The following is a 57,671-nucleotide window of genomic DNA, read 5'->3' on the forward strand; positions in this document are numbered from 1 at the left end:
AATCACGTATGAACCATCTTTCGCAAGATCCGGGGAGCTGACAACCACGGTTTGATAATCTTTTGCTGGTGCAAACGTCAGAATGTTGTTGCCTTCGCTATCTTGTACATGTACAAGTGTTCCAGCTTTTTGCGTTGCAGGGAATGTCATCACAATGGTATTTTGCGTAGACGCATCGGATGTTCCTTGTGCCATACCCGAGCTGCCAGCAGCTACCAAGTATCCACCACTGATTTCAAATGTGCCGTCATAATCCAATGCTCCGTTGCCGCTATTCGTCGGTCCGTTCACAATAACCGTTCCGCCAGTCATGTTAATGGAACCATTGGAATCCAGTCCGTCACCACCTGCGTTCACCGTGAGTGTACCGCCGTTAATGTGGAACTCGTTATTGCTTGCTGCTGCACCACCCATACCGCCCGGTCCACGCCCTTGCTGATTAACAGCTGTACCTTGGGATGCCTGATCGGTAGTTGATGTTGTACCTGTCGTTTCGGTTACAGAGATGTTGGATGTTGTGGCTGCATCGGTTGCTGTAGTCGCGCTATCTGTACTTGCCGCTGTATTCGCAGCTGTTTCCGTCTCGCCACCTGCAGCGTTTACGCCATCATCGGATGCCGTTACATCTACATCCCCATCGTTCAGGGTGATCATTGCACCTTCAAGTCCTTCATAGCTCTTCGCAATCGTGATGGTTCCGCCGTTAATCGTCAGGGCCTGATCGGCATGGATGCCGTCATCACCGGATTCAATGCTGAATGTTCCATCGTTGACTGTCACGTTATTGTTGCTGTGCAGGGAATCATCCATGGAATCAATGGTATACGTACCGCCATTAACCGTAAGATCTGTACCTGCTTTGAGCGCTTTGGCACTTGTGGACTCCGTTGCTGTTGTAGCTGTGTCAGCATCGGCATTGTTATCCGTTGTTGTTGTTGTTGTTGTGTTGGCAGAGTTGGATGCTGCTGCGCCGTTCGTATTAGCACCTGCATTCGTACCGCTGTTATTAGGCATCTCTGGCATATCTGCAGGAGGTTCGCCATCCGGTGGTGTGCCCATATCCGTTGGAGGTGTGCCGCCACCCCATCCACCGCCGCCGCCAAATGGACCTTCTTCTACTTTGGCTGGTGCATTGGTGCTACCGCCGCCCGTTACAATGTTGTATGTGCCGCCATCCGCCACGAGTGCGGTTTCGGCTTGAATACCGTCGTTACCACTTTGGATATCGAAGGTACCTCCTGCGATAGCAACGTAACCTTTGGTGGTATCTGTGTCATTGGTTGATTTAATGCCGTCGCCTTCGGCTTCAATGGTAATCGTACCCGCTTGGACGGCGACCATATCCTTACCTTTGATGCCGTCATCGGCTGCTTTGACGCTGATGCTACCACTAATGATTTTCAGATCATCCTTGCTCGTAATACCTTCATTATAGTTACCTGTGACGGTCAATTGACCTGCACCGTTGAATGTAAGATCCGCTTTGCTGAAGATTGCAGCATCAGGCTCATCTTTCGTAGCGTCGGCGTAAACATACGTTTTACCATCCGATACGGTGTTTTTGGTTCCTTTTTCGAGCGTAATTACCGCTTTACCAGCCTTCTGAATGTAGATTGCGGCACTGTCGTTATCATGAATGGTTGCTCCGTTTAATACGAGATGCACAGTACCCTTATCGGCAACGTTAACCACGATCTGGCCATCCGTTAGCTCACCGCTAAGTACATAAGTGCCTGCTTCCGAGATGGTTACCGAACCATTCGCGGCTTTAGCACCCGAACCGGTCACCGTTGCAGTTGTTCCGTTCAGCTTAATCGCTGTGGAATCCGCCTCACTCCAGCTAATGTTGGTATCGTCAGCATCCAGAGAGACCAGATCTGCATATTTTACTGAAGTTTGCTCGCTGACGGATACCGTTTTGGTTGTTCCTGTCGTTGACGTTGCGGCATTGGCGGTTGTGCTTGTCGTTGCTGGTGAACTGCATGCGGCGAGTAGGCTGGTAATCATGGCGATGGACCAAAGTTTGCTGCCTGTTATCATGTTTTTCTTCATATTAGATCGTTCCCTTCGAATTATAAATTAATATTCCGTTGTTGGACTCATGGTTAATGAGATATCCAGGTTGCCGTTCCGTGTGCGGATCGCATCGAGGAATTCCTTTTGGCTAACACTTTCGTGAATGGTTACACTGTAGACCAGCTCATACAGACTGCCGAGTTCGGTCGTTCTGATTTTTTTCAGATCAAAAGGTACGTTGAATGTATGGAACACTTCATTAAGAGCTTCTTCATAACTCAAGTTTTCGGGAATGGTGACTTTCAGCGTTTTCAGCTGACTTTTCTTGCCACCAAAGTTGAAGCGACTCAGAACAAACATGAGTACACACAGGATAATGGTGAATAGCACCGCGTATCCAAAAGCGCCTACACCGCAGGCAAGACCGGAAGCCATCGTGAACAATACGTAAGCAATGTCCTTTGGATCACCAGGGGCACTTCGGAATCGGATGATCGAGAAGGCACCTGCCAAGCTGAAAGCTCGTGCGATGTTGCTGCCGATGAGCAGGATGATAATGGCGACAATGACGGGCAGGACAACCATCGTTAAGGTGAAGCTCTGGGAGTATGTGCTTTGGTTAGTCTTCATGTAGGTAAGGCTGATGACCAATCCCAGAATGATGGCAAGACCAATGGTAATGACTGCGTTGTTAAACGTCAGGTTGGTATCGGTTAGGGCTGAACTGAATAGTGAATCAAGCATATAGGACACGCTCTCTTTCTATAATCGTTTTATCTTGTTCTATGGATGGGTTGAAATCGGTACCTGGTACAAGAATGCGCTCTGTCTGGTAATTCAGGTTGGTTGTTCTCGCGAGATGTCTGAACTCGTTGCCGTATTTGGAGAATCCGGTACGATACAGCCCATGTTCAGATAGCAGTTGCGACAGCCACATCGGAACGGTTTTCTCGGCCTTCACTTCCATCAGCCATCGACCGTCCTTCACCAGCGGTTCACCGTAATCTCCCTGTTCGAGCTTCAGATCATATCTGCGGCTACGAATGTTGGTGTCAAAGGTAATGCGAAGATCGCGGCTGTTCTTGTCGAAGAGTGCTTTGCGTTCATATGCCAGATACACTTTCGGTTCCAGATCGTATACCCGAAGGAAATATTTGATCTCTTCGACAACTTGTTTGTTCATGTAATCCGCGAGCTCTGGCGCCTGTCCCGAACGGACGAATTCATATGCTTCATCCAGCTTCAAAGCTGTTCTGCGCTTGTTCACCAGGCCAAATACTTTCTTTTTGATCTCCAGATACACTCTGGCATTCTCTTCAGGGATTCCATAAGCTCGCAGTCTCAGCTTCTCCTTGTATTTTGGTTTGGAGAGACTGGCGCGGATCAGTGAATCCTGCGGAGTGTCGAAGTACAGGTTGCTGATGGAGTAGTACTCATGTTTCTTGTTGTAGGCATCCAGCTCCATGTATTTCAGCAGGTCATTGTAGAAATGCGCGTACTGCTCATCCGTCAGAAGGTACTTGCTCTCATATCGGTTAAATACTTCAATAGCCATGTGGGACTCATTCCTTTCGTTGGTAGGTTGTATGTTTTGTTGCATCGTGTATTGCTTCCATGTCTGTATCTTAGAGCCCCAACCTTGAATGAATCTTAAATGGTTTTACATTGCGTTAACATTTTTTTACCTTCCTATAATAGTGCGCATACACAAAATGAATTAAGATTGATTCAAGGTTTCATTGATAGAATAAGAACATATAAAACAAGTCCATTGAGAGAAATAATTCAAGCAGAGGAATGAATAGATGATGAGAATATTAATTGCGGAAGATGAGGTTCATTTGGCAGAGGCTGTATCGCAGATTTTGAAAAAAAACAACTACTCCGTGGACATGGTCCACGACGGCAGATCAGGACTCGATTATGCGCAGAGCGGCATCTACGACCTGTTACTGCTCGACATCATGATGCCAGAGATGGACGGGATCACCGTCCTGAAGAAACTTCGCAGTGAAGGCAATCATACGCCTGTCATTCTGCTTACTGCCAAGGGTGAACTATCGGACAAAGTCACAGGCCTCGATTATGGTGCCGATGATTATATCGCCAAGCCTTTTGCCACAGAAGAATTGCTGGCCCGGATTCGAGCAGCCTTGAGGCGGAAGGGCGAAGTGGTTCCCGAGGATGGGCTGAAGTTTGGCGATATTGAGCTGAATACAACCCAGTTGAAGCTGAGCGTACAGGGTAAGGAGATCAAGCTGAATCTGAAGGAGAATGAACTGCTGGAGCTGTTGATTGCTCGCAAACAGGCGATTACCTCCAAAGAGCAGATTATTGAGAAGTTATGGGGATTTGATTCGGAAGTGGAGTATAACAATGTGGAAGTATATATCTCTTTTTTACGCAAAAAATTAACCTTCCTGAACTCTGCCGTCCGCATTAACACGATTCGGGGTGTGGGGTATGTACTTGAGGTGACGTCCTGATGTTCAAGAAACTTCGAAATCGATTCTTGATCGTGAATCTGGTGTCCATCTCCATTATGATGCTGGTGGCATTTGCGACGATCTATACGATTACTTATCAGAATGTGCAACGTGAGACCAATATGGAGTTGTACAAGGTGTCTGATTTCTATCACAGTCCTTATAATTCATCCAAGATGCCGCGCGGGGAAGGGCAGGGTTCCGGTACAGGGGGTAGTACAGGCTCTGGTTCAAGTTCTGGTTCAGATTCGTTTCCTTCCGATACCATGGGTGGTGATAATGGAGGACCGGGAGGTGATCCCAACTCACCTCCGGCACGTTCCGTTTCGTTCATGATTAAGACGGATGATCAGTGGAAGATTACGGATACACATTCCCGATTTGATATGGAAGATACGTTCTACACCGAGGCGTTACAAAAGGTTGACCAGAATAAAGTTGGTGATTCGGAACGGCAGACGGGGCAATTTGCGCTGGATGGAACGGACTGGGCCTATGTGGTTGATCCGAGCGGTGCCGGGCACATGATCGTATTCATTGATGTGACGGCGCAACAAGGTATTCTTACGAATTTGATTTATACCTTTGCTGTTGTCGGACTGGTGATGTTGATTGTGATCTACTTCCTGAGCCGTTATTTTGCGAATCGCTCCATTGCACCAGTCAGAGAAGCGTTTGAGAAGCAAAAACAATTCATCGGTGATGCTTCACATGAGTTGAAGACACCTCTGGCGATCATCAATACCAATGCCGACGTACTGCTTGCCAATCAGGAGGATACTATAGCAAACCAAGCGAAGTGGCTGCACTATATCAAGTCGGAAACCGAGCGCATGACGGGACTTACGAATGATCTGCTCTATCTGACACAGATGGATGACTCACGCTCCACGATGATTCATGCGAAGTTTAATATGAGCGATGCGGTGGAGAGTATTATTTTGCCGATGGAGGCCGTTATCTTTGAGAAAAACATCTCCCTCGATTACAACATTGAGCCGAATCTTACGGTGCATGGGAACAGTGAGCAGATCAAACAGGTCATTCTGATCCTGCTCGATAATGCTGTGAAGTATTCCGGTCCAAAAGGCGCCGTAAACGTCACCCTCCAGAAACAGAATAATGATGTCATGCTGGCCGTGTCCAATACAGGTGAAGGCATTGCACCCGAACATCTGGATCGGATCTTCGATCGATTCTATCGTACGGATTCTTCAAGAGCCCGCAAGCATGGTGGGCATGGTCTGGGTCTGGCGATTGCTCGTTCCATTGTGGATCAGCACAAAGGAGAGGTGTATGCTCGAAGTGTAGTTGGAGAGGGTGCTACATTTTACGTGCGGTTGTCGTAAGGGCGGAGTGATGAGCGAGCTCCACACTAATCCTTCGCTCCCGCTCTATAATTGTTCTTCAGGCATAAGTTCTGCCTGTAATGGGTTAACCTATGCTACAATGGCAACAGTATGTATGAATCAAGGAGATGACTGAACGTGGCAGAAACAAATGCAATCAATGAACAAGAAATGATGCAATATATTGCGGGTAAAACGAAGGCAAGCCAGGAGAATATCGCCCTTGTGTTGAAGCATGAGCAAGCGTACATCAACAAGGCGCACGAAAATTCCAAAGGTAACGATGTGGATATTGACGGAGATGATCTGGCTGACTACATCCTTAGTCGTAAAGATGTGAAGCTGGATGAGTTGACCGTGGAAAGCATCCTGGATGCTGAGATGGACTACTTGATGGACAAGGGTCACGCAGGATACGTCGATTAAGTTAAGTGTAGGCAAAATCTAACGAATCTCACACGCGCTATTCGGGTATTTCTCGCTCGATTGGGAATGTAACGAATCTCAGACACGTTATTCTATGGATTTTAGGACTTTCCCATGCAGTTAAAGCATTTCCGCGGAATTAGCGTGTCTGAGATTCGTTAGTTCGGGAAATAAGCGCTTTTTGCCGAAATAAGGTGCCCTAGGTTCGTTAGAGTAACTTAGAGTGATCACATGGTGCAACGAGGCGTTAAATGGCTGTTTCAAAAGTGAAATCTCACAGATGCAGCCTAATGCATGGCAAGTGTTGAACTGTCAAAAAGACCTCAACTCCACAATACTGTGGTGTTGAGGCCTTTTTTAGATTGTAGTGACCAGGCATTCCTTCGGGAATACCTGTCGGTATAACTTTTTTAAGGATGGACTTGAAGTTCTATCGGACCTGACCACTATATGGGATCATTTGTCGAGTCTCGCTATGAGTACAGTTCGATGAGTGTTGACCTATCGGACAACCTCACCGCATCACTCATCTGTTTGCCCTACAGTCGTCCCTATTGGACATCGCTGTGAGGTGAGATTTTTAGGAAATCAATCCCACCGTTTATAGCTTCTTATTGACCCACCATACCGCCATCTACGGTGTAAAGGGAAGCTGTTACATAAGATGCTTCTTCGGACAACAGGAAGTTCATTACCGCAGCGACTTCTTCCGGTTCACCGTAACGGCCCATTGGAATGCTGGACACGGTTGCTGATTGATAATCTTCCACGTTACCGGAATTAGCTTCGATCTGACGCATCATGCGTGTATTGATTGTACCGGGCAATACAGCGTTAACCCGGATATTATAAGGTGCCAATTCATTTGCAGCGGTACGCGTGAGACCAACTACGGCATGTTTGGACATAATATATGGAGATACAGCAGGTGCACCCATCAGACCCGCGAGGGAAGAGGTATTAAGAATCGCACCGGATTTTTGTTTTTTCATCACTGGAATGACATTTTGCAGACCCAGGAATACTCCACGAATGTTGACGTTATATACGGTGTCGAGTGCTTCAACACTCAGGTCTTCGATCAGCCCTGTTGGACCTTCAATTCCGGCATTGTTGGCAAAATAATCGATTCGGCCAAAAGCATCCAATGCTTTTTGCACATAGTTTTTCACGTCTGCTTCTTGGGATACGTTCGCTTTTACGGCGATGACGTGCTCTTTGTCGAGGTTCAGATCAGTAATTGTCTGCTGGATGGCTTCTTCATTCAGGTCCACCAGAACCAAATTGATTTTGCGCTCAGCAAGGCGGCGTGCCAATTCTTTACCAATGCCCCCGGCTGCTCCTGTAATTACGGCTGTATGTGTATAAGATGTACTCATGAACTATCCGCTCCTTATTCATTATTGGCAGGTATTTCTCAAAAAAAGTTTCAACCTGTCGTCTATCTTTCCTGTCTCAATGTTAAGATATACATAGCAATGTGACAATAATCATTGACATCGCATATGTCAGCTATCGGACAGAGGTGTAAGCGGTGTTCATTTATATTACAATAATGAACAAAGGAGGCGAAAATGTTGATCATTGAACATCCTCAGGACCGGAGAGCACGAAGAACGCAGGATGCGATCATCGCTGCGGCGGTTTCTTTGATATTAGAAAAGGGAGCGGATGCCCTCACAATCCGGGATATTACGGAACGGGCGGATTACAACCGGGGAACCTTCTATTTACATTTTCCCGGCAAACCGGAGTTGTTGCAGTTCATTCTGGATGATTTCATGCAGGGAGTAGGCCGAGCTTATGCAGAACCATACGCACAGCTTACAGAAGTGGACATGACTGCATTGCTACCATCCACGATGCCTGTATTCGAATATATTGAAGCCCATCAGGATATCTTTCGTGCATTAATAACGATGCATTCAGATATGAGCTCTCGGCTATGCAATATGTTTAGAACGTATCTAACCGAAGATTTTGTATTGGTGACCGAGGATAGTGAGTGGACGATTAATTACGACATCATGTTAAGTTATCTGGTATCTGCAACAGTAGGGGTAATCATGCATTGGGCGGAGATTGGATTCAAGTATTCTGCGCATTATATGGGAGAGCAGCTTACGGCGCTGATTAACATCAAACCGACCCGTCTGCTGATTGAACCAGGGCAGAAGGGTCGGACTATTCACGAGCGTATGCTGTTGGATTAAAGGTCGAATGAGAGTTTTGTTCTATATCAATTGAACTAAAGAATATTTACACTGCACACTCCGATGACAGAACAACCTTCCGATCGCTGTTATCCCCAGATTTTTTTGATTCCTTTTATAAAGGGTAAATCCGGGGATAAAGGCGAACGCTCCGCTTCTTCAGGTCGTTTCTGTCCTCTCCGTTTTGTGTAAATGTTTAGTTCAATTGATATAGATGAAGAAATCCAATTCGATTATCCTGTCATGGAGGCATTAGCGGCCTGTTGCATCTGAAGCAGTTGTTCGCGGATCAGGACCGACTCTCCGATCATGATTAATGCGGGATTATTCACTTTATGCGACTTGGCGAGGGAATGGAGTTCGGCAAGTGTGCCGGTAATAATCCGTTCCTCCGAAGTGGTTCCTCGCTCGATTAGAGCAGCGGGGGTGGTTCCACTTTTGCCATGGTGAAGCAATTCATGTTGAATCTGGGGCAGTTGGCTAATGCCCATGTAGATGACCAGTGTATCCACACTATGGGCGAGCAGATCCCAGCGAACCGAAGATACACTTCCATCACTGCCGGTTCCCGTGACACATGCGAAGGATGAAGCAACCCCGCGATGGGTTAACGGAATAAGGGATGAAGCGGATGTACCTACAGCTGAAGTGATGCCAGGAATGATCTCAAATGCAATCCCTGCTTCCGCCAGCACAAGCGCTTCTTCACCACCACGGCCAAAGATGAACGGATCGCCACCTTTGAGTCTTACGACTTGTTTGCCTTCCGCCGCATGTGCAGCAAGCATCCGTCCAATCATCTCCTGACTCATGGAATGAAGGCCTGGAGCCTTGCCGCAGTAGATGCGGAGTGCTCCTTCGCGAGCCTCAGCGAGCAATTGATCATTCACAAGCCGATCATACATAATGACATCTGCGGACTGAATACGTTTCAGGGCTTTTACCGTAATCAGATCCGGATCTCCAGGACCAGCGCCAACAATACTAACCAGGCCCCGACTCATGATCGTGTCCCCAATTTCGGTGCAGCATCAGAACTTGCCAATCCTGAACGACCACCCTGAATGGATGCCAGTTTGGACGAGAGCTTTACTGGATTTCCCCAGTGGTGGGCGGCATATAGACCGAGGCCTGTAAATACAGCTCCGCCAATGAGATTGCCCAGCAATACCGGAATCTGATTCCACAGCCACCAGTCAGCCATACTGACCTGTGCACCGAGCATCATGCCTGCCGGGATGACAAACATATTTACCACAGCATGCTCAAATCCCTGAGCGAAAAATATGGTAATGGGCAGCCACATCGCTACGATTTTGCCCAGTGTAGAAGTGGACGTCATTGCCATCACTGCCCCGAGTGTGACCATCCAGTTACATAGAATGGCTTTGATGGTGACCAGTACAATGCCAGCCCCACCCAAGTGCTGATACCCCAATGTTTTGGTTTCACTGTTCTGGATCAGCGTTTGAATTAGAGGGTTGCTCATATCCGTACCCATCTTGGTAATGGTCAGTCCGTATAAGAGAGCATAGAATGCACATCCGAGCAGATGTCCTGTGATCACCCAGAAATAATTTCGGAGCATATCCATCCATGTAATTCTGCGTTTCAACACTGCGAGTGGAAGCATCGCAAAGTTTCCTGTCACCAATTCGAGACCCAGCAGAATAATGATGACAAATCCCGCCGGGAATATCAGTGCACCTGCCAAACCAACGGAAGTTTGAGATACAGCGGTATATGCCAGTGTGGTTGCAAAGGCAAGGATAGCCCCTGCCAGAAAACCGCGGAGCAGCATCTGTACCCGATTCATTCTGGCTTTGCTCTCACCAGCTTCGATCATCGATTGCAGCACTTCTGCAGGTTTAACAAAATCCATAGCGCACGCCTCCTTGATGTCAGGGTATCTCTAGCCTTTAACCCGCAATTGTGATGAAGATTTCTCCGCTGTTGCCGTCCACTTCTGTTTTGTAGGTATTCAAGCAGCCTTCATCAGGCTCGTGTACCTTACCATTACGCAGATCAATCTTCCAATCATGCAAAGGACAATGAACTGCTGTCCCGCACACCATGCCTTCCGACAGCTTGCCGCCCTTGTGAGGGCAGCGATTCTCGACGGCGTGCAGACTTCCGTCGCTCAGTTTGAAGACTGCAATTTCGGTATCCTGTATCAGGAAGGTCCGTGCTCCCTTTTCATCAATATCTGCAAGGTGTCCAATCCGGAATTTGTTCATCGCTGTTCCTCCTCTTCTAGTGGGTTACCGGCTCGGCACCGGACAGTGGGGTGAAGTTTTTACGCAATTTCTCGTCTTGTATGATTTCTTTCCAAGGATCAACGGTGTGACCCAGTGTAACTTCCAGACGTTCAACCAGAGCGAGACGTACATCCCGATCCGCCAATGCTTCCTTCACATGATCCAGACCAACCCGTTCAATCCAAGCCGCTGTTCTCTCATTCCATTTTGCGTTCTCTCTATAATATTGCAGGTAAGAGTAAGTCCACTCTTCCACTTCCGCATCGGTCTTCACCGTACACAGCAACTCGGCTGCACGAACCTTGACTCCCGCGTTACCGCCAACATGAATCTCCCAAGCGCCATCAATGGCGACAACACCCAGATCCTTGATGGTCGCTTCAGCACAGTTCCGCGGACATCCGGAGACAGCGAGTTTCACTTTGGCCGGAGCCACCATCTTGTCGAGTTTTTTCTCCAGACGAATACCCATCTCAATGGAATCCTGTGTGCCGAATCGGCAGAACGTATTACCTACACAAGTCTTCACCGTACGAAGCGCCTTGCCATAACCAAAACCGGAAGGCATATCGAGTTCCTCCCAGATCTTCGGCAGGTTCTCTTTCTGTACACCGAGCAGATCGAGTCGTTGCCCACCCGTGAATTTCACCAACGGCACATCGTATTTCTCTGCGACAGTTGCAATCTTGATCAATTCCGCCGGGGAAGTGACACCACCATAGATCCGTGGAATAACGGAGTAGGTACCGTCTTTCTGGATATTGGCGTGATAACGTTCATTGGTGAATTTGGATACACGCTCATCTGTGTATTCAGCCGGCCAGATCATCCCGAGATAATAGTTGAGGGAAGGGCGGCACTTGGAGCAACCGTCCGGTTCATTCCAACCGAGAACATTCATGACTTCCTTGACGCTTTTGAGTCCCATCTCCTTGATCTGTGCAACAATCTCATCCCGATCATAGGATGTACAGCTACAGATGCCTTCTTTAGCCTGTTCACCTACATTATCACCGGCATAATATGTGAGCAGGTTTTCGATAATAGGTTTGCACCCACCGCAAGAAGCGGAAGCTTTGGTACAGGATTTGATTGCACCGAGTGTATTACAGCCTTTATTCAGAACGGCGTCTCCAATGGAAGCTTTGGTCACACCGTTACAACCACAGACGATCTCGTCATCCGGCATACTCGCCATTCGTTCTGTGACAGATGGACCCGAGCCTGAACCACCGGAAGGTACACCGAGCAAAATTTCTTTCTCCCGACCACTGATGTTCTCACCACTCTTAATGAGGGAAAACAGCGATGCGCCATCCGTGGTATCCCCGAACAATACAGCTCCGATCAGCTGTCCGTCTTTGATCACCATCTTTTTGTACACACCATCAACGTCATCCTGAATACGAATGCTGCGAGTGTCCGCAGCGTCTTTGAATTGTCCGGCAGAGAATACGTCCACACCGGATACTTTCAGTTTGGTAGAAGTGACTGAACCTTCGTATCCTTCGGTTGCCGCGCCAGCCAGGCGTTTTGCGAGCACCATACCTTGTTCATATAATGGAGCAACCAGTCCGTAGGCAATACCGCGGTGTTCTGCACATTCGCCGACGGCAGATATAGTAGGGATGCTGGTATGCATATAATCATCTACAATGACTCCACGATTCACATCGAGGCCGGTATTGCGAGCCAGTTCAATCTGAGGGCGAATCCCGACAGCCATGACAACCAGATCCGCTTCAAGCACCGTTTGATCAGTAAAACGAATGGCTTTTACTCGTTGTTTGCCTGTGATTTCTTCGGTATGTTTGTTCAAAAGGAACTTCATGCCCTGTTCTTCAAGCTCACGCTGGAGCATCAGACCTGCCGGCAAATCCAGGTTCCGGTCCATCAGATGACCGTTAATATGGATGACTGTGACGTCCATGCCCAGATTGAGCAGCCCCCGCGCTGCTTCCAGTCCTAGCAATCCACCTCCAATGACGGCAGCTTTGCGATACTTTTGTGATGCTGCCATCATGGTCTCGCAGTCTTTAATATCGCGGAAACCGATCACGCCTTCCTTGTTAGCTCCGGGAAGAGGGAGGATGAACGCTTGTGAACCGGTTGCCATAATCAGCTCATCATAGGCTGCGCGTACACCATTTTGAGATACAACTTCCTTGTGTTTGGTATCGATCTGAACGACCGGGTCACCCGGGTACACCCGAATGCCGTTATCTTCGTACCAGCTCCACTCATTGATTACGATATCTTCGATGGATGTTCCGCCAGCCAGTACAGAAGATAACATGATCCGGTTGTAGTTGGGATGCGGCTCTGCGCCGAAGACTGTAATTTCATAAGCGTTTGGAGCAAGCTTAAGGATATGTTCGATTGTGCGGATTCCCGCCATGCCATTGCCGACCAGCACCAGTTTTTTCGTTGTACTCATTATGATTAGCCCCCTTAGGTCCATTCTGCAAACTGCCTCAAAACCTTGTCTCTAAAATCGAAAAAGCCTGTTATGCCTCGGAGGACTGCGCATATACATACGCATCCCTTGCTCCGAGATTGCAAAACAGGCTTCATTGCCGTTTCAACCAGCTACGCCGTTGTAACTGTGATCGATTCAAATATGGAGTTGTTATGGCTTAACTATAAAAGATCGATCTACTCATGTCAATATAGTTAACATAAAAAAGTATTTGAAATTTAAAGTTAATTATGTTTACATGAGTTTATTGGAATATCGAATGGACGACGAAGTTTTACGAGTATATCTTCTTAGTTTGAAGGATTTAGATAAAGTTAGCACGCTGGATACGATAAATATTGTAGAAAAGGTGCCATGTATAGTGTTTCACCCTTTTTTATTGCAACATGATGAGGCATGAAAAGATCATTCTAATGTTAAAAATAAGACGCATAATCGTCACTACTTAATTTCTGTTAGGTAATGTAACATGTTTATTGCTTTCATGTATTAACGTCTTAAATGATGTGGACTCTGATTATAGCAATAGGGGAGGGATTGATCCATCATGCGATCTTTATTGGTCATCCGTGTTCAACCAACGATAGCTGCCTCATCCGATGCAATCCCTCTGACACCGGAGAGGCTGCTGGGAGCAAACGGGTACCATGTACAGGTGGCGGGCAGTGAAGCGGAAGCGGTGAAGCTAGCTCGTGCGGCCGAAGCGTCCATTTTGCATCTGTCGCTGGCTGATGTGGAGTACTGGGTGAACTGCCTGGGAAAGGGGAAGTCGGATTCACCGCTGCTTTGGTGGTGCGCGCCAGATACAGCCTCTTCCTCCGCAGAATCCTGCGAGGTCGAAACATCATTTGATGGAATACTTACACCATCCATGACTGGGCCCGAGATTCACTGGACTCTTCACTTTGCAGCCCGGCGCTACATGGAACGCAAACAGTGGGAGCAGGAACGGAAGCAGCTGCAATCCAGGCTGGAGGATCGGAAGTGGATTGATATGGCGAAGGCTATCCTTAGTGATCTGAAGCAGATCTCGGAGGCCGAAGCCTATGACCTGTTACGCAAGAAAGCGATGGATGAACGCAAACGGATGGTCGATGTAGCCACAGCGATTGTGAAGGCCCATCAACTGCTCCAGTCTTAATTGGAAGGAGGATTCTCCATGGATATGTCTCAGATACTCCGAGAGGTCGGACGTGGGAAAAGAGGCTCGCGTGATCTGAATTATACAGAGGCACTGACTGTTGCAGAGAAGATCTTGAAACAGGAGGTTTCCCCTGCCCAGACGGCTGCGTTCCTAATGGCTGAACGTATGAAAATGGAAAACGTCGAGGAACTGGAAGCTTTTGTTCATGCTTGTCGTAACAGTGCGGAACGTTTCTCCATATTTCAGGATGGATTGGACTGTGCGGGTCCCTATGATGGACGAACAAAGTCGTTCATGGCCACGTTTCCGGTTGCGTTTGTACTCGCGGCGGCCGGGTTGCCGGTGACTTTGCATGGGAGTGACCCTTTACCACCCAAATGGGGAGTTACGCTGTCGGTTCTGTTAAAGGAGGCAGGAATTGATACACGTAAAATGGATCGGGAAGATGCACGGAGCGCTGCATTGCGTTCGGGTGTCATGTACGTATCCTCCGAGGATTGGTGCGAACCTCTTCGTAAGCTTCGTCCGTTACGGGAAGAGTTGGGTTTTCGAACGGTGTTTAACACAGCGGAGAAACTGATTGATTATAACCATTCACCGTATTTGGTGTTTGGTGTGTTTCATAATACCTTTCTGGATCGGATTGCGAAGTTGCTCACCCGGTTTAACTATCGGCGTGCTTATGTTGTACAGGGGATGGAAGGTTCTGAGGATCTGTATATTGATCGGCCAACCCGCGTATACGCCGTGGAAGACGGTGATATGAAGCTGGAACTGGTTGATCCTGCAGCCTATGAACTGGATATGCCCGTGCCGGAGCTGGTCTGGACGGCTGCGAAGCAGCTTGAAGTGGCGGAAAGCGTGTTAAGCGGTGAGGGTCATATTGCTTTTGTGAATCAGGTCTTGTTAAATGGAGGTTTCCGCTTGTATGCGGCGGGGCGTGTCAATTCCATCGAAGAGGGAATATACACGTGTCAGGGATTACTGGAGAGTGGTGCAGCGTATCGCATCTATCAGCAGTGGTGTGTCTCCATGGGTGGTGAACTGCCGGATAGCAGAGCGGTGTCCATCTATCCGGCATCGACCAGATAATGTAATGCTGGTGTTCAATCTTGTTATTGTTTAGCGTGTTTTTATTCCCAAGGATAAGTAACGGTCAGGAAGTCAGCGAATTTCTTGCTCTCTTCCCGCCGTTGTTTCCGCATGGCCGCTCGATCCGGAGCGGTCTCGTATAGTTTCTTCTCTTCTTCCGTCTCCGGGATAATGCGGGGTACGATCAGTTTGCGATTATTTTCGTCCAAGGCCACAAAGGTCAGAAATGCAGTCGCCGCAATTTTCTTCTCTCCGGTCTTCAGATCCTCTCGAATCACTTTCACAAAAATCTCCATGGAACTTCGTCCTGTCCAGGACGCGAACGATTCAAGTGTAACCGAATCCGTTGGATTAATCGGGTACAGGAAATCGACAGAGTCGGTTGAAGCCGTTACAGTATTGACCCGGCATAGCTTGGAAGCGGCAATGGATGCAATATCATCGATGTAGGACATCAGCTTGCCACCGAACAGTGTATTATGATTGTTGACATCGGTTGGGAACACCCGTGCCGTCTTGAAACAACGTGTTTCGCGTACATATTTTTTCTCCACCTGATCCATCTCCGTTGGTTTCGGTATCTCTCTCATGCTTTTTCCTCCTGACAGTATGGTTACTGTGACATTTCAATTCAGGTGTTGAAGGGTCTACTTCTGATCTATTATCCCTAGTATAGGTGTCGGTCAGATACATATTCAAATGAAGTTGGACTGCAAAAAAACCGCCAGGCGCGGACCGGCGCGCTGGCGGTTTACTGCTGTATATTAAGCCTTAGGTTTGAAAATGCCGGACGGTTTGCCGATCGGCAAGAACGCATAACCGAAGTGAGCGTTCAGTACCGAAGCACCTGTACCATACAGGGACACAATTCCGATCGCCAGTTCAGCGTATGCTGCAATGGTGTGGAAAATGTGAGGAGCTACGCCGAAAGCGTCAAAGGTCAAGCCGAGGAACAGGAAGTCAATCAGAATGAAGATGATAAGCAATACTTTATTCGCTTCAATAGCACCAATCGTCATGAACAGGGTGAATACGAGGTATCCGGCAAAAGCAAATCCGAGTTGCTTGCCATCGGCCTGTTCAGCGAGAGTGGAGCCAAATACGCCCATTTTGATCATCCAGTTGGCAGCCATGGCAAACCAGAAGAATGCGTACGCGCCAAAAGCTGTTGTGCCAAAGGTATTGTTGCGTTTGGAATCTTGAATACATGCGAATAGCTGGGCAAAAGCACCCAGGAAGATCGCCCAAGGAATAGCGTAGCTAAGTCCTTCTGTAATGCCAAGCTTTTGGGAAGAAGCGACCAGGGTTACGATAGCCAACCCAAATAATCCCATTGCGCTGGGATCGGCGTTAACAATTTTGACTTTAGTCTGTGAATCGGTCTGCATGGTGATGGTAAGCCTCCAATAATATCAAATCAGGATCAATGGCCGTCGTTGGCCGTCCTCTACATTACATCATTTGTATCCGCCGGGTCCGGACACACACATCGCCCTATTGTACCTGAATGACCCCATTATGGAAAGGGATTTTATTACCTTTTGAACCAATAGACTTTTTGTTTTTTCAATATACACATTTACGACACAATCCGTTCTGGCCGTGAATGATGAGGCCAGACGTTAGAATCCAACCCTCGGTGTTACCACTAAAATTGCGTCATATCAGCCATTTTCGGATAAGCTCTAGTGTGATAAAATAATCTTTATCAAAATTTGGAGAAGAATACAAAACATCCTTGTCTCCTATGCCATATGTTAATCCAACTATAGATTGACAGGAAAAACTAAAATGGTTCACAGAATAAGGAGGTATCAGGGGTCATGGTTATGAGTTTGGATTTGAAAAATAAAATAGAGAAGGCCAGACATAACCTTCATATGCTGGTAGAGCATAACAAGGGTGGTCTTGGGCATCCCGATGTGATTCGGCAGTCTATGGCATTGGACGAATTGATTAATGAGTATAACCGAATTAGCCGAAACCATTCACGGGCCTAAACCCAAAGCGATTTTAATTTTATACACGGAACAAATCACATAGATTGTAACGCTTGATCGTACAGACGGGCATGAATATAGCCGGTATGGACAGCCTCAGTTGAAGAGGCGGTATCCTACCGGTGTAATATTCATGCCCGTTTGTTTTTGCATCTTATCCATCATGCATCTGTTTAATGCAGCAATCGTTTGGCTTCCAAATAAAGGACCTGTACGAATTTTTTCGTATTAATGCGTGTCTGGGACAAGGAAGGCTCCACGTTGTTTTGCAACTCCAGCATTTTCTTGCGAATTTCGGTAAAATCGAAAAATTTGGATGCATAGTTCTCGAACTTGGGATGTGTATAATCTGTTAATCCCAGAGAAACCACATGGCTCAGAGTCTGGAAGATGGCCCTGCGAACACGTTGTTCTGATGCCTTGATCTCCTTGTTCACCTCTGCGAGAGAGGCGTCTTCTCCCAGTTTACGTATCGCTACATTCTGGAAGATGTCTTTGAGGGATGGGAACGTATAGGGGGACAGCTTATGTTCATCTGTCTCTACCTGTTCCAGATATTCCAGCATGTCTAGCAGATCCCTGCTGCCCGCTTCGCCGATCATGCCCATCTCGGACAGCAGGAAATGTCCTGCAGTCGTGATTGTTTTGTCCGGAACCGGAGCCCCAGCACGTTCGGTAGAATTCAAACCGGACAATCCCTGCAATGTCCGTTGGATATCTGCGATGGATTGTTGCATCCGAAGCCTTTCGCTCACCAGCCGCAGAACAGATAGAATCTCCAACCGGTTAATCGGCTTCGTAATATAATATTCAATGCCTAGTGAATAGGCTTCTCCGATCATATTTTTCGACTCGATCTGAGAGATCATGACGATCTTGCCCTCGAACCTTCCTTCAAGCGCTCGCACAGTCTGAATCCCGTCTCGTTGGGGCATCAGCAGATCAATCAGCAGTACATCCACCTTATGCAGTTCCAATAGTTCCGCGTGAATATGTGCTCCGTCCTCAGCTTCCCCGGCAATATCGCCCAGGCCTTCATCCTCAATAATATCCATCAACATGGAACGAACGCCAGGATCATCATCCACGATAAAATAACGCATGTCAGTCATTCCCTTTCTCTGCGAATGGTGTGATTGATAAATCTATGGTAAAGGCGGTTAACGCCGCGATGAACTCTCGTTCCAGTGTAATCGTTCCTTTCCTTCTTGCATAGAACCTGACATGTCAGGTTAAATGACAATGATTGGGCGATCAAAGCCCGTTTTTAAAATAAATGTAGGAATTGCATGTAGGTATTTGTCGATTTCCGTAGATGCCCTTGTAGTATAAGTAACATCCCGAAGTCTGGGGCTAGTGTTGTGCAGAATGGTACAAACTTTTCGCGTAACCATCTCTGTGCTTGAAATACACCATAAAAAGGGGCATACCGATGGAGCAAACAATACAAGATATTGTCGTCATTTTCAATGATTTTCTATGGTCCAAAGTGTTAATTATATTATTGGTAGTATGTGGTATATACTTCACCACCAAGACCCGATTCATGCAATTCCGTATGATTGGAGATATGGTAAAGGTGCTTCGAGAGCCAAAAAGCAAGGAACCAGGCAAAATTTCACCTTTTCAGGCGTTCTGTATTAGTATGGCGGCCCGTGTAGGTACAGGGAATATTACCGGTATTGCACTGGCGATCGCACTGGGGGGACCTGGGGCTATATTCTGGATGTGGATCATTGCAATTATCGGATCAGCCTCCAGTTTTGTGGAGAGTACGCTGGCTCAGATCTATAAAGTGAAGGATAAGGGCGGATTCCGCGGCGGTCCTGCATATTATATGGAACGTGGGTTGGGCAAACGCTGGATGGGGATTTTATTTGCCATTCTCATTACGCTTTCATTTGGTTTGGTCTTTAATGCCGTGCAGTCTAACACGATTACTGTTGCATTTGAGAACTCATTTGGCACGGATCGGTTAACGGTGGGTATCATTATGGCTGTGATATTTGCAGGAATTATCATGGGCGGTGTCAAACGGATTGCAAAAGCATCGGAATACATCGTTGTTGTACTGGCCGTATTGTACATTGGGGTAGCGGCTTTTGTAGTGCTGGCGAATATTACCCAGCTTCCGGCCATGATTGCGTTGATCGTCAAAAATGCCTTCGGCATCGAACAGGTGGCCGGCGGAACGTTGGGCGCTGCACTGATGAACGGTGTGAAACGCGGATTGTTCTCCAATGAGGCGGGCATGGGTAGCGCCCCGAATGCTGCTGCAACGGCGGATACAACACATCCGGTGAAACAGGGACTTATTCAGGCGTTTGGCGTGCTGACAGATACGTTAGTGATATGTACAAGCACAGCCATGATTATTTTGCTATCCGGGGTATACAAAGGTTCCAATCTGGGAGGCATTGAATTAACTCAGGCTGCATTAAGTGTACATATTGGTTCATGGGCATCGGGATTCCTGGCGGTTATGGTGTTCCTGTTTGCCTTCAGTACGCTAATCGGAAATTATTACTATGGAGAAACTAACATTGAGTTTATCAAATCCAACAAAGTTTGGCTGTGGGTATACCGCATTTGCGTTATCGCGATGGTGGTGTTTGGAGCGGTAGCCAAAGTACAGCTGGTATGGGATTTGGCTGACCTGTTCATGGGGCTCATGGTGGTGGTGAACCTGATTGCAATTCTGATGCTTTCCAAGGTGACTTTCGAAGCGTTGAAGGACTACAAGAAACAGAAGGCTGAAGGCCGTGATCCCGTCTTTACCCGGGACCGGATTCATATTCCGGGTGAAGTGGAATGCTGGGAGTCGGAAGAAGAAGTTATTGGAGATAAATCAATACATGTAACCAATTAAGGTTTTATCTGAACGTAGTTGGTTATATAAAATGGGCACAACAAAAAACAGGACTTGGATTATCCATCATGGGCAACCCGAGTCCTGTTTGTTGCATATAAAATGTATCTTTGCACTAGCCAAAGTTCATCAAAGATATATTTGATTAATTTTTAACGGAATAGCTGATCAGTTGCTCGGACAGAGCTTTCATTCGTTCGCCTGTTTCATTAAGCTGCTCAATTACATCCGTAAAGGAGGATACAAGCGTTGCTTGTTCCTGTGAAGAGGCTGCAATCTGGGAGACTTCAACTTCCATCTGTTTGATGACCTGTTGTACATCTCTCAGACTGGTATCAATGTCACTTGTAGCTTGTTTGGCATCCACAGAGAGTTTGCGTACTTCGGAAGCAACCACACCGAAGCCGGCACCAGCTTCACCAACACGAGCGGCTTCAATAGCGGCATTCAGGCCAAGCAAGTTGGTTTGCTCAGAGATTTCACGAATGAACCCGGCTACTTTGTTGATTTGGGAAGAGTTCTGAACAGCAAGTCTGGTGTTCTGCAAGATCTGCTCACTGGTAGCTTGCAATTCTTCGGCATGAGCGGCGACATGTTGCACCATATCAACGAGGTTACCATTGATGGTTTGATTTTCTTGTATAATGTCTTCAAGTTGGTTCTGGTTAGATTGGTCGTAAGATACACAGAAAACAGCAACAACTTTCTGGTGATCATCAAAGATCGGAATGTTCAGAATATCCAGTTCGATACCATAAACTTCCTTGGAGAGAGTAGCAAGGGTCGCTTCTCTTCCATTTTTTAAGATGGCAAAGTTTTGATACGATTCCAAGAGTGACATTCCTTTTTCAAAACCAAGATCAAATTTATCTGTCATAATGACATCTAATACTTTTTCGTGATCGTAAAGAGTTAAACTAGCTGGTTCTCTGAGGATCAGGCTGATATAAGGCATTACTTTAAGTAGGGCATCTACAACGTTCATGGAAGAGGACCATCCTTTCAATATTTGAATGTATTATTTTTAACGATCTATGGAATGCTCTATCTTTCATCGGACGGAAATGACTTTTCGTGAACGGCATTTTGCATGAAAGAATGAACATTTTATGATTAAATTTTAAAATATTTCCCATCTAAAATGATTTATTGGATATAAGTGTTAGTTGTAACTATTTTTATATCAAGATATTTGTACGAATGTATATTAAATATGGGACATGTGTCCTTTTACATACGTTATATACGACAACGGAGGGGAAGTCGGAATGAAAGAAATTATGGACTTTGGACTTGTGCGGCAACTCGCCCGTGAGAATGGGTTGGATCAGGTGCTGGACGAGCCTGCGCTCGCTGAGTTGCGACTACTTGAGGCTGCAAAGGGCGAGATGATATGTGCCAAAGGTGAACGACCCGAGCGGTTGTATTTTCTAGTGCAGGGCAAGCTCAAGATCTATACCACCCTGCCTAACGGCAAGTCTCTGTTACTTCGTTTCAGTACACCACTTGCGCTTGTGGGAGATTTGGAACTGGTAAATGGCAAGGAGGCTATGAATACGGTAGAGTCGGTGAGCAAAAGCTTGCTACTGGGTATCAGCTATCGCGCTCTCCAGAATACCTATGCAGAGAACCCTAAGTTTCTCCACTTTATGCTGAGTCAAGTTACGCACAAATTGTATACCTTTTCCAACCTGTCGAGTCTGAATATGTTATATCCGGTCGAGAGCCGATTTGCCAGCTATCTGTTGTCCACAATGGGCCAGGACGAGTCTTCTTCGGAAGAGATCCAGACCTCCAAGCTCACCGAACTGGCCGATATGCTGGGCACCAGCTATAGACATCTTAATAGAGTTGTTCAAGATCTGTGTAATCGAGATATTATTCGCAAAGTGCAGCGGAAGCTAGTGATCTGTGATCTGGAACAGTTGCGTGTCATCGCAGGAGGCAATATATATGAGTGATGGGATTATTAAATAAAGACCAAGCCTGCATATCTATGCGACATGACGCGGCACAATAAAATACAATACGGCACAACAAAGAGCACCCTCCCGAATATACCAAGGGGTGCTCTTTTTGCTCTGCACTTCAAGTGGATTAGATATCTCCGTGTTGCTCAAACAATTGAGCGATCTCTACAATAACACGGGTGGCCTTCACCATATTGTCTACCGATACATATTCGAATTTGCCGTGGTAGTTCTCACCACCAGTGAAGATATTTGGTGTTGGCATGCCCATATAGGATAGCTGGGAACCATCTGTTCCTCCCCGAATGGGGCGAATAACAGGTTCGATGTCCAGTCGGGTCATGGCTTCATGAGCAATGTCGACGATCTGGCGTACGGGTTCAATTTTCTCACGCATGTTATAGTACTGGTCATTCAATTCAACCGTGATGCTTTTCTCTCCATACTTGGTCTTCAGTTCGTTTGCGATATTCAATAGATTTGTTTTGCGCTCTTCAAACTTCGCCCGGTCGAAATCACGGATGATGTAACTCATCTTTGTCAGCTCAACGTCACCCTCCAGAGACAATAGATGGTAGAAGCCATCATAACCGTCCGTGAATTCAGGAGCTTCCTCCACAGGCAGGCGTCGATTCAATTCCATCGCAATTTTCAGGGAGTTGACCATCTTATCCTTCGCTGTTCCGGGATGCACATTGGTGCCTCGTACGGTAATTTTGGCGGCAGCTGCGTTAAAGCTCTCGTATTCCAGCTCGCCAAGTGGTCCGCCATCAACTGTGTAAGCATATTTGGCTCCAAAAGCAGCTACGTCAAACTTGTGTGGTCCACGGCCAATCTCTTCATCCGGGGTAAAAGCAACCCGAATCTTACCGTGTTTCACTTCCGGGTGCTCAATCAGATAGGCCATCGCCGTCATGATCTCAGCAATGCCTGCCTTATTATCTGCACCAAGCAACGTTGTACCATCGGTTGTGATCAGGGTGTGGCCTTTATACTCGTGCAGTTCCGGGAAATCCTTGTTGGACAGTACGACATCCAGTTCCGAGTTCAGCACAATATCAGCACCGTCATAGTTATCGATAACCTGCGGTTTAACATCTTTACCTGTAAAGTCGGTCGCTGTATCGAGGTGGGCCAGGAAACCAATCACGGGAACATCCTTGTCGGTATTGGATGGCAGTGTAGCCATGACATAACCGTTCTCATCCATCGTCACATCTTGTAGACCAATGGAGGTACATTCTTCAACGAGCAGTTTGCCCAAGGCCAGTTGGCCGGGTGTGGAAGGGCATGTCTCGCTATTTTCATCGGATTGAGTATCCATCTGAACATAAGTACTCAGTCTTTGAATTAAAATATCTTTCATCTATTATCGCTCCCTAGCTTGAGTAGTATATAAGTTGAACTACTTGTTTTACACTGATCCACTACGAGGCCAGAATAACCTTCTGATCGCTGTTATCCCCAGATTTTTTTGATCCACTTTTACAAAGGTGAAAATCTGAGGATAGCGTATGCTTTCGAAGTAGCTTTCTTGGAGAAAGCTTTTAGCTTCGCTTCTACAGGTTATTTCTGCCCTCTCCGTTATCGTGTAACCGTTAGTCACAACTTATGTAAATTGGGTATAGTAATTATTGTGGTTCTCTACGGTTATCATATCATGTTTTGCAGTCATTTCCAGAATGGGGTAAAACCGAAATAGGAGGATGATTAGGTATCAAAAAGGGTACTAGGTCACAAAAATGTACGTACTTGTATTTCTATAACTGAGGTTCATAATAAATGATGAAGAAAGGGTGTGTTCAAGACATGCCATTTATCACGGTTAAGGTACTGGAAGGCAAGTCGGTCGAGCAGAAACGTCAGTTGATTGAACGTATGACTCAGGTGGCTTGTGAGACACTGGATGTTGATCCGAGCAAAGTCTTTATCTTCATTGAGGATTTGGAGAAGGACAATTACGGCAAGAACGGAAAACTGTTTTCGGACTTAGACAAATAAGTAAGGGTTCATATATATCATGATCATGGAACAGGAGATGTAACATTAATGACTGAACAATTATTTTCGCCCTATCAATTCAAGAGCCTGCAATTAAATAACCGTATCGTCATGGCACCCATGTGCCAATATTCTGTCACTGCGAAGGATGGCATTCCGAACGATTGGCATCAGGTTCACTATGTGAGCCGTGCGGTTGGAGGAACAGGACTGATTGTAATCGAGATGACCGATGTAGATCCGGATGGACGTATTACCGATAATGACTTGGGGATATGGTCAGATGAGCATGTGCCTGCCTTCACCAAACTTGTAGATGGAATTCATGCCTACGGCTCCAAAGTAGCTATTCAGATCGCACATGCGGGACGAAAAGCAGAGGATGCACCGCAGCCGGTTGCCCCATCGGTAGTTACATTCCCGGGAGAAAAGTACAAGGAACCACGCGCGTTAAGTACGGAAGAAGTAGAAGCTATGGTGCAAAAGTTCGCAGACGGTGTTCGCCGCGCAGTACAGGCTGGAGTGGATACCATTGAGCTGCATGGCGCACATGGATACCTGATCCACCAGTTCCATTCTCCGCTGATGAACCATCGTGAGGATGTATATGGGCAGGATCTGTCCCGTTTTGGCGTAGAAGTCATTCGTGCAGTGAAAAAAGAAATGCCTGCAGATATGCCGCTGATTTTGCGGATTTCGGCTGTAGAATACGCGGATGGTGGATACGATATCGACCACACCATCAATATCGCTCGTGCCTACCAAGATGCAGGCGTGGACATGTTCCATATCAGTTCAGGTGGCGAAGGTCCTTCCGGACAGCGGAAACCGGGGAACTATCCGGGGTATCAGGTACCGTTTGCCCGTCGTTTCCGTGAAGAACTGAACGTTCCTGTAATCGCAGTGGGTATGCTGGAGGATGCAGCGTTGGCTCAGGCGGTTATTGGCAACGGCGATGCGGATCTGGTCGCGGTTGGTAGAGGCATGTTGCGTGATCCGTACTGGGCGAACCATGCGGCTCTGGAACTGGGTGTCAGCAAGGATCAAGCTGCCATTGCAGAGCAATATTCTCGTGGATACTAATCTGCTCCAAATTATACTTACACTTGCCACTCCGATGACAGAATAACCTTCCGATCGCTGTTATCCTCAGATTTTTTGATTCACTTTTTCAAAGGTGAAAATCTGAGGATAGCGTAAGCTTCCGATGTAGCTTTCTTTCAGAAAGCTTTTAGGCGAACGCTCCGCTTCTTCAGGCTATTTCTGCCCTCTGCGTTCTCATGTAAATGTTATTGCAAATTTTATATAGTAAAATAGGCCACAGCAGGGGATAACCTTTGCTGTGGCCTAATTTTTTTATAGTGAGAAGCATCAGCATATCCATCCAATTACGGATGGCTACACTCTTCGAGTCGCTTCATAGACGAATTTTTGATTGGACTGCGTGGGTGGTTGATCCGGGTTAAAGTCGGCGTACACTTTAATGTCAGAGAAACCAATGTGTTCGAGAATTAGGCGTAACTCTTCTATGCCGTACCAACGTAGAGTGAGTTGTTGCAGCTCCGTAGCAACAAGAGCACCCTGATGCCATTGTTCGTAGCGAATCAGACTTACTTTATATTGGTGTAGAAGGTTCACTTCAATGGTTTTCACTTCTACCGTGATCGTATCACCATCGGGTAATGAAACGGTTGATGTTTCCACAGAAGAGGATTGTGTCACATCGGGCAGAAACAGATCAAACACGAGCCTGCCGCCGGGTTCTAAATGCTGAAATAGATTACGTAATGCGTTAATCGACGCCTGTCTGTCTTGGATGAGGAGCAGAGAACCTCCGGGAATGATAATTGCCTCGTATCGATATGGAAGGTCAAGCTTCTCCAGATCGGCAACGAATAGCTCAGGCATGGGTAATGCCCGCTCCATACAACGAGAACGGCAAGAGTCAATCATATCCATTGAATAATCAATTCCATCCACCTTCAAGCCTGCTTCAAGCAATGGAATGAGCACTCGGCCTGATCCTGACATGGCTTCAAGGATACGTCCATTGCAGCGCTGAAGATAATGGCGATAGAATTCAATGTCTCCTCCCAAGGAGTGCCCCACAGGTTTCGTGAGATCATAAACGGCGGTGCATAATGGACCGTAATAACTGAATGACATAGTATAGGTGTCCCCCACATGTAAATGTATTAAAATGAAAACGTGGAAGGGGAATGAGCAGGATTATCCCTTCCGGCAACGGTTGGAATTGGATTTTTCAGAGCAGACTATCATAGGAATCACGCACCTTTTATGTAATATGTTCCAATTATAGGGTGGGGATAAAGCGGAAGTCAACTTCTATTCGGGTAGTTATACGAAATGAAATGTATAAGGAGGTGATTCGAATGGATTCATCATCAAGTTCATCAAGCGCATTGCCAGATATCCGGCAGGAACTGGTACTCCATGCACCTGTAGAGAAGGTGTGGGAAATGGTCTCGACCGAGCAGGGACTGAGAACCTGGTTCATGCCAGGCAATCTGGAACCCGTGGAAGGTCACGAGTTTATATTGGAAGCAGGCCCCTTCGGCCAATCACCATGTCAGGTGACGGAAGTTCTTCCGCTGCACAAGCTGTCATTCCGCTGGGGTAAGGACTGGACGTTGACGTTCCAACTGAATGAACAGCCCGAAGGTACGGATTTCACACTGATTCACAGCGGTTGGGATGCGGATAAACTGACCGAGTTTGGACAGGCCCACGCTATCGTACGCGAACGTATGGAACAGGGATGGGCCGGAATCGTTCAGAAGCTTGCCCAAGTTGTTAAATAAATCCTCATTCAATCAACCCCAGGTCATTTCGCCCGTTCTTTCCGGTGAAATTCGGCCTGGGGTTCCTTGGTGTACCAAGAGCTGGTGGAAAGATAGAAATCGGTCAAATGATAACGAATTTGACCGATTATGATACGGAAACTATTTCCGTGAGCACCAGAAACGTGTAACATGAATTATAGTGATAAATCGACAAAATTAGACGTCTCTCGCCATTGTGGATGGAAGGAATACATAGATGAGAAAACACTGGATTATGCTGACCATAAGCTTCATATGTATTGTCATTGTTCCACTGGGTTGGATCGCCCAGACGTTAATTAGCGAGCGGATTAACCCTCAAGCTTCAGATGGGAAAATTGACCTGACCCAATGGGACTTTGATCGCAAGGGTGCAGCGTCTCTAAAGGGTATCTGGGATTTCTACCCTGGGCAGTTGCTGAGCCCGGCAGATATTGAAGCAAGTGTATCCGGTCGCAAGCCATTGCCGGCTTCCTCTGGCACTCAGGTTCCGGACCGATGGAACAAATCTCTGGGGCAAGCGCATGGGTATGGAACCTATCATTTGCAAGTCCAGCTTACACCCCGGACGATGAAAAATGATTATGGTATACGCACACAGAATATACGCATGGCCCACCGGGTATTTATCGATGGGAAAGAGATTGGCGGCAAAGGCCTGCCAGGAAAGACCAAGGCAGCAGATATACAATTAAATCTACCCTTTACAGGATTCACGTCCATTGAGGGCAATACGGCTGACATTATCATACAAGTATCAAATTATAGTTACTCGTCTGGGGGCATTGTAGCGCCCATTTTGTTTGGAGACGAGCATAGTATTCTGAAAAGCCAGCAACAAGGTTGGCTCAAGGATCTGATGGCCTTATTCGGTTTTATCTTGCCAGCCGCCTTTTTTCTACTTCTGTTCAGATTACGACGTACGGAGAAGGAGCTTCGTTTTCTCGGATTATTCAGCCTTTCTGGTGCGGTGTACGCTCTGACACATGGGGAGAAGTTACTGGGTACGTTTGTACCGTTCCTGACCAATAATGAGATACTTCGGATTCAGCTCCTTAGTTCAGCCTTTGCCTATTATTTTTTGCTTCGGTATATGGATGCCCGTGTACCAGGAGCAGTTCATCAGTGGTTTGTTCGTCTGGCTGTAGTGCTAATCGTTACCCAGACTATTGTGGGTCTTACGCTTCCTCCAACGCTTTTCTCGTCTCTTGAGCTTCCCATGTTGCTGATCTCACTTGTTGTCATGTTCTATACGCTGCGAGCCATTTTCTATTGGTTGAAAGGACGGCCGAATGACAGCCACTTTGCACTGGTGAGTATGATGAGCATACTCATGGTTGTTGTGTTATATACGCTTGGTGCGTTCACTACCCTAGACACAGCGTTCTTTGCGCTGATTGAACTTTTATTATTTGTATTTGCCCAGATGATTGTGACCGCAATCCGCTTTGCACAATCATTCCGAGACGTGGAAGCTCTGTCGGAGCGTTTGCTGGCCATCGACAGCCTGAAGGACGAGTTCATGGCGAATACGTCTCATGAGCTACGAACTCCCCTGCATGGCATCATTAATATTGCGCAATCCATGCTGGAAGGGGCGGCTGGAGCAGTCACGCCCAAGCAAGCGAAAAATCTCTCCATGATTACTTCAACCGGGAAGCGCCTTTCACTGCTGGTTAACGATATTTTGGATTTTGCCAAATTAAAAAATAGTGAGATCGAGTTAAAACGGGTAGCTGTCGATCTGGAATCCGTTGCTCGTACTGTGGTTGAAGTCTCGGGTTTCACGTTTGAGGACAAGCCGGTTATATTGATTCAACAATGGCCCCAGTCCTTGCCACTTGTTGAGGCAGACGAAGATCGCCTAAGGCAAGTTCTGTATAACTTGCTGGGTAACGCCTATAAGTACACTGAGCAGGGTGAGATTCGATTGTACGCCAGCGTTGAAGGGGACTGGGTGAAGGTATCGGTCGCTGATACAGGGGTAGGCATTGCCTTGGACAAACAGGAGGATATCTTCCAGGCGTATGAGCAGAGTAACGGCACGATTGAGCGATTGAATAATGGAACCGGACTGGGTCTGAGTATTACGCGAAAACTCGTTGAGCTTGGCGGTGGTGAGATCTGGGTTGAATCGGAGCCGGGGCAAGGTTCGACCTTTCATTTCACCCTGCCTGTTATGAAGATGCCACTTTTGCAAACTCATTCGAAACCAGCTGCCGCCCGATATGTTGCTGCACAGGGGGCAGGGGCGAAGGAGCTTGTGACAAGAGAGTCAGATGAGCAGGATGATCTTACGGAAGCGGAGCATACGATTCTGATTGTAGACGATGATCCCGTCAATCGACAGGTATTGCTTAACCTATTGTCGACGGAGCGGTATCGTGTGATTGCAGCGGACAGCGGGTCCACTGCATTGAAACTCCGTGAGGAGTTCCCGTCCATTGATCTTGTTATTACGGACTGGATGATGCCTAAGATGTCCGGACTTGAGTTATGTCGCAAACTGCGCGATCACAGTTCCTTGTCTGAGTTACCGATTCTGATGCTGACCGCCCGTGGGTTGCCTGAGGATATCAAACACGGATTCCAAGCGGGAGCCAATGACTTCCTGAGCAAACCGGTGGATGCCGGTGAATTGCGCGCCAGAGTTCGGACGTTAATTGAGATGCGGAGTTCTGTGCAGGAGGCTATTCGGACCGAAATGGCCTTTTTGCAGGCCCAGATCAAGCCACACTTTCTATATAATGCACTCAATGTTATTATCGCAACCTGTGCAGTGAATCCGGACAAAGCAACCGATCTGCTGATTGAATTGAGTCATTACCTGCGCGGAAGTTTTGACTTCCAGAACAGGGAGCAGCTTGTTCCTTTGACCAAAGAGCTGGAATTGGTGGAGTCTTATGTGCATCTGGAACAGGCGAGATTTGAGGAAAGACTGGTGGTTGAGTATGAGGTGGAATCGGACGTACATCTGTATCTGCCACCTCTCAGTATTCAGCCTCTTGTGGAGAACGCCATTCGCCACGGCGTGATGGAGCGGGCAGCCGGCGGGACAGTTCATCTTAGGATTTTCCAAGAGAGCGAGCATGTAGTCGTACAGGTCCAAGATGATGGTGTAGGTATCCCTCCTGAGCGTATGGCTCAGGTTAAGTCTGGGCGTACCGAAGGTCCGGGAGGTGTGGGGCTGCAAAATATAAACCGTCGCCTGATGTCTCTCTATGGTCAGGGGCTGGAGATTCATAGCCATGTGGATAAAGGCACGCAGATCCGATTCCGTATCCCCGTGCAAAAGGTGGATTATTCCAATTAGTGTGCCAAGTGAAGCAATTATGGTTAACAGACTAGGGGGTGCCGATAAAATCGGTATTCCTATTGAATCTTTCATGGCAGGAGGCTGAAAGAACGGTGAGAGCCATTGTGATCGATGATGAGAAGCCAGCGCAGCTTCATCTGGAGCGACTACTACGAACGGACGGACGAATTACACCCGTGCAATGTTTTTCAACAGCTCGTGATGGTCTTCATTTTCTGGCAAAGGAACGTGTAGATGTTGTATTTTTGGACATTGGAATGCCGGAGATGAATGGCCTGGAAGCGGCTGAATATATACAGCAATTGGATCAGAGTATTCGTATTATCTTTGTTACGGCTTATGCGGACCATGCAGTGGAAGCATTTGAGCTACATGCACTGGATTATGTACTGAAACCGGTCAGCTCGACCCGATTGGCCAAAACCGTTGATCGAATCGCGGGCATAATGTCGCATAATTCTCAAGTTGCAGCCACCGCCGAGGTACAGGGATCGGAACCTGTACCTGTGGAGTTGGATACTGAAGTTCCGGGGCTGCTTACGTTCAAACATCTGGATATCTACAGAAGTCTGGATCAGGGTGCCAAGAAACATAAGTGGCGCACAACCAAATCACAGGAATTGTTTGCTTTTTTGTTTCATCACAGGGAAGAATGGGTAAGCAAGGAGATTCTGCTGGATAAGCTATGGGGTGATGTTTCCCAGGAAAAGGGATTAACCCATCTACATACTTCCGTGTACCAGATTCGAAAGCTGCTTAAGGAATGGAACATGACAGGCAAGCTGGAGTACAATATGAACCGCTATCGTCTGTTATCAGGCAATCTGGTAAGTGATGTGGATCAATTTGAAAAATCCATGGTTTACCATGTCATCACATCCGACAATGTCGATGACTTGAGGCATATGATTCCGCTTTATCGTGGCGATTATCTGGAAGAGCATGATTATCATTGGGCACAGGCCAAAGCAAGGGAACTCAGACGCAAGTATACAGCGCTAGTTATGGATATCGCGAGATGGGACATGGAGCATGGTCGTGGCAAGGAAGCGATTGAGCAATTAACGATATTACAGGAACGGGAGCCTTATTCGGAAGAGATCTGCCGACTCATGATGGAAGTGTATGCATCCATGGATGATCAGCAAGGCATACTTCGTATATATCATTCATTTACATTGACATTAAATGAGGATCTGGGGTATCAGCCCGAGCCCGAAACAAGCAGGTTATATAAGAACCTGACGGACCAATAAACGTATGTAATGTAAGTTCAGACAGGAGGGTGAGCATGAAGCTATTCATACACCGCAAAGATTTGCGTACGGATGATCTGGCCGCATTCGATTATTTGCGGGAACACCAAGAAGAGAGTGTGCATGTTCTCATCTATGATTCATTCCTCCTGCGGCAAGGCCGAGAGAAGGAACACAGCGGTGTGAATTTCAGGCAGCACGCAGCGGAATTAGGCAGACAGTATCTTGAAGCCAAACGAAAACTGCATGTTGCTTACGGCAAACCGGCTGAAGTGGTTGAATTCATCCTGAACGAATTCAAAGGTGAGATTAACGAGATTGTGGTCCATCGGGACATGACGCCATATGCAATCGAGCGGGATAGGGCCATACGCAAAGTCAGTGAGGCGCACGAGGTTACGTTCACACAACTGACGGATCATCTGCTGATGGATCTGAATGGATTTGCCGATTTTACAGGCAAGTCGGAGCCATATAAGGTATTTGCGGCTTTCCATCGGCGGTGGGTGGAATTCATGAATGAACATCCCAACCCTCCTTCGGCAACAACGGTTGCAGCGTTGAAGGTGAGTGATCGTCAGATTGAATGGCCGGATGCAATGCAGGTACCTCCGGAGTTGCTGGAGGGCAGTGGTTCGAATGACGAGGACCCGCATCTGCTGTTGGATCAATTTTTGTCGGATCGAATTGCTGAATACGGGGATCATCGGGATGAATATGAGGCGTACGAGCCGAGTCATCTCAGTTCTTACGTAGCTGTGGGAGCTGTATCCATTCGCAAAATGTATGATGCGGCGAGTCGCACGGCTGAGGCTGGGGAATGGATCAGGCAGTTGTGCTTCCGCGATTTCTATCTGTATCGGGCGGTCTATGAGAGTCACTATTTTACATATGAAAAGGTGTACGATCTCTCGGCTCTCCATGATGATTACTTTGAACGGTGGTGCAAGGCGGAGACAGGCATTCCGATTATTGATGCAGCGATGACGGAACTGAATAAAACCGGACATATGCCAAACCGGCTGCGGATTCTCACGGCGATGTTTCTCACCAAAAACCTGCAATGCCCATTCACCTTGGGCGAAGCTTATTTCAGGCGTAAGCTGCGTGACTATGATAACATTCAAAACCGAGGTAACTGGTTATGGTGTGCCTCGCTTGGGGAGAATGCGGCTCCGTATTTTCGCGTGAACAATCCGGTAACACAATCCGAGAAGTATGATCCGCAAGGTGATTATATTCGCAAGTGGTTGCCTGAATTGAAGGATCTGCATAGCAAGGACATCCATGAGCCGCGCAAGGATGCCATTGTTGATCTGAAGGCATCGAGACAGGCAGCGATTGACGTGTATAAACAGATTCTGGCGAGTCGTGCGAAGTAGACTCAGTCAGGGCGGGATGTATGCCCAAACCCAAATTTACCATTCTCATCCGGTTGATCCAATATTCATTTGGTTGAGAGCAGGATGTTCCACAGACCGCGTACTCGCGGTCTTTTTTACATATATAGACATGAAAATAGTGTGAAATGTGTTGAAAATTTAGGAATTGTTAAGAAAATGGACTATCCATCTTAAGCATTATGGCTTTTAATAGATAGAGAGCTTTATTGTATTAAGTCATATCTGACATATTGACGAACACATTAAGGAGAAACTTTAAAATGAGTGAAACACTGAAAAGAGAGCGAATTCCAGAGCTGAACCTGGTTCGTGCCTTGGCAATTATCGGCGTACTCAGCGTGCATTCCACGTCCTATGCAACGGTGGACATGACGGGCTCAGGCTACTACTGGCTGTACAATTTTATTAATATCTTTATGAAATATGGTACGCCAACCTTTATTTTTATGAGCAGTTTTGTGCTGTTCTATAACTATTATTCTCGTCCGCTGGATAAGAAACTTGTGAGTAACTTTTACAAGAAAAGATTTGTGTATATTTTGCTTCCGTACTTCCTGTTTTCATTGGTGTATTTTGTTTTGCTACATTTCACGCATTATCAGGGCCGACCTTTCGGCGAATCGGCAGTAAGTTTTATCACGAAATTGTTTACAGGTAAGGCATATACACATCTGTACTTTGTGTTTATTAACATGCAATTTTATCTGTTATTCCCATTGGTGTTATGGTTGCTTAAGAAATATCCTTCTGTGGTGAAATGGTCTGTTCCGATTGGACTATTGATTCAATGGGCATTCATCGTAAGTAATAAATATGGATTCCAGGTGCCCAACAAGGGAAGCTGGGCGTTTTCGTACTTCTCCTATTTCATGCTAGGTGCTTTTATCGGAGTGTACTTCCCTAAAATCAAGCAATGGTTTGTTATCAGTCGAGCCAATGCAACCAAAGGACGCGTAGCTTCATGGATTCTGCTCTGGGCGGTATGGATCATTGCTGGGCTTGGCCATGTGTATATCTATTACCTGCTGCGTCTGAAGATCGCAACGTATAACACACTGTGGTATGAATTCTTCTGGAATGTGCATACCTTTGCTTGTGCACTGGTGCTTATCCAGATTGCCTATCTGCTCTATCGCAAAGGGCCTTCACTCATCGTCAAGCCGCTGAATCGGCTTGGGGCATTGTCCTTTGGCATCTATCTGATCCATCCCTTCTTCCTGCTGGTGTATCGTGAATTTCCACCGCAAACAGGTGTTTCTTGGTTAGTGCATCTGTGGTATGCCGGAGGATTCGGTGTAGCTCTGATCGCTTCGTGGATCGTCGTTGGATTGACGGCAAGGTTTGTTCCATATGCATGGGTCATCTTTGGCAATCTGCCAAAACCCAAACCACGTCTCGTCCCACAACAGAACTCGGGGCAATTGGACGTTTGATAAGATGTATTTCCAACACAGGAATAATAAACCGTTTCTTGGTCGACCTTAGGGGAGAGCAGGAAGCGGTTTTTTTGATGTATGCAGATATGTGTAATATGGGGAACGAGTGTTTCTTTTTCATGTATGAGGGGTAATCATAAGGCGGAACGATAATACATTATGGATAACAGGATTAAGGTGAATATAATGACAACATGCGAAAAATGCGGGAGACCGATGCAGGATATATTGGAATATGTGGAACACATTCTTCACGAATGCAGTGAACAGACACAGGAGTACAACTCGAAAGATTATCAGGCCTATGGCCATGAGGGTGTTCACGAGCAGATGTGATACAATAGAAAGAAACCGGATTCATACGGAACCGAGGTGACAACATGGAGACGGGTCCAGCCCCTTTCCGGCAAGGAAAGACGGAACAAGAAGCGCGACTGAGCAAAACGTGTATGTATTGCGGACAACAGCGGCCGATGTCCGAATTCCGGCGCAGAACCGGAAAGCGGGCAGGTCCCGGAGCCAGGCGTGGAGCCTGCCGCAGCTGTCGCCAGCTTGGTGGACAGGCTGACCACGAGTCAGGTTCAAGCGTGAGCGGACGAACGAATGAACGGATCGAGCATCAACGGGATGGCTTGGAGACACGTGCTGTTACTGCCAGACCCTCTGCATCTGCGAGAAATGAGGCAGGTCTTACCTCCCATGGTATGGAGCAGGGATCTGCTACGGTGTCTGAGTCTGAAAGAAGTCTGGTGTCTCAGCCTTCAGTAGACTCGAATTCTTCGAATGACGATGAACGTGCTGACTTGGTGACTTCTTCACCCTCTTCACCCTCTTCACCCTCTTCTTCAGGTATTCGGAAGAAGAGGAGAAGACGGAGGAAGAGCAAGCGAACAGAGAGCATAACGGGCAATGAGCTGAGAGAGACAAGTCTGGAGCAGGATGGTTTAGCAGGTGAGGTAGGAGATAAGCCACAGCCAGGTGAGCATTGGCGTGGGGAAGAAGGACATTCGCACGGGCATGCTGCTGCGAATGAGAAGGGCAGTGCACAGCGGGCTGGCGCGCGAGCAGCCGCTGCAGTGCAGGCCGCCGAGCAGACTGCGGCGGCCCACCAGGCTCTGCTGCCGACTGAGCCGCAAGGCCTGGCAGCAGAGCCCATGGCTGCGGATCAACCGATCGCAGCCAAACGCAAGCGCAAGCGGCGCCGCAAGCGTGCTGCCGCGCTCGCGCCCGGCGCAGGGCAGGCCCGCAGCGTAGCTGCTGAGGCCCATGCGCCGGCCCTGAGCGACCGTGGCGATGCCACCACGGTCGCTGCACCTACGGCGGCGGAGGCACAGCCTGCCGCTACCGGGCGCGAGCCCGGGCAAGCGCCGGGGGCTGCTACGGAGGCAGGGCCTCCTGCGCCCGTGCGCCAGCCTGGCTCGCCAGGGTCCAAGCCGCGCCAGGCGCGCAAAGAGCGTGCGCCCAAGGCGAGCGGCGAAGACGCTGCCCGCGTTGCATCCGGGCAGCGACCCGCGCACGCCAGCCGTAGTCACGGGGCTGGCACGGATGGCCGTCCCCGCCGCCAGACCCCGTCGGCCCCGGTAGCCATCGACCCGGAAGATCCGGCTTCGCTCCGGACCAACCGGCAAGGCATGGTACGGATGAGAGGTAAGACGGACAAAGGCAGACGCTGGCATCAGGAAGTGGACATGGAGCTTGCGGTCACGCTGGTGAAGGAAAAAGCCGCTGTGGTGGTCAATCGGTACACGATTCGCCGATTGTTCAGCAACAAGGATTTCAAACGGTATATTCTGACCCGGGATCACTACACCTGTTACTTCTGTGGATCGTACGGAGATACGATTGACCATCTGCTGCCGCGTGCTAAAGGTGGACATACCACTCCGCTCAACTGTGTCTGCGCCTGTAATCTGTGCAACCAGTCCAAAGCAGCGATGGATGCCGAAGAGTTCATGCGTTCCGGTATTCCCGAATGGAATGCTGCCCATCAGGCAGAATTGATTGAACTGGCCATGCAGGAAGCGCAGCTGGAAGAAGGATAATATGCCCCCGAAGATGGATCGGGGTTTCGATATGAAGAGCACACCAAGACCACAGAGGTCGAGGTGTGCTTTTTTGATTTAATTCTGATTTGGGTGGGAAGTCAGTTCGCTGTGCAATAATTTCTTCAAATTGACAACGGTGTTCATCGAAGATGTACGTTATACTGGGAGGGAGTTACTAAAGAAGCTTCATCATCCATATGAATGATGAAATGTATAGTGAACATCAAACCTGAGAACTTAGACTGTATAGATTGGATGGATGCAGATGACCTCGGCAGCATTGGACATTATGTCATATATTACGGAAGAAAATATTCGTTTCTGGCTGGAGAAGTTTCGCTCCCTGGGCCCGTTACCGGGAATTTTGCTTACGTTTATGAAATCATTTGTACCACCGCTTCCAACGCTGTTGATTGTGGGCGTAAACGGTGCGGTATATGGTCTGTGGGCAGGATTTATATATTCATGGATCGGCATGGTGCTCGGTTGTACCGTTACATTCCTGATCGTACGGGAGATTGGGAAATCCGCTTTTGTAGAGCGATGGGCACGCAAACCTCGTGTGCAACGCAGCATGGTATGGATTCGAAGGAATGCATTCAGTTATGTTTTTCTGCTGAGTATCTTCCCGGTAGGTCCGTTTGTCATTATTAATGTGGCGGCAGGTATCGCGCGAATGCGATTATTATCTTTCCTGCTTGCGGTGGGCTGTGGTAAAGCGATCATGATCTTCTCTGTTACGTATATCGGTTCCAATGTGGAACAATTTCTGGAGCACCCAATACGCTGGGTAGGCGTATTGCTGTTTATTGCGGTATCCCTGTGGGCAAGCCGCAAACTGGAGCGACACTTTACCCGTTCATCGTCAGATGGTGAAGATCTACATGATCTGAATCAACCCGCTGGAAAATCGATTTCCTCATGAATAAAAGAATGATCAGTGCGAAGATATAGGATTTCAGTAATCTCGTTAGCTCGAAGGAGGACCCAGCATGAATGATAATATCTATGCATTCAGCCGAACGATAAATCGTATGAGTGAAGATGAACTTCGTTCAGTACTGCGTGTGCTCTATATGAAATCAGCACAAGTGGTCAAGCGGCAGGAAGAGCAAGGCGAAAAGGTGGATTTTGCGGAAGCGGTACAGTCACTGTTTAGGAATATGGATATCCCTTTTGATCTGGGGCGTCTGGAACAACAAGCTCTCTCCGAGGTCGAGAAGCCAAATGAAATTCATATCACGTTTGGAGACTCACCTCTAGGTAGTCTGAAAATGGGGATGAGTACATTACCTGATCAGGAAAAACGGAGTTTTTTTTCTATAGATGATAATTATGCGGTAGGGCCGTTAGGTGATCTGACCCGGCGTGCAGACTTGCAACGCAGGCATCTCTGGCTGACCGAACGAATGTGTCTCAATGACCGTGAGGCATATGGCATGCATGAACTGGAATCATTATTTGAGCTCAACGCCACAATACAGTCCTTTGATTCCAAGACGTCGATCATTATCTGGTATGCGAATAATGCACGGGAGAAGACGGGACTACTCTATGCCATGTATCTATTGCGGAACACCGAGAGTCCCATATATCTTATCGAAACGAGTGGCTTATATAAGCAATTATTTGATAGACCTGACGTTCAATACGATGTGCTCCACACAGGCGAGATTCTTCCGGAAAAGCTTCTGGCGATGTGGCACGTCTGCTCTGAGCAAGAGCCGCTGTCCAAGGGAGAACGCCGCCAACTGGAACAGGATTGGCTGGAACTTTCGGTACAGCCTGGGCTATTACGTATGATGGAGAATGGCGTGATTCGGAGCTTAACTGAAGATGCTTTGGACGAGTACATTATGCAGAAGGTGAGGGAACTGACACCGAACTGGGAGCCAGGCAAGTATATCCGAGCAGCTCGTATTGTGGGTGAAGTGATTGGTACAAGTAGCCAGCATATAAGTGATGCGTTCGTGGAGTACCGTCTACGACAACTGGTGCTGCAAGGCCAACTTGAAATGGATGGAAAGCCACTTGCAATGAGGTATTACAGTATTCGGCTTGCCGAGCGCTGAAAGGGACTAAGGCTGAAACGCACGGATAGAAAAACAAGCGACGAGATCGCGAAGTTTGAAATAAGACGGAAGATTTGAGCAGTTCCTTGCCCATATAGTAAGATGATCACGAAGTGTTCCCGATACCAGCTGTTCAGACTTAACACTTAAATAGACTGTTCCATCGGTGAGTAACTCCTACTTTTCCGGGGAACAGTCTATTTTTTCTCGTTAAGTACCGAACCAGCTTCGCTAGTGCATTGTCCAATAACATTCATCTTTATGATCTTCATTTGTATTATGATTTCTTCCCATTCCACATTTCTAGTAGCGGTCCGTGCTGTCCATAGACCGGATCGGTAACCGGGATCGGAACCTTTCGAATTTCCTGAAGAGCCTTGGCACGATCGTCTTCCTCACCTGTGCGTGTGTTGTAACTCATGCCGCCCGGATAAGCACCGGCAATACGAAAATCAGTGCTGGACTCCAGACGTTTATGCCCTGTTCCAGCGGGAAGCACGACAACGTCGCCTGTTTGAAGGTAAACTTTCTGACCATTTTCTCCGCCTAAAATCAGTTTCACGAATCCACTCACCACAGCAAGAGCCTCATGAGCATTACTATGATAATGATGATAATTGAACACACCATTCAACCAGCTATTTCCCCATCCATTACGGTTCAGCAACGATTCTGCGTGAAGGGCCTCTTCAGCCCATACGTTCTTATACAAAAGAACAGGCAGGGTCGGATGATTGGGAATTACACCGTCATCCTGAAGGAATAACGTCTCTATGTCCTTTTTCCGTTCATTCATCTCACATCACCTCACTATAAATTACCCGATAAACTCAAGGACGAACAAAAAACAATTGTAAAATGATACAAAATGTATCATTTTAAGGTTATACTCAGTACATATACTCTCTTCATTGCACTCGTTGTATAAATCGCAAGGGGGAATCGTGTGTGAACATTGTTATTACAGGGGCTTCTGGATTTGTGGGATTTAATCTTTCACAGTATTTGGCGCAAAAGGGGCATCAAATTACCCTTCTGGATCGGGATGATTATTGTCAGAGGCTTGTTCATGTCTCTCCTCTGCATGAGATGCCGTTCATCTGTTGTGACCTTGCATCGGACCGGATTCATCTACCTCCAGGAACAGATTACATTATCCATCTGGCTGCCATGCCACACGTGGATTATTCGTATCATCAGCCAGGGGAAGTTTTCCGCAATAATACACTCAGCACACAGTCTATCCTGCAATATGCTACGGAACATCACATTCCAGTCTTGCTGGCTTCATCCGTTGAAGTGTATGGCGGCGATTGGGGCAGAGTCTATCATGAATCAGATCCGTATGCACCCGTCTCTCCTTATTCCGCGTCCAAAGTTGCGTGTGAAATGCTGGCTCACTCCTATGCTCAATGTTACCAGCTTCCAGTCAAACTCTTTCGTTTGACCAACCTCTATGGTCCATGGCAGTTGCCAGACCGTATTATTCCCCGAAATTTTGGTCGGATGTTGGACGGACTGCCTCTGGATATTCAGGGATCGGCAGTGCGTGATTTCTTGTATGTAGATGATGCCCTCCGGGCCATTGAACAGATCATGCTGAAAGGCAAAGACGGACAGGTCTACAACATATCAACAGGGCTTGGAACAACCATGCAGGAGATCGGGGAGATATTGAAACCAATGGATCGATCCGTAGCTGCTGTAGAGATTCGGGAGCAAGAACCAACCCAGTCCAGAGGGTCCAGTCTGGTCGTACATTCAGGCAGATTGCGAGCGGAATTGGGTTGGTTACCACAAACCACGTTGGAAAAGGGATTGGAAAAAACCTTCCGTTGGTATCGGGAACATCCCGAATGGGTCAGACAGTTCAGCCGTGAATACCATACAACAAGGGAAACGCGCAGTTTCATTATCGATATGGCAAGATACGCAGTTCCAGCAGTATAAAATGCACAAAAAAAGCCAGGGAAGGGTGTATTGAGTAACACCTTCCTTGGCTTTTTTGCGCCTCCGTCTCATTTTCGAATTTCATCCGAACACGGACGGTCAGGCTATTTTAAAACGATCTATTGCACGAAATCTTCGTGCTGTTGGACCTCACATTAAAAGGATCTAGTGATGATCTTTTTTAATGTCGGCAATTTTATCCTGTACAGCACCTTTGGCTTTGTCTTTTTTACCCTCAGCCTGAAGGGATCTGTTGTTGGTTGCATTACCGATCTGATCCTTCACTTCGCCTTTGGCTTTATTTACGCCTGCTTTGATTTTGTCGCCAGTTGAATTACTCATATCGAACATCTCCTTCGTTTCTGGTGTAGTCCTTATTAACCGGGATGTCCGTATTCTAAACGTTCACTATTTCGTGGCGGTCAGAAATTTGTTCTGGATATTCTGTCAGAAATGATCTGTACGAAGAGTCAGTATAAGTATAGGCATTGCATAATTGCGTGCTTCATTAAAGGAATGAGAGGATGTTATGATATGAGCAATTATATTGGAAATGGTGCGTATTGTTACGCCAATTCAGCTTCAATGCTGCTGTCGTCCATTGGAGAAAAGGTAGATCCCGGTCTGCTTGAAACCATCGGTGGCTTTTCACTAGGGGCCTTTCGAACGCAGGAAGATATGCTTTTTTTTGATAACTGTACCTCCAGTCCTGATCTGGCCATCAGCAAGGCGATGAGCATTCTGGGATTTAGTGTGCGCGAAAGTGTGCAAGCACGGGGTACAGAGATGCCTGTAGATGAGCTAAGAGAGGCTTTGAAGCAGGGCCCTGTGATGATGGGGCCGCTGGATATGGGCAAACTCGTCTACAATCCCAACTCTCCCAACCTGGGTGGTTGCGATCATTATGTAGTTGCGCTCAATATGAGGGGCGATGAAATATGTCTGCATGACCCGGCTGGATTTCCGAATGTCTTCCTGACACTGGATAAACTTGAGGAAGCATGGAAGTCTGAATTCCCATGGAGTAGCGGTGTGTATCGACGATGGTGGAGTCCTGAACGCATTGAACATCCTGATCTGGAGGAGATTAACCGCCGGGCTTTCACTTGGTTCAAATCAACCCTTACAGAACAGACCCATGATATTGCTGCACAGGAAGGACGAACCGGAGCATCAGCCATTCTGCATAAGGCGGAACAGGTTCGTGCTGGAGCAATCGATGGTAATGAGTGGGCTCATTATGTGTATTTTGCTCTGCCAGTAGGCGCGCGTCGTGCCCATGATTATGGTTTGTTTTTTAACACAATCCATCCTGACCTTTCTGCTTTGAAATACGAACAATCCCGCCAATTCGGGGAATGCCAATCCCGTCTTGTCTCTCGGAACTGGGAGGCTGCTGCGACAATCATGGTGGCACTCGCGGAGACGGAAGCCATGATCGAAGCTTCTATTTTGAAGATGGAGTAATGAAAGTGAAGCGACGCTATAAGAAAGGGAGATATACATGGATGGATTAACTAACAATCGCCATATCAGGCCAGGGGAAGATGAGATATTAGAGGATCGGCAAAAGGAGCCGGATATCGCGCTTATCCAACGAGCCCAAACGGGGGATACAGAGGCCTTTGGAGAGTTGATTCACCGTTACCGTGGGCAATTGTTTCGTTATGTGCGAGCGCTTACGTATGATTCTTATCTCGCAGAAGACATTTTACAGGATGGGCTTATTCGTGCGTTCATTCATATGGGACAGCTTCAGAATGCTGAGCGTTTTATGGCCTGGATGCAGCGTATTGTACGTAATCAGGCGTACTCACATATGCAGCGCCAAAAGCAACAGCGGGAACAACATTTTTCTTCGTTCTTTGCATTTGGATTTGGAGCCGATGATGCCTCATGGAGCGATCAAGACTCGCTCGACATAACGCTGAATCATCTTTTGAATGACACAGATCGGAGATCGCAGGAGACAGGCTATGATCCGTATCAAGCTGTTGTTCAGCAGGAAATGAGGAACAATCTCCACAGGCTGTTGGGTTGTCTGAATGAAAGAGAACAACAGGTCTTCACATCATATTGGATGGAGCAGCTGTCACCGCAAGAAATAGCCTGCAAATTCAACCTGACAAGTGCCAATGTGTATCAAATTCTGTCCCGTTCACGTAAAAAAGTGTCTCAGCTTCATATTCATTTATCTGTAGAAGAAATGCTGGCAGAGTGGAATTCACTCGGGCAAAATCGAGTGACTCTGGAGGAACCCCTTTCGTTTCGGACTCCCCAAACCTGGAACTCGGCAGCAGCATCCATTCACGAGATGTTAGGTTATATCGGTCCATCTCCGTCTCTCCCCATGGTTATGGGGATGAGTGGACTTTCTTTTCGTTTGACCATCCTGCCTCAGGACATACATATTGCTGGACCTACCGCCTATAACTTCAAAGAGGTGCTTACAAGAGGATTGCAACATATGGGTTATCGTTCCCATGCGGTTGAGGCTTTGGCGAGCGAAGTGGGACTCAATGCCAATCTGGTCGATCCTTCGATGCTAGAGGAGAAAGCGAAGGGGAAAAGGTTGCTTAATCCAAGACTTGTTCAGGCCCTCTCCCTGATACGTTACGCCATTCATCGGGGAATTCCGGCCGTCGTGTGGGACCTGAATATTCCTGAATTCGGATTGATATATGGCTATGATGATGCAGCCCGGACCCTATACGGTACCGATTTCACTAAATCAGGAATAATTCCCTATGATCATGTAGGCCGGGGTGTGAATCAGGAAGTATTTGTACTGGCAGCGGAATCAGATGGCATGATACGAGAAATGAACTTGCACGCGGCACTGACAGCTGTGTTGGCTCATTATCGTGGGGAGGACCCGTATACCCTGCCGAACACAGTCAGTGGCGTGGCTGCCTATGCAGTCTGGAGAGAAGCCCTTGAATACAGACGGGTAGAACCGAATGGTCACGCCTATAACATTGCGGTTTTGTGGGATGCAAGACGTTATGCAAACGAGTTTTTCAAAGAACTTTCACTAAAGTGGGCTTCGATTGCCAGCTATTCCAACTTGATTTCATTCTGTCTTCAGGCAGAAGAGTTATATCGAAACATGTCTCAAAAGTTAAATACACTCGCAGAATTATTTCCTTTTCCAGATGGAGGACTGCCTAATGAGAAACTTCATGCCGATCAGGCTATCTCGATACTGCTGGAAGTGGAGGAATTGGAGCGAGCCGGCATCGTTGCAATAAAAGCATTGCTTGAAGAAATGGATCAGTATTCCCCAGAAATAGTTATGGTGTGACCTAATTGTACTGATCGGATCGGGCAAAAAGTGAAAACAAGTATCAGGAGGCAGGGCGATCCGTCAGGCCTTCTTTCTGTCTTTTTTTTGCATTCGTGACGCAAGAGGTTCATACTTGAAATAGAAAAGATGTCTCAATGTTGGAATAAGGCTGAGCCCAACGCTGCATAATAACGACAGTGACCAATTTCGTTGCATGAAAATTGTGATATTGGAAAACAATTCCTGAACATTTGGATAAACAAATCCTTCCTTGTGTACATATCGCACATCTGGTCATATGTGATCTTGTCTTAATACCACATGTGGTAGGAATACGGATCTTGGACAGGAGGATCGGCGGCGTTAGCTTGCCTTCATGGGTTGACAAAAAAATCGATTTTGTTACAATGTTCACAATATCTTCACAAGTGTAAAAAATTTCTTTTTCATGTTCATGTGTAAGAGGTGTAATATAAGGGTATAGAGTTCGGTTTCGGCCTGCTTGTCGTTTTGTGCGTCAACACATGTTGTCCGCAATAGATCCAAGATACAATGCATGATACGGGAGTGGCCCTGAGCTACGCTCATCCTATTGTGTGAAATTTGGTACATTTAAATGTATTCGATGTATTTTGTGGTTCGGCTCTGCTTGACAGGCATCATGAAAGTCGCGGACTTCTATCCCAAAGTAAAGGAGGACTTTCTCTTATGTCACAATCGCCTACTCAACAAGAGGTGCCAGTTACAGAAGGTGCCAACGTTTCCGAGCGCCAGTCCTTGGACGTTCTGGATCAACTGATGAAGCCTGAGGTACAGGAGTCTTTAACCGTTCTGGTGGAGAACCTGCCTAAATTGGCTGAAATGGTTACTGCTATGACAAAAGCTTATGACTTTGCACAAAGTGTAGCAACAGACAAAGTTCTGATCAGCGACACAATGAGCGCAATGGGCGAGTTCGCTAAGCCTGTTGTAGACAAAGCTAAAGGTGTAGCTTCTGCTGCCATCGAAGCCAATGACCGTGCGCAAACAGAGCAAACTTCAGTTGGCTTGTTCGCTATGCTGAAAATGCTTAAAGATCCAAACGTACAACAATCGCTTCGTTTTGCTCAATCTTTCTTGAGCATCTTGAACGAGCGTCAACAACCGAAACGTTAAGACTTAGAAGAACGGAGGATGGATATGTCGAAGCAAATTTTGATCTTGGGTGGAGGATACGGCGGTCTGTTGACTGCATTGACTGCGCGTCAATACTTGTCTCCGGAAGAAGCGACAATTACTGTCGTGAACCGTTACCCTACACACCAAATTATCACGGAACTGCACCGTCTTGCAGCGGGAAGCATTGCTGAACAAGCAGTTGCTCTTCCACTTGAAAAATTGCTGCGTGGCAAAAACGTGAACTTGAAAATCGATACGGTGGATACAATCAAGCCGGACGAGAAGAAAGTTCTGATGACCAGCGGCTCCACATACTCTTACGATGCACTTGTCGTTGCCTTGGGCAGCGAAACGGCATTCTTCGGAATTCCGGGATTGCAAGAGTACAGCTTCACGCTCAAATCGGTTAGCGATGCAAACCGTATTCGTGCACACGTTGAAGCACGTCTTGATGCTTACAAACAGTCCGGCAACAAAGCAGACGCTACGTTTGTTATTGGTGGCGGCGGCTTGACAGGTATTGAGCTTGTTGGCGAATTCGCTGACCTGCTTCCTGCTGTATGTCAAGAAAAAGGCATCGACTTCAAAGAAGTATCCCTGTACACAGTTGAAGCAGGTCCTTCCATCCTGGCAGGATTCCCGCCAGAGCTGGTTGAGCGTGCTAAATCAAGTCTTGAGAAACGTGGTGTTAACTTCATCGTTGGCGTAGCGATTACCGAGATGAAAGAAAACGAAGTTCTGCTGAAAGACGGCAGCTCCATCCCTACGAACACACTCGTATGGACAGGTGGCGTACAAGGCAACGCTGTTGTTGCTAACAGCGGAATTGAAGTGGATCGTGGCCGTGCGAAAGTTACGGAAGTTCTGCAATCTACTTCTCACAAAGACGTGTTTGTTGCTGGTGACAGCGCAGTGGTCTTCCCTAGCGAAGGCGCTCGCCCTTACCCTCCAACAGCACAATTGGCTTGGCAAATGGGTGAGACTATTGGTCACAACTTGGGCGTTATGTTCAAAGGTGGCGCAATGGAATCCTTCACACCAGTATTCTCCGGTACGCTGGGAAGTCTGGGTCGTAAAGATGCTGTCGGCATGATCGGTGGCAACCAGACTCGTCTGAAAGGTCTGCCTGCAACCATGATGAAAGAAGCAAGTAACATCCGTTACCTGGCTCACATTCACGGTTTGTTCGCACTGGCTTACTAATCTTAATGCCATTCAAGGGCGCCCTTTTGGGCGTCCTTTTTGGTTGTCACCATTACAAAGAATAACAGATATTCAGATGAAAAAGGTGCGGCAGAAGTGGTCGATGTGAGGTCGCGTATAAAGTACCTAGGGGATATGGCATATTAATGGAACGATGGAATCCTTCACATTTCATAGAGGTACTGAACGGGCATGGACATGAAGCCGGCGCTTAGAAGCGCCGGCTTTCGTTTAAATTATAGGATGAGTATCTTTAAATAAAAAGAACGGGGAGCAGCAACAAGCCATCCGTTCAACTGAGAGGAGAATGACGTATGAACGTTTTAGTTATAGGAGCAAATGGACAAATCGGAAAGTTTGTGGTGGAACAGCTGGCACAGGAAGGCAAACATAAAGTAACGGCTATGATCCGCAAACCGGAGCAGGCGGATGCACTGAAGGAACTCGGTGCAGATGTGGTGATTGGTGACCTGGAGGGTAGTGTAGAGGATTTGGCTGAGGCAATGAAGGATCATAATGCCATTGTGTTTACGGCGGGTTCTGGCGGATCTACCGGTCAGGACAAAACACTGCTTATTGATCTCGACGGTGCGGTGAAAACGATGGAAGCCGCAGAGCAGCAAGGAATCTCCAGATATATTCTGGTCAGTGCGTATGGCGCAGATCAACGGGAGAAATGGTCAGAGTCCATTAAGCCTTATTACGTGGCGAAACATTATGCGGATCGTGTGTTGTTTGCAAGTGATCTCAATTACACGATTATACGTCCAGGTGGTCTGAAGAATGAACCGGGCACAGGTAAGATCGCAGTTGGAACCGATCTGGAGCCAGGAAGCATCCCGCGTGAAGATGTAGCCCGCGTAATCGTGGCTTCTTTGCAGGAAGAGAAGACGTACCGAATGGCCTTTGATCTGATTGCCGGGGAGCATCCGGTTGAAGATGCCTTGGGCAAATTGTAGATGTTATTGTAAGATAACGGGAGAATGAAATGATGGGGATGAGGGGGAGCGCTGCATGAACGAAGCCGTGCTGGTCATAGAGGATGAGCCCAAAATAGCACGTCTGCTGGAACTGGAACTACAGTATGAGGGATATCAGGTGGGCAAGGCTGGTAGTGGAACAGAAGGACTGGAGAAGTATGCTGAAGGACAGTGGGATCTGATTCTGCTGGATGTGATGTTGCCTGGTCTGAGTGGAATTGAAGTGTTGCGGCGAGTTCGGGCCAAAGATGCTACGGTTCCGATCATTATGCTCACTGCCAAAGATTCTGTAGAAGACAAAGTATCCGGCCTGGATCTAGGAGCCAATGACTACATCACCAAGCCCTTCCAGATTGAAGAGTTGCTTGCCCGAGTTCGGGCTGCATTGCGGCTTAGTGCAGTGGCGTCTGTTGTTTCTTCCGCTTCTTCTTCTACACCTGTTGATATGGGGAATGACTCTTCTGGGCATCAGGATGAAGCTGAGGCGGGCTGGTTGACGGCTGCCGGGTTGAAACTAAATGAAGGAACGCGAGAGGTATCCCGAGATGGTGTGGCCATTGAGCTTACTCCACGTGAGTTCGACCTGCTCGTGTACCTGCTGCAGAATCAACGTCAGGTGCTCAGTCGTGACCAGATTGTGCAGGCCGTGTGGGGATACGATTATTATGGAGATACCAATGTGGTGGATGTGTACATCCGTTATGTGCGCAAAAAGGTGGATAACGGATTCACACCGCCCTTAATACATACCGTACGGGGCGTAGGATACGTCCTGAAGGAACAGTTATGAGCCTGCGCAGTAAAATCTACGGATATTCGTCTGTATTATTTGCTGTGCTGTTAATCGCGGTGAACCTGTCGGTCTACATCGTGTTTGAACGGATGTCGATTGATAACGAGGTTAATCGGGTGAAAGCGGAAGCGGAGTCTATTGTCAAAGGAGTGCGTCAGTCTGCCGGCTCCATTCCGCCGGATGACTTGTTACGGGCCTACGCGCCTGTGAACGGCATGCTCCGGATTGTTAATGAAGACGGCACCAGTTCCCCGGTGACAACAACAGCAGCTTCCGATCAGCTGAGCAAGCTGCCTTATAAGTACGAAAGTGAGAAGAAATCGGAGTATACCCAAGTTGAACAGATTGGTTATGTGTGGGTATCAGTCCCGGTCATCTGGCCTGATGGCGAGGTGGTGAATGTACAAGTCACCGAGAGCATTGCAGAGACGGAGAATCGTCTGTCTGTACTGCGAACTGTGCTTGTGGCGGTCACGATTATTGCTCTCATTCCAGCCATTATCTCCAGCCGGATTCTGGCGAATCGAATGACCAGACCGATTCAGCAGATGACACGCACGATGACTGATATCCAGTCCAGTGGCCAATTCAAGCGTCTTCCACTGGAGGAAGGGTCTAAGGATGAACTGAAAACGATGGGACAGACGTTCAACCGGATGATGGATCTGCTCGAATCCAACTTTGAGCGACAGGAGCGATTTGTATCCGATGCATCTCATGAGCTCAAAACACCGCTAACTATTATTGAGAGCTACGCCAGTCTGCTACAGCGGCGAGGAAAAGAGCGGCCCGAGGTATTTGATGAAGCGGTGGAAGCGATTCTGTCCGAATCGGTTCGCATGCGAGAGATGACCGAGCAACTGTTACTGCTCGCGAAGCAGCCAGAGCAGTGGAATGTACAGTTGGAGCGTGTGGATATCACGAGACTGGCTACAGACTCGACACGTGCATTTCGCGAAGCCTATCACCGTGAAGTCCGGTGTGAAGACCCAGGTTCAATCTGGGCGATCAGCGATGAGAGTAAGCTGAAGCAGCTTTTGTTTATTTTGCTGGATAATGCCCGGAAGTATAGTGAGGATGCAATTGAAGTCAGGCTGGAAGCCAAGGGACAAGAGTGCCGTATTCGAATCGTGGATACCGGGATTGGTATGCGGGAGGACGAGCTGGAGAAGGTATTTGACCGATTCTACCGGGTTGATCCGGCCAGAACACGCAGCTTAGGTGCAAGTGGTTCAGGTCTGGGATTGTCACTTGCCAAAGAGCTTGCAGGGGCAGTTGGAGCACGGATCGAACTGACCAGCACCGAGGGTGAAGGCACCGAGGCTTCAATTATTTTGCCTTTATCGGTTCAGAACGGGCCGCTCTCATGAAATTCTCATTCTTCTCTTATATACTAAATAAACTGAACTAAAGATTGTTCACACTGACACTACGATGACAGAACAACCTTCCAATCGCTGTTATCCCCAGATTTTTTTGATTCCCTTTTCTCAAGGGGAAAATCCGGGGATAGCGTATGCTTCCGATGTAGCTTTCTTTCAGAAAGCTTTTAGGCGAACGCTTCGCTTTTTCAGGTTTTTTCTGTCCTCTCCGTTACTGTGTAAAAGATTAGTTCATTTTATGTAGTAGCCATTGGAAACTAAACTCAGACCGAATATATAACAGATGAACTCGGGCTATTGGGAGAGTTATAAGGGGGAAACGTGATGACAGAGCATGAGCAGCGACCACCGGAGATGAAACGGCATGAACAAGGGAACATTGGATGGGCGAAATCGCGAAGGTCACTCTGGTGGGGTGCAGGGCTTCTCGTTGTGCTGATTGTGGCAGTTGTGGTGTGGTGGAAGCCTTGGCAATCGACTGGTGCGGTACTTACGGCAGATGCGGCAGCACAATCGGTGCTTGATCAATATCCAGGAGAGATTGTAAATTCGACGTTGAAGGACGGGACGTATATCATGCAGCTCCGTTCGGAGACCGGCCTATATGATGTGCAAGTGGATGCCGTTACAGCTGCTGTGAATTCCATTAAACGGCTGGAGTCGAACCCGCAAGCGGAAGAGAAGACGTTATGGAGCCGCGAGCAGATCAAGACGGCGTTGTTAAAACAAAAAACGGATAACCAATTGGTCTCGCTTGAACTTGTGGAGCAACAAGGCAGTCCGGTATACACCGCGGTAGTGAAGGCAAAGGATAACAGTCGTGAAGAACTCACGATTGATCCATACACGGGAGAGACGATAGCTTCCAAAACAATAGCAGCCCCGACAACTGAACCAACCAAGGATGATCCCAAACCTCAGTTTCTGAGCGAGAAACAAGCCAAACAGAAGGCACTTGCGGAGGTTCCGGGGGAAGTGGACGACATCGAACTGCGTGGAACCAACAGCGGGAATCCATATTATCTGGTTGAAATTGATTTGGAGGATGGCCGGGAGGCTATTGTGCAAGTGAATGCCATCTCAGGAGCAATTCGTTCGGTGACTTGGGATGAGGACGATGATTAACATTTGTACAGGAATCCATTGAATATAGAGTTACACCTTGTTGGATAGATGATTCCTAATGTAGGGGTCATCTTTTTCATTTCTTTTAGATTACATACATAATGAACACTCATTAAATGAGCATTCTCTTCATTTTCTCATCAAATTCTAATCTAACTCTCGCTGATCTCTCATTCCTGAAGGTTATTCTATAAATGTAGACGAGAACGAAACAACAACAACGAGGAGATGAATGATGATGATGAACAAACATAAACTTTGGATTGGTAGCTTGTCAGCAGCAGTATTACTTGGTGGATCGGCCGTAGCGGCTAGCGGAAATGTGAACGGACAATCGGTGCAAACTACACCAACGTCAACAACACAATCTGCAACACAGAATCAGAACAGCACAGGTAAAATGCTGAATGCATCTCAAGCGAAAGCGTTGGCGTTAAAAGCAGCCGATGGTAAAGTGGATGACGTGGATCTGGAGCGTAGAAACGGCCAAACGTTCTATGAAGTTGAGATCGACAGAAAAGGAACCAATGATGTTGTCGTTCGTCTGGATGCTTATACAGGCAAAATCCTTGCGGTCGTGAATGATGAAGACTACGATGATGACGACGATTATAAAGGTACTGTAACAGGCAACACATCTAATAACTCTACTTCCAAGCAAGTCAAATTGACGGCATCCCAGGCTTCAAACATTGCGTTGAAACAAGTTACGGGTGGTAAAGTAACCAAAGTCGAGCTGGATCATGATGATGGTCGCTATGTGTATGAGATCGAGCTGAGAACCGCTCAAGGTGAAGCAGATGTAGATATCGATGCCAACACAGGTAAAGTGTTATCGTTTGACCAGGATTTTGACGACCAAGATTAAGCAATAAGGGCGAGTATACGCCGATAAAACATCATATAAAAACCTGCCTATGAACAGCCGCACACAGCTAGAGATCGTTACATCATGGAGGGGCAGGGCAGGTATAGCAGAGGACGCTTCGGGGGAAGCGTCTTTTTGCTGTTGATCGAGAGAGCGGAGTATAAAATTGTACATCTTCCGCCGGATTGTTCACTATTCGAGCAGGAACGTGGCGGATACAATCGGAATCAGGGAGGTGAACGCCCAGCCAGTATTGCCAGGAATTCTAATGCTGAAATGCATCATCGATCGGAGGCAGATAAGACATATCGATTTTATTTTATGTAAGCGCTTCATAAAAAAACATGGAGGTGCATTACGATATGGCTATGAACGATGGATGGTTGAAAAAGAATACACATTCACGTCGCTTTACCCGTCGCTTGAGTTATCTGCTTGCTTTGGTTTTGGCGCTACAATCAATAGGTATGCTGCTTGCACCCGGACCGAATGCTTCAGCTGCTCCACTTAGTGTAACGAACGGGATACAGTTCAAGGATACCAATGGCAATGTCGTTCATGCTCATGGGGGCGGGATGATTAAGGCAAATGGGTATTATTACTGGTTTGGGGAGAATCGTAATACGAATGGAACGTTCAAGGCGGTATCGGTGTATCGTTCATCGGATCTGAAGAACTGGGAGTATCGCAATGATGTGCTCACCAGCAGTTCGGCAGCCGAGTTAAATATCTCTAACATTGAACGCCCAAAGGTCATCTACAACAGTGCTACCGGCAAATATGTGCTGTGGATGCACAAGGAGAATGGTCTGGATTATGGCGAGGCCCGAGTGGCGGTAGCTACTTCGAATACGGTGGATGGCAACTACACGTATGTGGGCAGTTATCGTCCACTTGGGTATGATTCCAGAGACATGACGGTATACAACGATAACGGAACCGCTTATCTGATCTCTGCAACCCGAGTGAATGCTGATCTGAATATATATAAACTGACCCCGGATTTCCTGGGTGTGGAATCCCTTGTCACAACACTATGGCCCGGACAATATCGTGAAGCACCAGCCCTATTCAAAAAAGACAGCGTCTACTTCCTGATCACCTCGGGTGCGACCGGCTGGAATCCAAATCAGGCCAAATATGCGACAGCCTCCAGCATTACAGGCACATGGAGCGGCCTAAGCAATTTTGGAGACAGCACAACGTATGGTTCCCAATCCACCTATGTCGTTCCAGTAGAAGGTTCACAGACCACATCCTATCTCTACATGGGTGATCGCTGGGCTGGTGCATGGAGCGGACCGGTGCAGGATTCCAAGTATGTCTGGCTGCCACTTTCATTCCCGAGTGCAACCAGTCTGGCGATGAACTGGGCCAGCAGTATTACGATTGATACAGCAACAGGGACTGTGACCGGAGTGAGTACACCGGATGTCTGGGACCCGAATGTTTCATATCAGCTGATTAGCCGTAAGAGTAACAAATTGCTAAATGTCATTGGGGGTTCTTCCGCCAACGGTGCGGATCTGGAGCAGCGAGCAGATGGGGGGATGACAAGTCAACAGTGGCAGATTACCGATGCGGGTGGCGGTTATGTCAAAATCATCAACCGTTCCAGTGGCAAGCTAATTGGTGTGGAAAATGGTGCCACGACCGATGGGGCTGTCATTGAACAGTGGAATGATGGTGGCTGGGCCAGCCAGCAATGGCAGCTCGTCCATGTAGGTGGTGGTTATTATAAACTGAAGAACCGCAGTACAGGCAAGGTCTTGGATATCTCTAGTCAATCCCTGGCAGATGGGGCTGCGGCCATCCAGTGGACGGATAATGGCGGTACGAATCAGCATTTTCAGATTGTTAAGGTGCAGTAAGACTTTTTAGATATTATAAAATAAGGTTCAAAATAATGTGGAAGCCCTTGTCTCTTACCATAAGGTGGGACAGGGGCTTTGTGATGTATTCACGCATGTTACGTGATGTTTTTACTCGAAGGGGATATCCAAACGATGGCTGATATCGTGACCTATTTCCGATCATTACCATCCCAATCTGTGGTAAACTAGTAGAATTGTAGAAAAAGATAGAGACAGGAGCTGGATAACGAAGTGAGTGAACAACAAGTGCTATCCATTGAAAGCTTGCGTATGAGATACAACGGACGTTATGTGCTGAACGGCATCGATCTGGAAGTGAATCGCGGTGAGATGATTGGATATATTGGTCCAAACGGGGCTGGCAAAAGTACGACGGTTAAGATTTTACTCGGGCTGGTTGAAGGATATGTAGGCACGGTTCGAATCTTTGGTAAAGATATTGCGGATGGCGATGTAGAGTATAAACGCAGAATCGGCTATGTTCCGGAGGTGGCGGAATTGTACGAACAATTAACGCCTGCGGAGTATCTGACTTTTACGGGAGAGTTATACGGTATGTCCTATGAAGATGCGGATTACAAAGCCAAGCTATTGATGGATTGTTTTGGACTGGAAAAATCATATCATTCCCGCATTGCATCCTTTTCCAAAGGTATGCGTCAAAAAGTGCTGTTGATCTCTGCGCTGCTGCATGACCCGGATCTGTTGTTTCTGGATGAACCGCTCAGCGGATTGGATGCCAATAGTGTGATGGTGGTCAAAGAGATTTTGTCACAATTGTCAGCCAAAGGCACAACGATCTTCTATTCGTCACACATCATGGATGTGGTGGAGAAGATCAGCAGTCGAATTGTACTGATCGCTGAAGGACGCGTAGTGGCAGACGGTACGTTCAAGCAGCTCCAACAGCAATCCATGGAAGGCACGCTGGAGGAAGTATTCAATCAATTGACAGGCTTCAATGAACATAAAGCCATTGCGGAGCGTTTTGTATCCATTGTGCAGGAGGTGTACTGATATGGAGGAATCCTCCGACTTCCGCACACTCAAGATTCTGGATCGCTTTCGTCCGCTCATCGCCAGAACAGGGGCGGATTATGATGTACTGCGCCTGATCTTGCGAGTGAAGTTCCAGATGGATCAACGCAGAGTACCTACTATTTTATCCAGCAATTCAGGGAAAAAGGAGCGCAAGGAAGGTAATCAGTTTCTTCGATCCCTGTGGTTGTATGGATTAATGGGACTGATGATGGTTCCCTTCATCGTCTGGGATACGGGGCATTTCATGCTTCAGATGGGCCTTGTGTTTGGCATCTTAATGTTTATGATCATGACGTCCATGATCTCGGATTTTTCCTCCGTGCTACTGGACATTCGGGATCGTAATATCATTATGACTAAGCCCGTTAATGGACGAACGGTGGGGATGGCCCGAGCCATCCATGCGGGCGTATATCTGCTATTACTGACGGGTTCATTAACCGGTATACCGCTAATTGCCGCGTTGGTGACGCATGGGATCGGATTCTTTCTGATTTTCCTTGTGGAACTGATTCTGATCAATATGCTAATTCTGGTGACAACGTCTCTGATCTATCTGTTCATGATGAAGTTTCTGGATGGTGAGAAGCTGAAGGATATGATCAATATGGTGCAGATTCTGCTTTCCGTGGGGATTGCGATCGGTTATCAGCTGGTCATTCGTTCGTTCAGCATTATTGATTTTGGTATGGTATTTACCCCGGCTTGGTGGCAGTTGCTGTTACCTCCGTTATGGTATGCGGCTGCATATGAATGGTTATTTGCAGGGGGCGGGAATGTGTGGATCTATACGTTCACAGCACTGGCAGTCTTGGTTCCTGTGGTGAGTATGATCGTATATGTGAAGCTAATGCCTTCCTTTGAATTGTATTTGGAAAAAATGGCACATTCGGGTCAGTCCTCCGGACGCAGACGTGGAAGATGGGATCGGTTGATCTCCAAGGTGGTCAGTCGTTCGAGAGAGGAGCAGGCTTGCTTCCGTCTGTCAGCCAGCATGATGCGTAATGAACGGGAATTCAAGCTGAAGGTGTATCCATCGCTTGGTTTATCATTTGTTTTACCTTATGTATTTTGGTTTACTGAATTGCAATCTTCTAGTTGGGCGGAGTTTAGACAAAGTTCGTTTGTATACACCTTTTACATCGTGCTGATGCTGGTTGTAACGGTTGTAGTCATGCTGAAATTTTCAGGACAATATAAGGCATTCTGGACTTTTCGCGCTGCACCGATGGCGAATGATAGCGCGTTATATAAAGGAGCTCTAAAGGCATTCTTATGCAACATGTTCCTGCCTATATTTCTGGCAAATGCCATTTTGTTTACCTGGACATTTGGGTCACGGATACTGCCGGATATTGCAATTATTATGCTGACAGCTACGGCGCTTGTCCCACTGGCAGGCAAATTGTTGTTGCGTAAGCCACCGTTCTCCCAATCCTTCAGTATGGCGCAGCAAAGTGATGGTTGGTATGTATTCGCCGCCCTCCCTGTGCTTGCTATGTTATGGGGAGTCCATGTCTTTTTCCGATCAGTGTCGGGGGGCGTATGGATCTATGGTGCGCTACTGATCGTAGCGAATGTGTTGCTGTGGACGCTACTGTTTCGAGAGAAGAAGACAGCGAAGAAGAGGTCGGTTGCAGTTTGAGAAGTTGCAGCAGAACTGAAGAATAAAAGAGTAAAAGAAGGAAAGAAAAGAGGTGGATTACGTTGAGAGGGACGGTTTACAAGAAAACTTAATGTAATCCGTACAGAGAGCGATTGGAAAAAAATGAGCCAAAGAATCAAAGAATCAAGGAATCAAGGAATCAAGAGCAAGAGCAAGAGCAAGAGCAAGAGCAAGAGCAAGAGCAAAAGCAAGAGCAAAAGCAAGAGCAAAAGCGATAAGGGATTAGAAAGTAGAAGGACGAAGTGATAAGAGCCTAGAAGAGTTAAGAGTGCTAAGAAGGGCTAAAAAGAGCTAAAAAGAGCTAAAAAGAGCTAAAAAGAGCTAAAAAGAGCTAAAAAGAGCTAAAAAGAGCTAAAAAGAGCTAAAAAGAGCTAACCGGGACACTTACGTCTAGGTTAGCTCTTATTGATAGGTGATACTACCCCAAGGAAACCTTCGCCGCAGCGCTAACGAACCTGAGACAACTTATTCAGGGTGAAAATCTGAAATATAAATTCTAACGAACCTCAGGAACGCTAACCTTCGGAAAAGTAGTTATTTCGCTTGAAAAAGGACCAAACTAGGCGAAATAGTGCGTCTGAGATTCGTTAGATATTAGGTTCGCGCTAAAAGGGGCAAATAGGGTGTAACAGATTCGTTAGAATGGAGTAAAGCAGTGGAGGCTCTCTTTCAGTACGTCGAAATGTCGAAATCCAGTGAAGCTATAATGAGTTCCAGATATGCTATAGCTTTGAACATTAGAGTGACGAAGAATGTGTGGGCGGCGTGAATATACATAGGTAGCAGGGTTGGATGCCCTATTTCTTATGGCCTGAGCGGAGGATTGATTCGGCTAGCCGATCGGCTGCATCGGCTGTGGAGATCGCAGATTGCGCAGCTTCTGCGTATACTTTGCTTAGCGTGCCTGCAATCCCCGCCACCTTTTGGCGGATCAGGTCAGGCCCGGCGCCTTCCAGCTCGTAGGCGGTGGAGATGATTCCGCCTGCGTTGAGCACATAATCAGGCGCGTACAGGATGCCGCGCGCCTGCATGCGGCCTGCAACCAGCTGTCGTTCACTCAGCTGGTTGTTGGCCGCCCCGGCAACGATGGAGCAGCGCAGCTCCCCCACCGTTGCCGGGGTCAGTACGCCCCCTAGGGCACAGGGGGCGAAGACCTTGCAGTCAGCGGCGTGGATATGGGCCGGATCGGCCGAGATGGCGCCGCTGAACTGCACAAGGGCACGTTGTACACGCTCCGGTACAACGTCTGCCACAATGAGCCGTGCCCCGGCTGCATGCAGGTAACGGCACAGGGCATACCCGACCTTGCCCAGTCCCTGGACGGCAACGGGAATGCCCTGCAAAGATGCAATGCCTTGCTGGCGCAGCGAGGTCACAATGCCGATGTGTACGCCGTAGGCGGTCATCTCGGCAGTGAAGTCATCCTGCGCCCCAAGCGAACCCGTGGTGTCCGTCACATGTGCGGTCTCCAGTCGGATCTGGTCCATGTCTGTCGCCGTAGTACCCAGATCAAGACCGGTCACGTATCGTCCATTTAGCCGCTCTAGACAACGACCCAGTGCGCGAAAGCGCTGCGCCCGCTTGGATACGTCCGTATCCAGACTTTTATCTTGTGGATGCGTACCCTCATCAGCGACGACTTCCCGTTCAGCGGCAGCGCCCTTTTGTTTC

General features: G+C 47.5%; 51 protein-coding genes (2 of these 51 cut by a window edge). 34 read left to right on the top strand and 17 right to left on the bottom strand.

Annotated elements, in window-relative coordinates:
• The 3 genes in view from MHI01_RS19930 to MHI01_RS19940 are tightly spaced (at most 27 nt apart) and all read right to left on the bottom strand, a layout consistent with a single transcriptional unit that may run on beyond the window.
• Positions 1–2,052, bottom strand: partial view of a carbohydrate-binding domain-containing protein gene (locus tag MHI01_RS19930; RefSeq protein WP_340983936.1) — the 5' portion only. Its footprint begins 255 nt before the window's first position; only the first 2,052 of its 2,307 coding nucleotides appear in the window; its start codon is at positions 2,050–2,052; its stop codon lies beyond the left edge, outside the window.
• A gap of 27 nt (positions 2,053–2,079) precedes the next feature.
• Positions 2,080–2,760 (bottom strand): DUF4956 domain-containing protein, encoded by a 681-nt coding sequence (locus tag MHI01_RS19935; protein ID WP_036612177.1) that lies wholly within the window; start codon positions 2,758–2,760, stop codon positions 2,080–2,082.
• The gene (locus MHI01_RS19940; protein ID WP_253504198.1) at positions 2,753–3,571 is read right to left on the bottom strand and encodes a polyphosphate polymerase domain-containing protein; all 819 of its coding nucleotides are present in this window, start codon (positions 3,569–3,571) and stop codon (positions 2,753–2,755) included. Before MHI01_RS19940 ends, MHI01_RS19935 begins: the two co-directional genes overlap by 8 nt.
• Before the next feature lie 253 nt (positions 3,572–3,824).
• On the opposite strand from MHI01_RS19940, the gene MHI01_RS19945 reads away from it, so the two are divergent.
• The 3 genes from MHI01_RS19945 (at position 3,825) to MHI01_RS19955 (ending at position 6,277) form a co-directional block, all read left to right on the top strand.
• Positions 3,825–4,502, top strand: coding sequence for a response regulator transcription factor (locus MHI01_RS19945; RefSeq protein ID WP_036612327.1), 678 nt, complete (start codon positions 3,825–3,827; stop codon positions 4,500–4,502).
• Complete coding sequence (locus tag MHI01_RS19950) at positions 4,502–5,851, top strand: sensor histidine kinase (protein WP_339190660.1); 1,350 nt, start codon at positions 4,502–4,504, stop codon at positions 5,849–5,851. Before MHI01_RS19945 ends, MHI01_RS19950 begins: the two co-directional genes overlap by 1 nt.
• A gap of 138 nt (positions 5,852–5,989) precedes the next feature.
• On the top strand, positions 5,990–6,277 hold the full coding sequence (locus MHI01_RS19955; RefSeq protein WP_445744905.1) for a hypothetical protein: 288 nt from the start codon (positions 5,990–5,992) through the stop codon (positions 6,275–6,277).
• 611 nt (positions 6,278–6,888) lie between these two features.
• On the opposite strand, the gene MHI01_RS19960 is transcribed toward MHI01_RS19955, so the two are convergent.
• A complete protein-coding gene (locus MHI01_RS19960) occupies positions 6,889–7,656 on the bottom strand; it encodes an SDR family NAD(P)-dependent oxidoreductase (protein WP_036612166.1) in 768 nt (255 codons plus the stop codon).
• A gap of 195 nt (positions 7,657–7,851) precedes the next feature.
• Here MHI01_RS19960 and MHI01_RS19965 point away from each other — a divergent pair, with 195 nt between their 5' ends.
• Positions 7,852–8,490, top strand: coding sequence for a TetR/AcrR family transcriptional regulator (locus tag MHI01_RS19965; RefSeq protein WP_100528192.1), 639 nt, complete (start codon positions 7,852–7,854; stop codon positions 8,488–8,490).
• Positions 8,491–8,723: 233 nt separating this feature from the next.
• Here the strand turns inward: MHI01_RS19965 and cobA are convergent, their stop codons facing one another.
• The 4 genes from cobA to nirB are packed head-to-tail and all read right to left on the bottom strand — an operon-like array spanning position 8,724 to position 13,185.
• Positions 8,724–9,494: a uroporphyrinogen-III C-methyltransferase gene (gene cobA, locus MHI01_RS19970; RefSeq protein ID WP_340983938.1), complete on the bottom strand. Its 771-nt coding sequence runs from the start codon at positions 9,492–9,494 to the stop codon at positions 8,724–8,726.
• Entirely contained in the window at positions 9,491–10,372 is an 882-nt protein-coding gene (locus MHI01_RS19975; RefSeq protein ID WP_340983939.1) for a formate/nitrite transporter family protein, read from the bottom strand. The genes cobA and MHI01_RS19975 overlap by 4 nt, the downstream gene beginning before the upstream one ends.
• Before the next feature lie 37 nt (positions 10,373–10,409).
• Positions 10,410–10,727, bottom strand: coding sequence for a nitrite reductase small subunit NirD (gene nirD, locus MHI01_RS19980; protein ID WP_036612155.1), 318 nt, complete (start codon positions 10,725–10,727; stop codon positions 10,410–10,412).
• Between the two features lie 16 nt (positions 10,728–10,743).
• Entirely contained in the window at positions 10,744–13,185 is a 2,442-nt protein-coding gene (nirB, locus tag MHI01_RS19985) for a nitrite reductase large subunit NirB (RefSeq protein ID WP_340983940.1), read from the bottom strand.
• A gap of 589 nt (positions 13,186–13,774) precedes the next feature.
• Between nirB and MHI01_RS19990 the strand changes: the two genes are divergently transcribed.
• Positions 13,775–14,368 (top strand): ANTAR domain-containing response regulator, encoded by a 594-nt coding sequence (locus MHI01_RS19990; RefSeq protein ID WP_076251918.1) that lies wholly within the window; start codon positions 13,775–13,777, stop codon positions 14,366–14,368.
• An 18-nt stretch (positions 14,369–14,386) separates the two neighbouring features.
• Positions 14,387–15,463 (top strand): anthranilate phosphoribosyltransferase, encoded by a 1,077-nt coding sequence (locus MHI01_RS19995; protein ID WP_340983942.1) that lies wholly within the window; start codon positions 14,387–14,389, stop codon positions 15,461–15,463.
• A 41-nt stretch (positions 15,464–15,504) separates the two neighbouring features.
• Here MHI01_RS19995 and MHI01_RS20000 read toward each other — a convergent pair whose 3' ends face one another.
• The gene (locus MHI01_RS20000) at positions 15,505–16,017 is read right to left on the bottom strand and encodes an acyl-CoA thioesterase (RefSeq protein ID WP_026081401.1); all 513 of its coding nucleotides are present in this window, start codon (positions 16,015–16,017) and stop codon (positions 15,505–15,507) included.
• 210 nt (positions 16,018–16,227) lie between these two features.
• Positions 16,228–16,851: an acetate uptake transporter gene (locus MHI01_RS20005; RefSeq protein WP_036671640.1), complete on the bottom strand. Its 624-nt coding sequence runs from the start codon at positions 16,849–16,851 to the stop codon at positions 16,228–16,230.
• 435 nt (positions 16,852–17,286) lie between these two features.
• Here MHI01_RS20005 and MHI01_RS20010 point away from each other — a divergent pair, with 435 nt between their 5' ends.
• Entirely contained in the window at positions 17,287–17,463 is a 177-nt protein-coding gene (locus MHI01_RS20010; RefSeq protein ID WP_017691636.1) for an aspartyl-phosphate phosphatase Spo0E family protein, read from the top strand.
• Positions 17,464–17,636: 173 nt separating this feature from the next.
• Here the strand turns inward: MHI01_RS20010 and MHI01_RS20015 are convergent, their stop codons facing one another.
• On the bottom strand, positions 17,637–18,566 hold the full coding sequence (locus MHI01_RS20015; protein WP_036612142.1) for a response regulator: 930 nt from the start codon (positions 18,564–18,566) through the stop codon (positions 17,637–17,639).
• Positions 18,567–18,895: 329 nt separating this feature from the next.
• On the opposite strand from MHI01_RS20015, the gene MHI01_RS20020 reads away from it, so the two are divergent.
• A complete protein-coding gene (locus MHI01_RS20020; RefSeq protein WP_340983943.1) occupies positions 18,896–20,332 on the top strand; it encodes an alanine/glycine:cation symporter family protein in 1,437 nt (478 codons plus the stop codon).
• A 145-nt stretch (positions 20,333–20,477) separates the two neighbouring features.
• On the opposite strand, the gene MHI01_RS20025 is transcribed toward MHI01_RS20020, so the two are convergent.
• Positions 20,478–21,317 (bottom strand): methyl-accepting chemotaxis protein, encoded by an 840-nt coding sequence (locus MHI01_RS20025; protein WP_036612138.1) that lies wholly within the window; start codon positions 21,315–21,317, stop codon positions 20,478–20,480.
• 283 nt (positions 21,318–21,600) lie between these two features.
• On the opposite strand from MHI01_RS20025, the gene MHI01_RS20030 reads away from it, so the two are divergent.
• Positions 21,601–22,293, top strand: coding sequence for a Crp/Fnr family transcriptional regulator (locus MHI01_RS20030; protein WP_076213954.1), 693 nt, complete (start codon positions 21,601–21,603; stop codon positions 22,291–22,293).
• 136 nt (positions 22,294–22,429) lie between these two features.
• Here MHI01_RS20030 and pepT read toward each other — a convergent pair whose 3' ends face one another.
• Positions 22,430–23,668, bottom strand: a complete 1,239-nt coding sequence (pepT, locus tag MHI01_RS20035) for a peptidase T (RefSeq protein WP_340983944.1) — start codon at positions 23,666–23,668, stop codon at positions 22,430–22,432.
• Between the two features lie 443 nt (positions 23,669–24,111).
• On the opposite strand from pepT, the gene MHI01_RS20040 reads away from it, so the two are divergent.
• Together MHI01_RS20040 and MHI01_RS20045 are read left to right on the top strand one after the other, a co-directional pair.
• A complete protein-coding gene (locus MHI01_RS20040; RefSeq protein WP_017691642.1) occupies positions 24,112–24,303 on the top strand; it encodes a tautomerase family protein in 192 nt (63 codons plus the stop codon).
• Positions 24,304–24,351: 48 nt separating this feature from the next.
• Entirely contained in the window at positions 24,352–25,386 is a 1,035-nt protein-coding gene (locus MHI01_RS20045) for an NADH:flavin oxidoreductase/NADH oxidase (protein ID WP_340983945.1), read from the top strand.
• Between the two features lie 315 nt (positions 25,387–25,701).
• On the opposite strand, the gene MHI01_RS20050 is transcribed toward MHI01_RS20045, so the two are convergent.
• The gene (locus MHI01_RS20050) at positions 25,702–26,469 is read right to left on the bottom strand and encodes a class I SAM-dependent methyltransferase (RefSeq protein ID WP_340983946.1); all 768 of its coding nucleotides are present in this window, start codon (positions 26,467–26,469) and stop codon (positions 25,702–25,704) included.
• A gap of 227 nt (positions 26,470–26,696) precedes the next feature.
• Here MHI01_RS20050 and MHI01_RS20055 point away from each other — a divergent pair, with 227 nt between their 5' ends.
• The 8 genes from MHI01_RS20055 (at position 26,697) to MHI01_RS20090 (ending at position 38,674) form a co-directional block, all read left to right on the top strand.
• Positions 26,697–27,125: an SRPBCC family protein gene (locus MHI01_RS20055; RefSeq protein ID WP_340983947.1), complete on the top strand. Its 429-nt coding sequence runs from the start codon at positions 26,697–26,699 to the stop codon at positions 27,123–27,125.
• Between the two features lie 238 nt (positions 27,126–27,363).
• Positions 27,364–30,459 (top strand): ATP-binding protein, encoded by a 3,096-nt coding sequence (locus MHI01_RS20060; RefSeq protein ID WP_340983948.1) that lies wholly within the window; start codon positions 27,364–27,366, stop codon positions 30,457–30,459.
• Positions 30,460–30,554: 95 nt separating this feature from the next.
• The gene (locus tag MHI01_RS20065) at positions 30,555–31,718 is read left to right on the top strand and encodes a response regulator (RefSeq protein WP_340983949.1); all 1,164 of its coding nucleotides are present in this window, start codon (positions 30,555–30,557) and stop codon (positions 31,716–31,718) included.
• A gap of 35 nt (positions 31,719–31,753) precedes the next feature.
• Positions 31,754–33,100, top strand: coding sequence for a cryptochrome/photolyase family protein (locus tag MHI01_RS20070; protein WP_340983950.1), 1,347 nt, complete (start codon positions 31,754–31,756; stop codon positions 33,098–33,100).
• 281 nt (positions 33,101–33,381) lie between these two features.
• Positions 33,382–34,554 carry an acyltransferase gene (locus tag MHI01_RS20075; protein WP_315372541.1) on the top strand — a complete coding sequence of 391 codons (1,173 nt, stop codon included), beginning with the start codon at positions 33,382–33,384 and terminating at the stop codon, positions 34,552–34,554.
• A gap of 383 nt (positions 34,555–34,937) precedes the next feature.
• Positions 34,938–36,599 carry an HNH endonuclease gene (locus tag MHI01_RS31000; protein ID WP_445744906.1) on the top strand — a complete coding sequence of 554 codons (1,662 nt, stop codon included), beginning with the start codon at positions 34,938–34,940 and terminating at the stop codon, positions 36,597–36,599.
• A gap of 292 nt (positions 36,600–36,891) precedes the next feature.
• Positions 36,892–37,527, top strand: a complete 636-nt coding sequence (locus MHI01_RS20085; RefSeq protein ID WP_245838419.1) for a TVP38/TMEM64 family protein — start codon at positions 36,892–36,894, stop codon at positions 37,525–37,527.
• 67 nt (positions 37,528–37,594) lie between these two features.
• Complete coding sequence (locus MHI01_RS20090) at positions 37,595–38,674, top strand: DUF1835 domain-containing protein (RefSeq protein ID WP_340983952.1); 1,080 nt, start codon at positions 37,595–37,597, stop codon at positions 38,672–38,674.
• Between the two features lie 277 nt (positions 38,675–38,951).
• On the opposite strand, the gene MHI01_RS20095 is transcribed toward MHI01_RS20090, so the two are convergent.
• Positions 38,952–39,470, bottom strand: coding sequence for a cupin domain-containing protein (locus MHI01_RS20095; RefSeq protein WP_340983953.1), 519 nt, complete (start codon positions 39,468–39,470; stop codon positions 38,952–38,954).
• Between the two features lie 152 nt (positions 39,471–39,622).
• On the opposite strand from MHI01_RS20095, the gene MHI01_RS20100 reads away from it, so the two are divergent.
• Positions 39,623–40,624, top strand: a complete 1,002-nt coding sequence (locus MHI01_RS20100; RefSeq protein ID WP_340983954.1) for an NAD-dependent epimerase/dehydratase family protein — start codon at positions 39,623–39,625, stop codon at positions 40,622–40,624.
• Positions 40,625–40,789: 165 nt separating this feature from the next.
• On the opposite strand, the gene MHI01_RS20105 is transcribed toward MHI01_RS20100, so the two are convergent.
• Positions 40,790–40,966: a CsbD family protein gene (locus MHI01_RS20105; protein WP_074092719.1), complete on the bottom strand. Its 177-nt coding sequence runs from the start codon at positions 40,964–40,966 to the stop codon at positions 40,790–40,792.
• Positions 40,967–41,158: 192 nt separating this feature from the next.
• Between MHI01_RS20105 and MHI01_RS20110 the strand changes: the two genes are divergently transcribed.
• The 14 genes from MHI01_RS20110 (at position 41,159) to MHI01_RS20175 (ending at position 56,218) form a co-directional block, all read left to right on the top strand.
• Positions 41,159–42,091: a hypothetical protein gene (locus MHI01_RS20110; RefSeq protein ID WP_340983955.1), complete on the top strand. Its 933-nt coding sequence runs from the start codon at positions 41,159–41,161 to the stop codon at positions 42,089–42,091.
• A 37-nt stretch (positions 42,092–42,128) separates the two neighbouring features.
• Positions 42,129–43,928 carry an RNA polymerase sigma factor gene (locus tag MHI01_RS20115; protein WP_340983956.1) on the top strand — a complete coding sequence of 600 codons (1,800 nt, stop codon included), beginning with the start codon at positions 42,129–42,131 and terminating at the stop codon, positions 43,926–43,928.
• Positions 43,929–44,618: 690 nt separating this feature from the next.
• The gene (locus MHI01_RS20120) at positions 44,619–45,065 is read left to right on the top strand and encodes a DUF1641 domain-containing protein (protein WP_017691658.1); all 447 of its coding nucleotides are present in this window, start codon (positions 44,619–44,621) and stop codon (positions 45,063–45,065) included.
• 24 nt (positions 45,066–45,089) lie between these two features.
• Positions 45,090–46,271, top strand: a complete 1,182-nt coding sequence (locus tag MHI01_RS20125) for an NAD(P)/FAD-dependent oxidoreductase (RefSeq protein WP_036606574.1) — start codon at positions 45,090–45,092, stop codon at positions 46,269–46,271.
• 314 nt (positions 46,272–46,585) lie between these two features.
• Positions 46,586–47,230, top strand: a complete 645-nt coding sequence (locus MHI01_RS20130; RefSeq protein ID WP_127550365.1) for an SDR family oxidoreductase — start codon at positions 46,586–46,588, stop codon at positions 47,228–47,230.
• A 55-nt stretch (positions 47,231–47,285) separates the two neighbouring features.
• Positions 47,286–48,041, top strand: a complete 756-nt coding sequence (locus MHI01_RS20135; protein WP_340983957.1) for a response regulator transcription factor — start codon at positions 47,286–47,288, stop codon at positions 48,039–48,041.
• Positions 48,038–49,414, top strand: coding sequence for a sensor histidine kinase (locus tag MHI01_RS20140; protein ID WP_340983958.1), 1,377 nt, complete (start codon positions 48,038–48,040; stop codon positions 49,412–49,414). Before MHI01_RS20135 ends, MHI01_RS20140 begins: the two co-directional genes overlap by 4 nt.
• 336 nt (positions 49,415–49,750) lie before the next feature.
• Entirely contained in the window at positions 49,751–50,551 is an 801-nt protein-coding gene (locus MHI01_RS20145) for a PepSY domain-containing protein (RefSeq protein ID WP_340983959.1), read from the top strand.
• Between the two features lie 238 nt (positions 50,552–50,789).
• Complete coding sequence (locus MHI01_RS20150) at positions 50,790–51,419, top strand: PepSY domain-containing protein (protein ID WP_036671701.1); 630 nt, start codon at positions 50,790–50,792, stop codon at positions 51,417–51,419.
• Positions 51,420–51,554: 135 nt separating this feature from the next.
• Positions 51,555–51,746 carry a hypothetical protein gene (locus tag MHI01_RS20155; RefSeq protein WP_076251887.1) on the top strand — a complete coding sequence of 64 codons (192 nt, stop codon included), beginning with the start codon at positions 51,555–51,557 and terminating at the stop codon, positions 51,744–51,746.
• A 35-nt stretch (positions 51,747–51,781) separates the two neighbouring features.
• Positions 51,782–53,290, top strand: a complete 1,509-nt coding sequence (locus tag MHI01_RS20160; protein WP_340983960.1) for an RICIN domain-containing protein — start codon at positions 51,782–51,784, stop codon at positions 53,288–53,290.
• Positions 53,291–53,524: 234 nt separating this feature from the next.
• Positions 53,525–54,310, top strand: a complete 786-nt coding sequence (locus MHI01_RS20165; RefSeq protein ID WP_047840868.1) for an ABC transporter ATP-binding protein — start codon at positions 53,525–53,527, stop codon at positions 54,308–54,310.
• Position 54,311: 1 nt separating this feature from the next.
• The gene (locus tag MHI01_RS20170) at positions 54,312–55,979 is read left to right on the top strand and encodes a hypothetical protein (RefSeq protein ID WP_340983961.1); all 1,668 of its coding nucleotides are present in this window, start codon (positions 54,312–54,314) and stop codon (positions 55,977–55,979) included.
• 113 nt (positions 55,980–56,092) lie between these two features.
• Entirely contained in the window at positions 56,093–56,218 is a 126-nt protein-coding gene (locus MHI01_RS20175) for a hypothetical protein (protein WP_340983962.1), read from the top strand.
• 579 nt (positions 56,219–56,797) lie between these two features.
• Here MHI01_RS20175 and MHI01_RS20180 read toward each other — a convergent pair.
• Positions 56,798–57,671 carry the 3' portion of a Leu/Phe/Val dehydrogenase gene (locus MHI01_RS20180; RefSeq protein ID WP_340983963.1) on the bottom strand. 341 nt of this gene lie beyond the right edge of the window, so 874 of the gene's 1,215 nt are visible here — the last part of the coding sequence; its start codon lies beyond the right edge, outside the window; it ends in the stop codon at positions 56,798–56,800.

The sequence above is a fragment of the Paenibacillus sp. FSL M7-0656 genome (assembly GCF_038003225.1).
Classification (GTDB): Bacteria; Bacillota; Bacilli; order Paenibacillales; family Paenibacillaceae; genus Paenibacillus; species Paenibacillus amylolyticus.

Bases quoted from the DNA above. Each gene is read 5' to 3' on its own strand.
- MHI01_RS19935 (WP_036612177.1), bottom strand. From the start codon at position 2,760: ATGCTTGATTCACTATTCAGTTCAGCCCTAACCGATACCAACCTGACG.
- MHI01_RS19940 (WP_253504198.1), bottom strand. From the start codon at position 3,571: ATGGCTATTGAAGTATTTAACCGATATGAGAGCAAGTACCTTCTGACG.
- MHI01_RS19945 (WP_036612327.1), top strand. From the start codon at position 3,825: ATGAGAATATTAATTGCGGAAGATGAGGTTCATTTGGCAGAGGCTGTA.
- MHI01_RS19950 (WP_339190660.1), top strand. From the start codon at position 4,502: ATGTTCAAGAAACTTCGAAATCGATTCTTGATCGTGAATCTGGTGTCC.
- MHI01_RS19960 (WP_036612166.1), bottom strand. From the start codon at position 7,656: ATGAGTACATCTTATACACATACAGCCGTAATTACAGGAGCAGCCGGG.
- MHI01_RS19965 (WP_100528192.1), top strand. From the start codon at position 7,852: ATGTTGATCATTGAACATCCTCAGGACCGGAGAGCACGAAGAACGCAG.
- cobA (WP_340983938.1), bottom strand. From the start codon at position 9,494: ATGAGTCGGGGCCTGGTTAGTATTGTTGGCGCTGGTCCTGGAGATCCG.
- MHI01_RS19975 (WP_340983939.1), bottom strand. From the start codon at position 10,372: ATGGATTTTGTTAAACCTGCAGAAGTGCTGCAATCGATGATCGAAGCT.
- nirD (WP_036612155.1), bottom strand. From the start codon at position 10,727: ATGAACAAATTCCGGATTGGACACCTTGCAGATATTGATGAAAAGGGA.
- nirB (WP_340983940.1), bottom strand. From the start codon at position 13,185: ATGAGTACAACGAAAAAACTGGTGCTGGTCGGCAATGGCATGGCGGGA.
- MHI01_RS19990 (WP_076251918.1), top strand. From the start codon at position 13,775: ATGCGATCTTTATTGGTCATCCGTGTTCAACCAACGATAGCTGCCTCA.
- MHI01_RS19995 (WP_340983942.1), top strand. From the start codon at position 14,387: ATGGATATGTCTCAGATACTCCGAGAGGTCGGACGTGGGAAAAGAGGC.
- MHI01_RS20005 (WP_036671640.1), bottom strand. From the start codon at position 16,851: ATGCAGACCGATTCACAGACTAAAGTCAAAATTGTTAACGCCGATCCC.
- MHI01_RS20010 (WP_017691636.1), top strand. From the start codon at position 17,287: ATGGTTATGAGTTTGGATTTGAAAAATAAAATAGAGAAGGCCAGACAT.
- MHI01_RS20015 (WP_036612142.1), bottom strand. From the start codon at position 18,566: ATGCGTTATTTTATCGTGGATGATGATCCTGGCGTTCGTTCCATGTTG.
- MHI01_RS20020 (WP_340983943.1), top strand. From the start codon at position 18,896: ATGGAGCAAACAATACAAGATATTGTCGTCATTTTCAATGATTTTCTA.
- MHI01_RS20025 (WP_036612138.1), bottom strand. From the start codon at position 21,317: ATGAACGTTGTAGATGCCCTACTTAAAGTAATGCCTTATATCAGCCTG.
- MHI01_RS20030 (WP_076213954.1), top strand. From the start codon at position 21,601: ATGAAAGAAATTATGGACTTTGGACTTGTGCGGCAACTCGCCCGTGAG.
- pepT (WP_340983944.1), bottom strand. From the start codon at position 23,668: ATGAAAGATATTTTAATTCAAAGACTGAGTACTTATGTTCAGATGGAT.
- MHI01_RS20040 (WP_017691642.1), top strand. From the start codon at position 24,112: ATGCCATTTATCACGGTTAAGGTACTGGAAGGCAAGTCGGTCGAGCAG.
- MHI01_RS20045 (WP_340983945.1), top strand. From the start codon at position 24,352: ATGACTGAACAATTATTTTCGCCCTATCAATTCAAGAGCCTGCAATTA.
- MHI01_RS20050 (WP_340983946.1), bottom strand. From the start codon at position 26,469: ATGTCATTCAGTTATTACGGTCCATTATGCACCGCCGTTTATGATCTC.
- MHI01_RS20055 (WP_340983947.1), top strand. From the start codon at position 26,697: ATGGATTCATCATCAAGTTCATCAAGCGCATTGCCAGATATCCGGCAG.
- MHI01_RS20060 (WP_340983948.1), top strand. From the start codon at position 27,364: ATGAGAAAACACTGGATTATGCTGACCATAAGCTTCATATGTATTGTC.
- MHI01_RS20070 (WP_340983950.1), top strand. From the start codon at position 31,754: ATGAAGCTATTCATACACCGCAAAGATTTGCGTACGGATGATCTGGCC.
- MHI01_RS20075 (WP_315372541.1), top strand. From the start codon at position 33,382: ATGAGTGAAACACTGAAAAGAGAGCGAATTCCAGAGCTGAACCTGGTT.
- MHI01_RS31000 (WP_445744906.1), top strand. From the start codon at position 34,938: ATGGAGACGGGTCCAGCCCCTTTCCGGCAAGGAAAGACGGAACAAGAA.
- MHI01_RS20085 (WP_245838419.1), top strand. From the start codon at position 36,892: ATGTCATATATTACGGAAGAAAATATTCGTTTCTGGCTGGAGAAGTTT.
- MHI01_RS20090 (WP_340983952.1), top strand. From the start codon at position 37,595: ATGAATGATAATATCTATGCATTCAGCCGAACGATAAATCGTATGAGT.
- MHI01_RS20095 (WP_340983953.1), bottom strand. From the start codon at position 39,470: ATGAATGAACGGAAAAAGGACATAGAGACGTTATTCCTTCAGGATGAC.
- MHI01_RS20105 (WP_074092719.1), bottom strand. From the start codon at position 40,966: ATGAGTAATTCAACTGGCGACAAAATCAAAGCAGGCGTAAATAAAGCC.
- MHI01_RS20110 (WP_340983955.1), top strand. From the start codon at position 41,159: ATGAGCAATTATATTGGAAATGGTGCGTATTGTTACGCCAATTCAGCT.
- MHI01_RS20115 (WP_340983956.1), top strand. From the start codon at position 42,129: ATGGATGGATTAACTAACAATCGCCATATCAGGCCAGGGGAAGATGAG.
- MHI01_RS20120 (WP_017691658.1), top strand. From the start codon at position 44,619: ATGTCACAATCGCCTACTCAACAAGAGGTGCCAGTTACAGAAGGTGCC.
- MHI01_RS20125 (WP_036606574.1), top strand. From the start codon at position 45,090: ATGTCGAAGCAAATTTTGATCTTGGGTGGAGGATACGGCGGTCTGTTG.
- MHI01_RS20130 (WP_127550365.1), top strand. From the start codon at position 46,586: ATGAACGTTTTAGTTATAGGAGCAAATGGACAAATCGGAAAGTTTGTG.
- MHI01_RS20135 (WP_340983957.1), top strand. From the start codon at position 47,286: ATGAACGAAGCCGTGCTGGTCATAGAGGATGAGCCCAAAATAGCACGT.
- MHI01_RS20140 (WP_340983958.1), top strand. From the start codon at position 48,038: ATGAGCCTGCGCAGTAAAATCTACGGATATTCGTCTGTATTATTTGCT.
- MHI01_RS20145 (WP_340983959.1), top strand. From the start codon at position 49,751: ATGACAGAGCATGAGCAGCGACCACCGGAGATGAAACGGCATGAACAA.
- MHI01_RS20150 (WP_036671701.1), top strand. From the start codon at position 50,790: ATGATGAACAAACATAAACTTTGGATTGGTAGCTTGTCAGCAGCAGTA.
- MHI01_RS20160 (WP_340983960.1), top strand. From the start codon at position 51,782: ATGGCTATGAACGATGGATGGTTGAAAAAGAATACACATTCACGTCGC.
- MHI01_RS20170 (WP_340983961.1), top strand. From the start codon at position 54,312: ATGGAGGAATCCTCCGACTTCCGCACACTCAAGATTCTGGATCGCTTT.